The organism is Streptomyces sp. NPDC030809, from assembly GCF_055572195.1.
Genome location: NZ_JBVIDV010000001.1, coordinates 503,219 through 558,774, shown reverse-complemented (window position 1 = coordinate 558,774; position 55,556 = coordinate 503,219). Strand labels below are relative to the sequence as shown.

Here is a 55,556-nt window from a genome sequence, read left to right as displayed (position 1 = left end):
AGGCTGCCCGGCTGGTCCTTCACGGTGGTGCGCATCCGCCAGAGGGCGGTGGCGGCCGCCGGGTGCCCGGAGGCCGGGGCCCCGGCCTCCACTTCGGTACGGGCCTCGGCGCCGGCTGCCGGAGCGGCGCCGCCTGCCGGCTCCTCGGGCGGCGGGGCGTGGCTGTGGCGGCGGGCCCACCAGGTGTGGAACGCGGCGGCGACCAGCAGGGCCACCGCCGAGGCCACGAGCAGGACGGGACCGTCGGGGCCGTGCGCGACCGTGTTCGCGAGTGCGTCGGCCACGGCCACGGCGACGAAGAGCGCGGCGAGCTCGACGAGGTCGCGGCGCCAGTGGTGGCGCCGGTGGTGGTGCGCGGCGGCGGATGCGGATGCGGCAGGGGCGGCGGCAGGGGTACGGTCAGTCATGCACCCCACTCTCGGCAAGTGGTGTTGCGTGATCACGAACGCACTGTGACCGACTGGTTAAGTGTCGATCTGGCCGGTTTCGTCCAGTTTTCCGGCAGGTTTCCGCAGGCTGCGATCCCGCCCCGGACCGCCCCCGGACAGCCCTCGGGCCGCCTGCCGCCCGCGTACGTCCCCCGGTCCGGCCACTGCCCGCCCCGCCCCCGCGTACGTCCCCCGGCGAGGCTACTGCCCGACCCGCCCCGGCTCCAGGACCCGCGTGAAGAGCACCGCCCCGCCCTCCCTGCGCAGCCGCACGGTCAGCTCGCCGCTGTCCCCGTCGATGTCCACCTCACCGTAGTACGGCGGGTTTTCGGCCGGGGACATGTTCGCCAGCGGGGCGGACTCCACGAACACCCGCTCCGGACCGAAGGTGGCGTCCAACCGGCCGGCGGGGAAGCCCCCTGCGCCGATGGGTCCGGACACGAACTCCCAGAAGGGTGCGAAGTCCGAGAACGCGGCCCGCTCGGGGGCGTAGTGCTGGGCGGAGGTGTAGTGCACGTCGGCGGTCAGCCACACCGTGCCCGTGATCCGGCGGTGCTTGACGAACCGCAGCAGATCCGCGATCTGGAGCTCGCGGCCGAGCGGCGCCCCCGGATCCCCCTGGGCGACCGCCTCGAAGTCCACGGCCCCGTCCGGTACGACGATCCCCAGCGGCATGTCGGCGGCGATCACCTTCCAGACCGCCCGGGAACGCGCCAGCTCCCGCTTCAGCCAGGCCAGTTGCGCGGCCCCGAGGATCCCGACCGGATCCTCCGTCTGCCGCCCGGGGGAGTTGGCGTTGCGATGGGTCCGCATGTCGAGCACGAACACGTCGAGCAGTGGCCCGTGCCGCACCACCCGGTACATCCGGCCGCCGTCCGCACCGGAGCCGGGACCGCCCGCGGTGCCGTACGGCCCTCCCGGCGCGGGCGGGGCCGCGAAGTACTCGCCGAACGCCCGCCGGGCCCGGGCCGCGAGCAGGTCCACGTCCTTGACGGTGTAGCGCGGGTCGTCGAGGAGCTGCCCCGGGTACCAGTTGTTGCGCACCTCGTGGTCGTCCCACTGGGCGACGACCGGCACCTGCGCGTAGAAGGAGCGGAGGTTCCCGTCCAGCAGGTTGTAGCGGAAGGCGCCCCGGAACTCGTCCAAGGTCTCGGCCACCTTCGCCTTCTCCTCGGTGGTCACGTTGCGCCAGGTCCGGCCGTCCCGCAGGGCCACCGAGGGCTGGATCGGGCCGTCGGCGTACACCGTGTCCCCGCTGAAGAGGAAGAAGTCCGGGTCGAGGCGGCGCATCTCCTCGAACACCCGGTAGCCGCCCAGCTCGGGGTTGATGCCCCAGCCCTGCCCGGCCAGGTCCCCGGACCAGAGGAACCGGACCCCGGAGCGCCGCCGTTCGGGAACGGTCCGGAAGGTCCCGTACACCGGCTCGCCGGTGCGGCGCGGGTCGTCGGGGTCGGCGAGGAGCACCCGGTAGTGGACCTGCCGGCCGGGCGGCAGGCCGTGCAGGGCCGTGGTGCCGGTGAAGTCCGTACCGGGTCCCAGCAGGGGGCCGGTCCAGCGGCGCACCCCGTGCCGGAACGTTTCGGTGGGTGCCGTCTCGACCATCATCCGGGCCGGGCGGTCCGCCCGTACCCACACCAGCGCGGAACGGGCGGTCACGGCCCCGGTCTGGGTGCCCCAGAGGGCCTGCGGGCGGCCGCCGAGCGCGAGCGCCGGAGCGGCGGCGGCCAGAGCGCTCCCGGCCGCGGGCAGGGCCAGTGCGGCAGGAGCGGCCAGCGAGCCGCGCAGCAGCGAGCGGCGTGCGGGACCGGGGGCGACGAGGGGATCGGGCTGCGGCATCGGGGCGCCTCCTGGGACGGGTGCGCCCAGTCTCGCGCCGGGGGAGCGGGAGCCGGCGAAGCCCGGGGGAAGCGTGGGTGAACAGCAGCCGGACGGGGGCGGGGCGGGGGTGGGCGCCCGGTGGGCCGACCGCCCGGTGGGCCGGCTGCGTGACGTGCACGGCCGCCCACGGGCACCGGCCGCCGAGGTGGTCGACCGGCCAGGGGGAGCGACCGGCCGGCGATCCGGGTGTCCGTCAGCCGGCGTCCGCAGTCCGGGCCGTGTCCGCGATCACCCGGGACACCAGCGCCGGGTCGTCGTTCATCGGCACGTGTCCGCAGCCCGGCAGCCGCACCAGCCGGGCGCCGGGCAGCGTGTGCTTGGCCCGGACCCCCTGACGGCGCAGCAGCAGCCGGTCCCGGCTGCCCCAGGCGATGGTCACCGGCAGTCCGGGAACGTCCTCCGTGAACCGCACCGACCGGCCCGCCGCCAGGGTCGGCGCGAACCCGGTCGCCCCGCGCAGGGCCAGCGTCTCGGCGACCACGGCCTCCGGGGCCCGGCGGCCGGGGCGGGCGTAGATGGCGCCCGTGAGGGCAGCCCGGCCGGCGCTGCTGCGGGACAGCAGTTCCATCGCGGGCCGCGGCAGGGCGAGGGCCCCGGCGCGCAGCGCGACCAGGGCGAGGAAGGCGTACAGGCGTTCGCCTTCGCTCCAGAACCCGGCCGGGGCGAGCGCCGTCACCGAACGCACCAGCCCGCGGCGGGCCATCTCGAGCGCGAGCAGCCCGCCCAGGGAGTTGCCCGCCACGTGCGGGCGGTCCAGGCCCAGCGCCGCGCACAGCGCGCCCAGCGCGGGGGCCACCGTGTCCAGGTCGTACGGCACCCCGTCGGGCAGCGGCGCGGACGCGCCGAAGCCCGGCAGGTCCACGGCCACCACCTCGTACTCCGCGGCGAGGATGTCGAGCACCGGCTCCCAGGCCTGGAGGTGGTGGCCGATGCCGTGCAGCAGCAGGAGGGGTTCGCCGGAGCCGCGCCGCTCGTAGGCGACCGTGGTCTTCTGCGACCCCGTTGCGGAGTCGACGGCGAACGAGACCGTGGCGGTGGCGGTCATACGGCTGCTCCTCGGCGCGGGGCGGTCGGGCCGGCGGGACTGGGCCGCCGGGCCTGTGAGACGTACCGTCAGCAATCATTACCGCTGGGTAGGTTGGACTTCAAGGGGCAGGATGGGCTGATGGCAGTTGACACCGATACCGACCTCGCCGCGGACGAGTTCGAGAAGCACCGCTCCCTGCTCACCGGCGTGGCCTACCGCATGCTCGGCAGCCTCGCCGACGCCGAGGACGTCGTACAGGAAGCCTGGTTCCGCTGGACCGGCACCGACCGCGCCGAGGTGCGCGAGGTCCGCGCGTACCTCGTCCGGACCACCACCCGGCTCGCGATCGACCGCCTGCGGCACCTCCAGTCCCGGCGCGAGTCGTACGTCGGCCCCTGGCTGCCCGAGCCGCTGGCCACCGACTTCGCCTCGCCGGGGGCGGCGGACGGGGCCGAGCGCGCGGTCCTGGCCGAGTCGGTCTCCCTCGCGGTGCTCGTCGTGCTCGAATCGCTCTCCCCGCTGGAGCGGGCCGTCTTCGTGCTCCGCGAGGCCTTCGGCTTCTCGTACGCGGAGATCGCCGCCACCCTCGACCGTGCCGAGCCGGCCGTCCGTCAGCTCGGAGCCCGCGCCCGCAAGCACGTGGACGCCCGCAAGCCCAGGTACGACGTGGACCCCGTGCAGCGGCAGCAGCTGACGGAGGGCTTCCTCGCGGCGGCCGGCGGCGGGGACCTGGCGGGACTGATGGAACTCCTCGCCCCGGACGCGTGCCTCGTCGCGGACAGCGGCGGCAAGTCCCGCGCGCCGAAGCGGATCATCGAGAGCGCCGACAAGGTCGGCCGCTTCCTGTTCGGGATCGCGCAGAAGCCGCTGCCCGACCTGTCCTACCGTTTCATGGAGCTCAACGGCGCTCCGGCCGTCGTCGTGCTCTCCGCCGGCAAGCCCGACACGGTGGTCCAGATCGAAATCCGGGACGGCCGTATCCAGAGTGTGTACATCCTGCGAAATCCGGACAAGCTGGCCTTGATCGCCGTTTGACGGCTTCATGTGCTCGTGTAACCAGCTGGTGCCCCGTGTCCGTGTGACGCGGGGCACTCCGCATTTCTGCGCCTTTGCACTCCGCAAGAACATCCTGTGAACGGCCTGATACGTACGTCCGGGGCGGCCCCCGAAGGTACGAGGATTGGTCTTGACCAAGGGGGTGTCCCGCCCTATGGTCGCAGGGATAGTGCAGGAACCTTTAATAAATAAGGGCGCGGAACTGCCGCGGCGACGCGGCGTCTGCAGGAGGAGTCAGGGTGGGGACCACGCAGCTCGAATCGGTACCGGAGCCGAAGTACTGGCACCTGAAGACCGTGCTCAGCGAGGCGCTCGACCAGGACTTCGCCGTGGGCGAGGTCCTTCCCAACGAGCGTGAGCTCGCCGCCCGTTTCGGCGTCGCCCGCGCCACCCTCCGGCAGGCCCTGGAGCAGCTGGAGCTGGAAGGCCGGCTGCAGCGCCGCCGCGGTGTCGGCACCACCGTCGCCCCGCCGCGGGTCGGCGTGGACGTCGGCGGCGCCCGGCGCAGCTGGCCCGGCGAGGCCGGGGACGGCTGGCAGCCGGTGGACGCCGCCGAGACGCGGCCGTCCGCGGCCGTCGCCCGCCTCCTCGGCGTGGCCACCTCGGAAACCGTGCACACCGTACGCCGCACCCGCGTCACCGAGGGCCAGCCGGTGGCCGCCGAGCTGCTGTACATCCCGGCCGGCTCGGTCATCGGCCTCTCCGGGATCGACGCCCCCTCGGGACCGGCCCGCGCCCGCGCCGTGCTCCGCGAGCTCCAGCGCCTGGAACTGCTCGGCCAGGACCGCGCCGTGGAACTCGGCTCGGCCCGCGCGGACGACGCCAAGGAACTGGACCGCCTCCCCGGCGCCCCCGTCCTGGTGGTCACCACCCGCTACTTCACCGCCACGGGCACCGCCGCCGTCTCGGTCGCCACCTACCGCGCCGACACCTGCCGCCTCACCTTCGGCGCCTCAGGCACCGTCGAAATAGAAGAAAACCCCCACCCCCAGGCCTCCTGACCCCTGGCCTCCTGACGCCCGAGGCCCTTGCCCCGAGGCCTCCGGGCCCCGGCGCCTCCCGATGCCCCGGCGCCTCCCGATGCCCCGGGCTCTGGACCCCCAGGCCTCCTGGCCCCCGGGGCTCCTGACCCGCAGGCCTCCTGACTCCCAGGCCTCCTGGCCCCCGGGGCTCTTCAACCCCGGGCCGCCGGGCCGAGGCGCCTGGGCCTCCCGTCCCCGGGGCTCTTGACCGCCAGGTCTCCGGGCTCCGGCCTCCGGCCTCCGTGGGGGCTCCTGCCCCCCCGTGGGCTCTTGACCCCGCGGGCGGCGGCGCGCGTTGACCCGGGGCGGGCGGGCGCCGGGTGGCGAGACGCGTCCGGACGGGGGCGGGCCGGATGGTGAGGCGCGTCCGGCCTGAGGCATGTGGGCGCCAGGTGGTGAGGCGCGTCTGGCCTGAGGCACGTGGGGGTCGGGCGGCGAGGTGCGTCGGGCCCGAGGCGGGTTGGGGGCCGCGTCTCAGCGGCGGGCCGTCACCGTCTTCTCGACGGCGAACAGCTCTTCCTCCACGTGGTCCAGCGCCAGCCGCAGCGCCCCCGTGGCCACGGCGGCCTCGCCGAGCAGCGACAGGGCCACCCTCGGCGGCCGCAGGCAGTAACGCGCCAGCTCCTGACGGAGCGGTTCCAGTACGCCGTCCAGCCCGGCCGCCCAGCCGCCGACCACGACCAGCTCCGGGTCGATGGCCAGCACCAGCGCCGCGACGTCGTGCACCAGGCGCTGGATGAACCGCTCCACCGCCGCCACCGCCCGCACGTCCCCGCGCCGGGCCTCCGCGAAGACCTTCGCCACGGCCTGCTCGTCGAGCGGGTGCAGCGGCTCGCCGGTGGTCGACAGCAGCCGCTCCGGAGTCGCGCCCCGCCCGAGCAGGTGCAGGGCGCCGATCTCCCCGGCTGCTCCGCCGAAGCCCCGGTGCAGCCGCCCGCCGATCAGCGAACCGGCCCCCGGGCTGAGCCCGGCCATGACGAACACCACGTCGTCGGTGTCCTGCGCCGCACCCTTCCAGTGCTCGGCGACGGCCGCCGCGTTCGCGTCGTTCTCCACGTGCACCGGGCACCGGAACGAGCGGCGCAGCCGCTCGCCCAGCGGCAGTCCGGTCCAGCCCGGCAGGGCCGTGCCGAGCCGCACCGTGCCGTCCGCCTCGACGATCCCGGGACTGCCGACACCCACGGCTCGCAGGGAATCCCGCGGTACGCCGGCCCGCCGCAGCAGATCGGCCACGGTCGCCCTGACCTTCTCCAGCCGCTCATCGCTGGAGGCGGTCTCGGCGACCTCCTTGGTGCCGGCGCCGATCACCCGGCCGTCCAGCCCGGACAGCAGGGCCGCCACCCGGTGCGAGCCGATCTCGATCCCCAGCAGATGGCCGGCCTCGGTACGGAAGCGGAACCTCCGCGCGGGCCTCCCCTGCCTGCGGGCGCCCTCCTCGGCAACGGCCTCGACCACCAGGCCGGTGGCCATGAGCCCCTCGACCACCCCTTCGACGGTCGGCCGGGACAGGCCGGTCACCCGGGTCAGGTCGGTCAGTGTCGGCGATCCGGCCGCGCGCAGCGCGCGCAGCACCACGGCGGAATTGATCCGCCGGAGCAGAGAGGGATCCCCGCCGGTCAGCTGCCCCAACGTGTGTCCTCCCAGCTCGTGCACCTGTCAGCCCGGATGGTACTGCGCCACCGGACCTGCGGCGAGGAGCAGGGGGTGCCCCGGGCTCAGGCGGGAGCCACGAACCCCGACTCGTACGCCGCGATCACCGCCTGCGTGCGGTCCCGGGCCCCCAGCTTCGCCAGCACCGCGCTGACGTGGCTCTTGACCGTCTCCGTCCCCACGTACATCTCCGAGGCGATCTCCGCATTCGACAATCCGCGCGCCATCAGCCTCAGCACCGCCTCCTCCCGTTCCGTGAGGGCCGCCCGCTCCAGCGCCTGCCGGGCCGCCTTGTTTCCGTACTCCGCTGCCAGCGCCCGGACCGCGGCCGGGAACAGCAGCGTCTCCCCCTCGGCCACCAGTCGCACCGCGTGCACGATCTCCGCCGGCCGGGCCCGCTTCAGCAGGAATCCGTCGGCCCCCGCCCGCAGGGCCTGGTAGACGTACTCGTCGTTCTCGAAGGTGGTCACGACCAGGATCTTCGGCGGCGAGTCCACTGTCCGCAGCACCGCCCGGGTGGCCTCGATCCCGTCCAGGAGCGGCATCCGCACGTCCATGGCCACCACGTCCGGCCGCAGCTGCCGCACCAGCGGCACGACCGCCGCTCCGTCCGCGGCCTCGCCCACCACCTCGATGTCGGGCTGCGCTTCGAGTACTGCGCGCAGTCCCGCGCGCACGAGGGGCTCGTCGTCGACGAGGAGTACGGTGACCGCCATTCGGTCAGCCTATGCGCTCCAGCGGAAGCCGGGCGGACACCCGCCACTCGCCGGCACGCGGACCGGTCTGCGCCTCCCCGCCGAGCAGCGCGGCCCGCTCCCGTATGCCCCGCAGCCCTCTGCCTCCTCCCTTCAGCCACATCGGTTTGTCATCCGGAAGCGGATTGCTCACCTCCAACTCCAGTTCATCCAGGCTCACATCGACCCTCACCCGCACCGGTACCGGACCGCAGTGCCGCAGCACGTTCGTCAGGGCTTCCTGCAAGATCCGGTAACCCTCTCTGCTCACCGGATCGGGCAACCGGTCCATACGGCCGGACAGTTCGGCATCCACCTCGACCCCCGACCCGCGGGCCGACTCGAGCAGCCGGTCGGCCTCCGCCAAGGTGGGGCCCTTCGAAGGCCGCTGCCCGGACTCCCGCAGCACCCGCAGCACCCGCTCCAGATCTTCCAGCGCCGCCCGGCCCGTCTCCTCGATCGCCCCCAGCGCCCGCTCGGTGAACTCCGGATCGCCCGCAGCGCGGGCCGCACCCGCCTGGACCACCGCCACGGTCAGGGCATGTCCGATGGAATCGTGCAGCTCCCGCGCGATGCGCGTCCGCTCCAGAAGCTGTGCGGTGCGCTCTTCGAGCCGGGTCAGCCGCTCCGCGGCCGAAGGCCCGAGCAGCCGGCGGGCGATCCCGGTCACCACCTCCCCGAGCAGGACGACCAGCACGAGCAGGAGCACCAGCGGAACCGGTGACAGCACGGCCGCGGCCCACCGCGGCAGCCCTGCCGGCACCAGATCCACGTCACCCACCGGATGCCCGACGGCCACACCCACCAGCTCCACCGTGAGCGCGGGCAGCCACACGGTGGCGAACATGGTCGCGGCACCCAGCAGGATCCGTATCTCCAGCCACAGCACCGTCCGCCACCGGTCCGCCCAACTGCCTGCCGAGGCAGCGGATATGGCGTCCTGCCCGGTCGTCCCGTGGGCGATCAGCAGGTACCGGGCCTGGAGGCCCTCGGCCAGGCGTACCCACGGCAGCAGTCCGAGCGGGGCTATCAGGAGGGCGGGCAGCAGGGGGTACCGGGGGAACACGAACATCCACACGGCGTAGAACAGGGTGGGCACGAACAGGTGGAACCAGCGTGCGTAGGTGACCGGCTGCACCGGTGCACGAAGGAATCTGGACATGCCGACATCGTGCCAGCGCCCCGGCCGGCCACGTCTCCCCCGCACGGGGGAGACGAACCCCCCGCGCGGGGGAGGAGGGGGGCCGGGGGCGACGGCCAACCTTGGACCCATGAAGAACATCGAGATCCGAGAACTCACCAAGGCATACGGCAAGACCCGCGCCGTGGACGGGCTGTCGTTCACCGTCCGGCCCGGCCGGGTCACCGGCTTCCTCGGCCCGAACGGAGCCGGCAAGTCCACGACCATGAGGCTGGTCCTCGGCCTCGACCGGCCCGGTTCGGGCAGCGCCACCATCGGCGGAAGGGCGTACACCAGCTTCTCCCGCCCGCTGAGGGAAGCGGGTGCGCTGCTCGACCCGCAAGCCGCCCACGGCTCCCGCAGAGCTCGCGACCACCTGCTGGCCCTTGCGGTCAGCAACGGGATTCCCCCCGGCCGAGTCGACCAGGTCCTCGAGGAGACGGGCATCGCCGCGGTGGCCCGCAAGCGCATCAAGGCGTTCTCCCTCGGGATGCGCCAGCGCCTGGGGATCGCCGCCGCGCTCCTCGGCAACCCCGGCGTCCTGATGCTGGACGAGCCGGCCAACGGCCTGGACCCGGAGGGAATCATCTGGATCCGGGAGCTAATGCGGCGACTCGCCTCGGAAGGACGCACGGTCCTGGTCTCCAGCCATCTCATGGCGGAGACCGCGGCAGTGGCCGACCACCTGGTGGTCCTCGGTCGCGGCAGGCTGCTCGCCGACATGCCCATGGAGGCCTTCATCGACGCGCACAGCACCCCCCGGGTCCGCATACGCACCACCGAACCAGGGCGGCTGCGCGCAGCGCTCGGCCGGGAGGGCCGACTGCTGGTGGAGGCAGAAGGCGCCGGCTGGACCGTGGACGGCATACGGGCCGGAGAAGTGGGGGCCCTCGCCGCCCGAGAGGGCATCCCCCTGCTGGAACTCGGCGATGAACGGGCTTCCTTGGAACAGGCCTACCTCGACCTGACTTCCGACCACGCCCCGTTCGCGTCCGCCGCCCCGTCCGTTGCCCAGGAGGTCTGAACGATGCCCACCAACGCCCTGCCCCTCAGGCCCGTCCTGCACTCCGAGTGGATCAAGATACGGTCCGTCCGGGCCTCGTTCGGCTCGATCCTGTCCATTCCGCTGGTCACGGTCGGGATCACCCTTCTGGTGAGCGCCACCGTCGGCCACGACGAGGCAGACAGCCTCGGTCCTGACCGGCTCTCCGGCGCCTTCTACGCCCTCAACTTCGGCCAGATAGCCGCCATCGTGCTCGGCACCACGGCCCTGTCCGCGGAGTTCCACAACGGTGCGCTGCGCACCACCCTCACCGCCGTGCCGGACCGCACGCGCTTCTTCCTGTCGAAGGTCGCAGTCCTGGGTCTCGCGGCACTGGCTGCCGGTCAGGCCGCCACGTTCGTGTCCTTCCTGGGCGGCCAGGCCCTCATGGGATCCGACGCCGTGCGCCTCGGTGATCCGGGCGCCCTGCGGGCGACCGTCGGGGGAGGGATCTACCTGGCGCTGATGGCCCTGTTCGCGGCCGGCCTGACGGCGGTGCTGAGGAGCGGGGTGGCCGTTCTCGGCATCCTCATACCGTTCATCCTCATCGTGTCCTTCGTCGTGGGGGACATAGCCGGCGGCGCCGCGCGGTATCTCCCGGACCGGGCCGGGCAGCTCGTGCTCCAGCAGGATCCGCCGGGTGCGCTGGGGCCCTGGGCAGGGCTCGGGGTGCTGGCCCTGTGGGCGGTGGCGGCACTCGTCGCGGGCTGGGCCGCCGTTCGGCGCCGGGACGCCTGACGGCAGACCAGTTGTCAGTGCCTCAGGGTTTACTGACGACATGACCACGCCACAGCATCTCGACACGATCGCACGGCTGCTTGCACGGGAATTTCCCGGCGGTCACGGCCGGTCGCCGGAAGCGTGGAGCGGCCCCGGATTCCACCTGGCGGAGCTGGGCAAGCCCCGGCCGGTCGAGCAGGTGGACCCGGCCGTGGAGGCCGAGCGTACGGGGCAGGTCTCCGCCGAGTACGGGGCGCTGGAGGAGGCGCTGACGGCACGCTGGGGAGAGCCGCAGGTGTTCGGCGTCACCACGATGCGGGAGTGCACTGCGGGGGAGGAAGAGATACCGGAGCCCTGGTTCACGATCTGCGGGGTCACCGATCACGTGCACCTGTGGCGGGCCGGGGAGCGGTGGCTCGTGCTCTGCGCCGGTCAGTGGGGACCCGGACAGCCCCACGTGCTGCTGACCGCGGTCACGGTCGTGGATCCGCCGTAGCGGCGGAGCGCAGGCGGGCGTACTCCTCCGCCATCGACTCGGCCGTCCAGTGGGCGTTGAGGCCGCTGGGATTGGGCAGGGCCCAGATGCGGGTGGATCCGATCGTCCGCTCCTGCGGACCGATCTGGGCCCGGCGTTCGCCGAAGGCCGTGCGGTAGGCGGTGACGCCGACGACGGCCAGCCACTGCGGCCGGAGGCGCTCCACCTTCGCCGTCAGGATGCGGCCGCCCTCGCGGAACTCCTCGGCGGTGAGTTCGTCGGCGCGGGCCGTGGCCCGGGCCACGACGTTGGTGATGCCGAGCCGGTAGGACAGGAGTTCCTCCTGCTCTTCCGGTGCCAGGCGGCGAGGGGTGAAGCCGGAGAGGTGCAGTACCGGCCAGAAGCGGTTGCCGGGGCGGGCGAAGTGGTGGCCCGTCGCGGCGGAGAGGAGGCCTGGATTGATACCGCAGAAGAGCACGCGGAGACCGCCCGCGACCACGTCCGGCAGGACGCGGTCACGGGCGGCGGAGAGCTCCTCGGGCGTCAGAGGATCGACCCCGGCGTGTACCCGGCGGCGGCCGGGTGCTGCTTGGCGATCTCCTCGATGCGGGAGACCACGGTGGCGACCTGGTCGCCGGCCGCGCCCGTGAAGGACAGCTTGTCGGCCATCAGGCCGTCCAGCTGGGCACGGTCGAGCGGGATGCGGTCGTCGGCGGCGAGCTTGTCCAGCAGCTCGTTGCGCTCGGCGCCCTGCTCGCGCATCGCGAGCGCAGAGGCCACCGCGTGCTCCTTGATCGCCTCGTGCGCGACCTCGCGGCCCACGCCCGCCCGCACCGCGCCCATGAGGACCTTGGTGGTGGCGAGGAAGGGGAGGTAGCGGTCGAGCTCGCGGGCGACGACGGCGGGGAAGGCGCCGAATTCGTCGAGGACCGTCAGGAAGGTCTCCAGTAGGCCGTCGAAGGCGAAGAAGGCGTCCGGCAGGGCCACGCGGCGGACCACGGAGCAGGACACGTCGCCCTCGTTCCACTGGTCGCCGGCCAGCTCGCCGGTCATCGAGGCGTAGCCGCGCAGGATGACCATGAGGCCGTTCACGCGCTCGCAGGAGCGGGTGTTCATCTTGTGCGGCATCGCGGAGGAGCCGACCTGGCCGGGCTTGAAGCCCTCGGTGACCAGCTCGTGGCCGGCCATCAGGCGGATCGTCTTGGCGACCGAGGAGGGGGCCGCGGCCAGCTGCACCAGGGCGGTGACCACGTCGTAGTCGAGAGAACGGGGGTAGACCTGGCCGACGGAGGTGAAGGCCTGCGCGAAGCCGAGGTGGGCGGCGATGCGCTGCTCCAGCTCGGCGAGCTTGGCGGCGTCCCCGCCGAGCAGGTCGAGCATGTCCTGCGAGGTGCCGACCGGGCCCTTGATGCCGCGCAGCGGGTAGCGGTTCAGGAGGTCCTCGAGGCGGCCGTAGGCGACCAGCAGCTCGTCGGCGGCGGTGGCGAAGCGCTTGCCCAGGGTCGTGGCCTGCGCGGCCACGTTGTGGGAGCGGCCGGCCATGACCAGCTCGGCGTACTCGCCGGCCAGCTTGCCGATGCGGGCGAGAACGGCGACCGTGCGGTCGCGGACCAGTTCGAGGGAGAGCCGGATCTGCAGCTGCTCGACGTTCTCGGTCAGGTCGCGGGAGGTCATGCCCTTGTGGACGTGCTCGTGGCCGGCGAGGGCGTTGAACTCCACGATGCGGGCCTTCACGTCGTGGCGGGTGACCTTCTCGCGCTCGGCGATGGAGGCGAGGTCGACCTGCTCCAGGACGCGCTCGTAGTCGGCGAGGGCCGCGTCCGGCACCTCGATACCGAGGTCCTTCTGCGCACGCAGCACGGCGAGCCACAGCCGACGCTCCAGCGTCACCTTGTACTCGGGGGACCACAGGACGGCGAGCTCCGCGGAGGCGTAGCGGCCGGCCAGGACATTGGGGATGCGGGGCTTGGCTGTCACGTGTACGGATTCTACTGTCGATTCACGCAGGCCAGCGCCCCGCCCCTGTTTGTGGCTAGCTACGAGAGCGGCGTCTCATAGGGCAGCAGTTCCGGCCGCTTGGCAGGGAGGCCGTCCCCCGAGGAGCGGCCCGACAGCCGCCGGCCGATCCACGGCAGGAGGTGCTCGCGGGCGAAGCGGAGGTCGCTGGTCCGGCGTGCGGCCCAGGCCTGGGGGCGGGCCGGGGGCAGCGGGGCCTGCCACTCCGCCTCTGCCGGCAGGCCCAGGGTCTGCCAGACGGCCTCGGAGACCCGGCGGTGACCCTCCGCGGTCAGGTGCAGCCGGTCCACGTCCCAGAGCCGGGGGTCGCCGAGCACGGGGGCGCCGTACAGGTCCACGACCAGGGCGCCGTGGCGCGCGGAGAGCTCGTCGACCACGGAGAAGAGCTCCTCCATCCGCGGCCGGAAGCGTTGCATCACCGGGCCCTCGCGGCCCGGGGAGCGCATGAGCACGAGCCGGTTGCAAGCCGGTGCCAGGCGTTCCACGGCCTCCTCCAGGAGGCCACGCACCCGGCCCATGTCGCACTTGGGCCGGAGTGCGTCGTTCAGCCCGCCGACCAGCGTGATGACGTCGGGCTTCATGGCCGCCGCCGCGTCCACCTGCTCGTCGACGATCTGGCCGATCAGCTTCCCGCGGACCGCGAGGTTCGCGTAGCGGAACCCCGGTTCCCGTGCGGCGAGCCGGGCGGCCAGCAGGTCGGCCCAACCGCGGTAGGAGCCGTCGGGCAGCCGGTCGGACATTCCCTCGGTGAAGGAGTCCCCGACCGCGACGAGACTGGTGTACGACGCATTCATCTCCATGGCGCCTGCGATGTTACCGCGCGGTTCCCGGGCGTGGCGGATCCCCGTCGCGGCGGACCGGGAACCGCGCGCAACTCAGGTGGAGGCGGGCTTGCCGAACAGCTCCCGCAGCACGTCCTCCATCGTCACCAGGCCCGCCAGCCCGCCGTCCGGGCCCAGCACGGCCGCCAGGTGGGTCCGGCTGCGCCGCATCGCGGTCAGCACGTCGTCGAGCGGGGTCTCCGCCCGTACCTGGGCGATCGGCCGCAGGGCCGACAGCGGGAACGGGTCCTCGCGGTCCACCGCGTCCAGGGTGTCCTTGACGTGGAGGTAGCCGAGGATGCCGCGGCGGCCGTCCACCACCGGGAAGCGGGAGTAGCCGGAGGCCGCCGACAGCCGCTCCAGGCCCGCCGGGGTGACCCCCTCCCGGGCCACGACCACCCGCTCCGCCGGCAGCACGACATCGGCCACCGGCCGGCGGCCCAGCTCCAGGGCGTCGTGCAGGCGCTCGCTCGCCCGGCCGTCGATCAGCCCGGCGTCGCTGGAGTCCTTCACGATCCGGGCGAGCTCGTCGTCCGAGAAGGTGGCGGACACCTCGTCCTTCACCTCCACCCGCAGCAGCCGGAGCAGGGCGTTGGCGAAGGCGTTGATCGCGAAGATCACCGGCTTCAGGGCCCGCGTCAGCGCCACCAGCGGCGGGCCGAGGAGGAGCGCGGTGCGCACCGGCTCGGACAGGGCCACGTTCTTGGGCACCATCTCGCCGAACAGCATGTGCAGGTACGTCGCCAGCGCCAGGGCCACGACGAAGGAGATCGCGTGGGTGACCCCCTCCGGCACGCCGACCAGGTCGAACAGCGGGGTGAGCAGGTGGGCGATGGCCGGCTCGGCGACCACGCCGAGCACGAGGGTGCACAGCGTGATGCCCAGCTGGGCCGCCGCCATCAGCGCCGACACGTGCTCCAGGCCCCACAGCACGCTGCGGGCCCGCCGGTCGCCTTGGTCGGCGTGCGGTTCGATCTGGCTGCGCCGGACCGAGATCAGCGCGAACTCCGCGCCGACGAAGAAGGCGTTGACGACCAGGGTCGCCAGGCCGATCAGCAACTGGATCGCGGTCATCGGCCCTGCTCCGTCCGGGGTGCGTCGGTGCCGTCGGGTTCGGCGTCCACCGGCACGTGCAGCAGCACGCGCGCGGCGCGGCGGCCGGAGGCGTCGACCACGTCGAGCCGCCAGCCGTGCAGCTCCAGCGTGTCCCCGACCGCCGGAATCCGGCCGAGCTCGGTCGCGATGAGCCCGGCCAGGGTCTCGTACGGGCCGTCGGGCACGCGCAGTCCTATCCGCTCCAGCTGGTCGGTGCGGGCCGCGCCGTCGGCGGAGTACAGTCGGCGGCCGCCGGCATCGGTGCCCGCCGGGGCAAGGTCGGGGGTCTCGTGCGGGTCGTGCTCGTCCCGGACCTCGCCCACGACCTCCTCGACGATGTCCTCCAGGGTGGCCACGCCCGCGGTGCCGCCGTACTCGTCGATCACCACGGCCATGGTCCGGCGGCCGGAGAGGCGGTCGAGCAGCCGGTCCACGGTGAGGGACTCGGGCACCAGCAGCGGTTCGCGCAGCAGCTTGGAGACCGGGTAGCCGTGGCGCTCCTCGGCCGGCAGGGCCAGGACGTCCTTGATGTGGACGGTGCCCACCACGGTGTCGAGGCTGCCCCGGTAGACGGGGAAGCGCGACAGGCCGGTGGCCAGCGTCGCGTTGGCGACGTCCTCGGCGGTGGTCTGCACGTCGAGCGCGGTGACCTGCACCCGCGGGGTCATGACGTTCTCGGCGGTCAGGTCGGCGAGGTTCAGGGTGCGCACGAACAGCTCGGCCGTGTCCTTCTCCAGGGCGCCGGCCTTGGCCGAGTGCCGGGCCAGGGCCACCAGCTCCTGCGGGCTGCGCGCGGAGGCCAGCTCCTCGGCCGGCTCCATGCCGAGTCGGCGGACCATGTGGTTCGCCGTGTTGTTCAGGTGCCGGATGAAGGGCCCGAAGGCCTTGCTGAAGAGCCGCTGCGGGGTGGCCACCCGCTTGGCGACCGCCAGCGGGGAGGAGATGGCCCAGTTCTTCGGCACGAGCTCGCCGACGACCATCAGGACGACGGTCGAGAGCACGGTGCCGAGGAGCAGGGCGGTGGTCGATGCGGTGCCCGCCGAGAGCCCGATCGACGCGAAGGGGCGCTCCAGCAGGGCGGCGATCGAGGGCTTGGCGATCATGCCGATGACCAGGCCGGTCACGGTGATGCCCAGCTGGGCCCCGGAGAGCTGGAAGGTGAGGTTGCGGCTGGCGGCGAGGGCGCTCTCGGCGCCCCGCTCGCCGCGCTCCGCAGCCCGTTCGAGCTCCGCCCGCTCGACGGTGGTCAGCGAGAACTCGGCCGCGACGAAGGCTCCGCAGGCGAGGCAGAGCAGCAGGGCCACGATGAGCAGGAGGACTTCGGTCATCGGTTCACCTCCGTCCCAGGATCGGCCAGGGGGAGGTGTCGTGCGCGATGTCGGGTACTGGGAGGCTCGCCCATGGGCGGACGCTCACACCTTTCACAGGGTTCGGATGTCCCCTACAGGGTAAAGGACGGGCAAAGTGAATGCGCGGGCCGGGCTGCCCCGCCTCAGTCCGCCAGCGGCTTGACCCAGCGCGTCCAGTGCTCCTCCGGGTGGTAGCCCGCGGCCCGCCAGGCCTGCCGGGCGCGCTCGTTCCGGTCGAGGACCATCGCATCGCCCCGCCGCCCGCCGAGCCGGACGAAGCGCTCCTCGGCCGCGGCGAGCAGCGCCGTCGCCACACCCTGGCGCCGGTGGCCGGGGTGCACCGCCAGCCGGTAGAGATGGCACCGCCAGCCGTCGAAGCCGGCGATCACCGTGCCCACGAGTTCCTCGCCGCGCTCGGCCAGCAGGAGGGCCCCGGGGTCGCGGCCGATCAGCCCGGCGACCCCGTCCGGGTCGTCGCTGATGCTCGTGCCCTCGGCGGCGGCGCTCCAGAAGGCGAGTACGGCGGTGAGCTCGTCGGGCCGGGCGGTCCTGATGCGAAGATCGTTCATACGGTCATCCCAGCATCGCGGGCGCGTCCGCGGCCAGCGGATTCCGCATGCCGGACGGGCCCCGGCCCGCAGGTCGGCCGCCCGGACGGATGGGGAAGACCGGACAGGGAGGTCCGGACGGGGAGGTTCCGCCTAGGAGGTCCGGGCTGTACGTCAGCCCGCGCGCCGGCGGGCCGTGCCGAGGACGCAGTACGAGTTGGGGAAGGCGGGGCCGCGTTCCGGCACGCGCAGTCCGCGCTGGGCGGTGATGTCGAATCCGGCCGCTTCCAGGGCGGCCAGGGTGTCGCGCGCCGTGTGGCAGCCGCCGAACAGCCGCGGCCACACCGTGCGGTCCAGGCCGCGCTGTACGGCGGCCATGCCGGGGCCGGGCGCGAGGCCGTGTTCGAAGAAGCGCACCTCGCCGCCGGGCCGCAGCACCCGGCGCAGCTCGGCCAGCGAGCGCGGCAGGTCCCGTACGGTGCACAGCACGAGGGAGCAGACGGCGGCGTCGAAGGCCTCGCTCTTGACGGGCAGCGCCTCGGCGGCGCCGGGCACCACGTCCACCGGCACCTCCGAGCGGAGCGCTGCGCGGAGCGCCATGCGGCGCAGGGTGGGCTCGGGCTCGATGGCGACGACCTCGGAAACGGCGCCCGGGTAGTGCGGGAAGTTGAGTCCGTTGCCCGCCCCGATCTCGATGACCCGGCCGGACAGGCCCTGGAGCAGCTCGGCCCGGACGGCGGCGAGACCGCCGCGGGTGTCCGCCTGCACGCTCAGGCGGGCGTAGAAGCGCGCGAAGAGGGGGTGGTGCACGGGGCTGTGGCTGCGGGACGACTGCGGCCCGTGGGCTCGCAGGGGCATGGCCGACCTCCTGGCAGGGGGTGCCGCGCGCGGATCCGCCCCGCTCCGTACGGGCGGGGCGGCAGGAGCGGCGGGACTCGCGACGGAACGACGGACGCGTACCTTCAGTGTCCCCCCGCTGCCGCCCCTCACCCCTCGGAGCGCACCGCACCGTGGCGCGGGCGGATCCGCGGGGCCGGCTGCCGCCGGGGCCCACCGCTCTGTCGGCCCCGCCGGTCCCGTCCGCGGTCCTGCCCGTACCGTTGGCGGTCCTTGCGGTCCTGTCCGCGGGCCTGCGGTCCCGTCCGTGGACCTGCGGGTCCCGCCGGTGGTCCCGTCAGTCCCGTGCGCAGACCCCGCGGCTCCGTCCGCGGGCCCGGCAGGGCCGGTCAGTGGACCGCAGGTCCCGTCCGCGGCCCCCGTGCCCATGGGCAGACCCCGCGGGTTCACCTGCGGACCTGCGTCGCCGTACCCGCAGCCGCCCTCCGCCGGGCCGCAGGCGCCCGTACCCGGGGTGCCCGGGGCGGGGCCGACGTGCCCGGGAGCGGGGAGCAGCAGGTCCGGCCGACGGTCCGGAGGTCCCGTCGGCGCTCCCGCTGGTCTGGTGGTCATGCTCCGTGGCTCGGTCTGCGGGCCTGCTGGTGCGGCCAGTGGTCCCGGAGGTCGTGTCGGCGCTCCGGCCGGTCCCGTGGTCAGACCCAGTGGCTCCGTCTGCGGGCCTGGCAGGGCCGTCAGTGGCCCCGGACTTCCCGTCTGCGGGCCCGGTTTCCGTGGTCAGGCTCCGTGGGTCGGTCTGTGGGCCTGTTGGTGCGGCCAGTGGTCCCGGAGGTCGCGTCGGCGCTCCGGCCGGTCCCGTGCGCAGACCCCGTACTCCGTCCGCGGGCCCGGTTTCCGTGGTCAGGCTCCGTGGGTCGGTCTGCGGGCCTGCTGGTGTGGCCAGTCGTGCCGGAGGTTGCGTCGGCGCTCCCGTCGGTCCCGTGGTCGGATCCCGCGGCTCGGTCCGCGGACCCGCCGGTCCGGTCAGCCGCCCGCAAGTCCCCTGGGCAGACACCGCGGCTCCGTCTGCGGACCCGCAGGGCCGGTCGGCGGCCCCGTCGGACCAGCCTGTGCACCCGGCCCGCCGGTCCCCCTGGGTGGCCGGGCCCGTCGGTGCCGCGGCCCGGGCCCTTCCCTAGGCCCAGGCCGCCAGGAACTCCGTCGGCGACCACGTGCCGCCCAGTTCCGGGGACAGCCAGCGCGGTGCTTGCGTGCGGAAGGAGGACGGGGGGAGGGCGCCCGCGTCTGCCGGGACGGCGCCCAGGAGGGGGGCCTGCGCGGCCACCGGGAGGTCGGCCAGGTTGCAGCGGGCGGCCAGGCCCGGCTCCGCCGGCCAGCTGCCGACGACCACGCCCAGCTGGGTCAGCCCCCGGGCCCGCAGGGCCTCGCCGGTCAGCGTGGCCGTGTTCAGGGTGCCCAGTCCGGCCGGGGCCACCACCAGCACCGGTGCGTCCAGCAGCCGCGCCGCGTCGGCCAGGGTGTGCCCGGCCGCGTCGAAGCGGACGAGCAGCCCGCCCGCGCCCTCGACCAGCACGAGGTCGTGCTCGGCGGCCAGTTTCTCGGCCGCAGCGGCCACGTCCTGCGGGCCGACCTCGGCCATCCCGGCGCGCGCCGCGGCCCGCTCCGGGGCCAGCGGCTCCGGGTACCGGGCCAGTTCGAGGCCCGTCACGGCGTCGCCGGCCAGCCGGGCCACCTCGGCCACGTCCCCGTGCTCGCCCGGCGCCACCCCGGTCTGGGCGGGCTTGAGCACCGCCACCGAGCGTCCGGCCGCCAGGGCCGCCGCCGCGACCGCCGAGGTCACGACGGTCTTGCCGATCTCCGTGCCCGTACCGGACACGACCACGATTCCCACGGCTGCCTCAGCCCTCCTGTGCGGCCGCGCACACGGCCCGGCAGATGCGTGCCACGTCGGCATCGCCGGTCACGTACGGCGGCATGGTGTAGATCATGTCGCGGAACGGGCGCAGCCAGACGCCCTCGCGGACCGCGGCGCGGGTGGCCGCCGCGACGTCCACGTCGCGGTCCAGCTGGACCACGCCGATCGCCCCGAGCACTCGGACGTCCCGGACCCCGGGCAGCCCGGCGGCCGCCGCGAGCCCCTCGCGGAGTCCGGCCTCGATCCGCTTGACCTCCAGGAGCCAGTCCTGGCCCAGCAGCAGGTCGATGGAGGCCAGGGCCACCGAGGCGGCGAGCGGGTTGCCCATGAACGTCGGCCCGTGCGCGAGCACCGGCACCTCGCCCTGCGAGATCCCGTCGGCCACCCGCGGGGTGCACAGCGCGGCCGCCAGGGTCAGGTATCCGCCCGTCAGGGCCTTCCCGATGCACATCACGTCGGGGGTGATCCCGGCGTGGTCCGCCGCGAACAGGGCGCCCGTGCGCCCGAACCCGGTGGCGATCTCGTCGAGGATCAGCAGCACCCCGAACTCGTCGCACAGTTCCCGCAGTACGCGCAGGTACCCGGGGGAGTGGAAGCGCATGCCCCCGGCCCCCTGGACCACCGGCTCCACGATGACGGCGGCGAGCTCGTCCGCGTGCCGCGCCACCACCTCGCGCAGATGCGCCGTGTACGCGGGGTCCGGCTCCGCGTCGAAGCCGGCGGGCGGCGGGTCCGCGAAGACCTGCTTCGGCAGGTGCCCCTGCCACAGGTCGTGCATCCCGCCGTCGGGGTCGCACACCGCCATCGGCTGCCAGGTGTCCCCGTGGTAGCCGCCGCGCCAGGTCAGCAGCCGGGTCTTGCCCGTCCTGCCGAGGGAACGCCAGTACTGGAGGCACATCTTGACGGCGACCTCGACCGAGACCGACCCGGAGTCGGCGAGGAACACGTGCTCCAGGCCGGCCGGGGTGATCTCGACCAGCCGGGCGGCGAGCCGGACGGCGGGCTCGTGGGTGAGCCCGCCGAACATCACATGGCTCATGCGCTCCAGCTGGCCGCGCGCGGCCTCGTTCAGCACCGGGTGGTTGTAGCCGTGGACGGCCGACCACCAGGAGGACATGCCGTCGACCAACTCCTCCTGTCCCTGCGCAGGTTCCGCCAGCCGGAGCCGGACCCCCGAGGCCGAGGCCACCACGAGCGGCTCCTGCCGGCCCGGCATCGGGCCGTACGGGTGCCACACGTGCTGCCGGTCGAGGGCCAGGAGCTCCTTGGCGGACAGCGGGAGGGGCTGATCAGGCATTGGGCGCGAGGTCCGTCCCGGCACCGCGGCGGCGCACGGCCACCAGGTCGGGGCGCGCGGCCGAGGCGTCGGCCGGGGCCTGCGCCGGCAGGTCGCCGGTCTCCGCGGCCGGAGCCGCGGAACCGCACGGACCGCAGCCCCCGCCGGCCTCCTCGCCCTGTGCCGCGTGCGAGCCGCAGCCGCCGCCCTGGGCGGGCGCGGACTTCGAGCCGCAGCCGCCGCCGGCCACGTCGGCCCGGTGCTTGGGAAGGGTGGTGGTGCCCGCGCCCTCCACCTCGAAGCCGGCATCCGCGATCATGTCCAGGTCGGCCTGGCCGGCCTGGCCCTCACTGGTGAGGTAGTCGCCGAGGAAGATCGAGTTGGCGATGTTCAGCGCGAGCGGCTGCAGCGTGCGCAGGTGCACCTCGCGGCCCCCGGCGAGCCGGACCTCGATGTCGGGGCAGACGAACCGCACCATCGCGAGGATGCGCAGCGCGCGCTGCGGGGTGAGGTTCCACTCCTTGGCGAGCGGGGTGCCCTCGAAGGGGATGAGGAAGTTGACCGGCACCGAGTCCGGGTCGAGCTCGCGCAGGGAGAAGACGACGTCGACCAGGTCCTCGTCGGTCTCGCCCATGCCCGCGATCAGGCCGGAGCAGGCGGAGAGCCCGGCGCCGTGCGCCTTCTGCACGGTGTCCACGCGGTCCGCGTAGGTGTGGGTCTTGGTGATCTGCCCGTACGTCGCCTCGGACGTGTTGAGGTTGTGGTTGTAGGCGTCGGCGCCGGCCTCGCGCAGCTTCTCCGCCTGGCCGTCCGAGAGCAGGCCCAGACAGGCGCAGACCTCGATGTCCTCGTTCTGCTCCTTGATGGCCTCGATGGTCTTCGAGACCCGCTCCACGTCCCGGTCCGTCGGACCGCGGCCGCTCGCGACCAGGCAGACCCGCTTGGCGCCGCCCGCCACACCGGCGGCGGCGGCCTGCGAGGCCTCTTCGGGCTTGAGCCAGGTGTACTTGAGGATCTCGGCCTTCGACCCCAGGCGCTGGGAGCAGTACGAGCAGTCCTCCGGGCACAGCCCGGACTTGAGGTTGACCAGGTAGTTCAGCTTGACCCGGCGACCGAACCACTGGCGGCGCACCTTGCCGGCCGCGGCCACCACGTCGAGCAGTTCGTCGTCGGAGGTCGCCAGTACGGCGAGCGCCTCTTCGCGGGTCGGCAGCTCACGCCGCAGCCCCTTGTCCACCAGGGTGTTCAGCAGGTCCATGGGCCTGATCCTGACTTACGGCACCACCCCCGGCCAAGGAGAGAAGCTACAACTTCGCGGGATAGGGGTGTGTGCATCGCCACACCACCGTCCGGAACACCGGAGGCTAGGGTCTGTGGACAGCCGACAAATCGCGAGGACCCAGCCGATGCCGCAGGACGCACCCCCGCACGTGCCCGCCCCTCCGCAGCCCCGCAGCACCGACGTGTTCGCGTGGATCGACGAGGCCGCCGAGGCGCGCGAGCGCGCCGGACTCGTCCGCACCCTGCGCCCCCGCCCGGCCGTGTCGGACCTCCTCGACCTCGCGAGCAACGACTACCTGGGGCTGTCCCGCCACCCCGCGACGGTGGCCGCGGCAGCCGAGGCCGCACACCGCTGGGGGGCCGGGGCCACCGGCTCCCGCCTGGTGACCGGCACCACCGAACTGCACGCCGAGCTGGAACGCGAACTGGCCGATTTCTGCGGGTTCGAGGCGGCCCTGGTGCTGTCCTCCGGCTACGCCGCGAACCTGGCCGCCGTCACCGCGCTCGGCGGCCGCGGCTCCCTCGTGGTCTCCGACGCCGCCAACCACGCCTCCATCGTCGACGGCTGCCGCCTGTCCCGCGCCGAGACCGCGATCGTCCCGCACTCCGACCCGGAGGCCGTGGCCAAGACCCTCGGCGCGCACCAGGGCCGCGCCCTGGTGGTCACCGATTCCGTCTTCTCCGTGGACGGGGACGCCGCCCCGCTCGCCGCGTACGCCGCCGCCTGCCGGGAGCACGGTGCGGCCCTGCTGGTGGACGACGCGCACGGGCTCGGGGTGCTGGGCGAGGGCGGCCGCGGGGCGCTCGCCGCCGCCGGGCTCGCCGGGGCGGACGGGGTGGTGGCCACGCTCACCCTGTCCAAGTCCCTGGGCAGCCAGGGCGGGGCCGTGCTCGGACCGGCCAAGGTGATCCGGCACCTGGTGAACACCGCCCGGAGCTTCATCTTCGACACCGGCCTCGCCCCCGCCGCGGCGGGGGCCGCGCTGGGCGGGCTGCGGCTGCTGCGCCGCGAGCCGGAGCGCGCCGCGCGCGCCCGCGAGGTGGCCGCCACCCTGTACGAGCGGCTCACCGCGGCCGGCCTGACCGCAGCCAGGCCGGACGCGGCGGTCGTGTCGGTACGGGCCCCGTCGCCTTCGGCGGCACTGCGCTGGGCCGCCGACTGCCGCGAGGCAGGACTGTCCGTGGGCTGCTTCCGGCCGCCGTCCGTACCCGACGGCATCTCCCGGCTGCGGCTGACCGCACGCGCCGATCTCACGGGGGAGGAGATCACCCGCGCGGTCGAGACGATCCTCCGGACCGCCCCTGCCGCCGCCTCCGCGGACTAGACGCAGGCCCCGCAGACGGGCTCGCCGGCCCGGACGTATCCGAGGAACCCGGTCCAGGCCGTGCCCGTGAAGACCAGGGCCGGGCCCTCGGTCCGCTTGGAGTCACGGACGGCCAGCAGGCCGCCGCCGAGGACGGCCGCCTCGACGCAGTTGTTCATTCCGGTACTGCGGCTGCTGCGCCGCCATTTCGCGCTGTGCAGAAGTCCGCCGGGGGATAAGGGGGTTGCGGACATGGTGCCTCCTTACGCGCCGTCAGCGATCCGGCTGATGAGATCCGAGGAATCCCGGGGCGGGAGGGCGTGCGCCTGGATCGTACGGAAAGCGGCGCCGTACGCCTCGATGTCTTCCTTCCGCTCCAGATAGAGGCTACTCGTCAAATGGTCGAGAACAACCACATCGAGATCGGCGATGTCCGGAAATGAGAAGATGACGAACGGCCCGGTGAGGCCGAGATGTCCCCCCACGCTGAACGGCAGTACCTGGAGCCGCACTTGCGGCAGCCGCGACACCTCCGCCAGGTGCGCCAGCTGCTCCGCCATCACCTCCGGACCGCCGATCTGCCGGCGCAGCACCGCCTCGTCGAGGACCGCATTGAGCTCCAGGGGCGGATCGGCCCGCAGCACCGCCTGGCGCGCCAGCCGTACGTCGACCAGCGCGTCCACCTTCGGCTCCGGCAGCCCGCCCAGCGCGGCCCGGGTCACCGCCCGCGCGTAGCGGGCCGTCTGGAGCAGGCCCGGCACCACCGACAGCTCCACCGTGCGGGCCGCCCGCGCCCCGGCCTCCAGGCTGATGAAGTCCCGGTACTCCTGGGGCAGCAGCCCGCGGTACTCGTGCCACCACTGCCGGTCCGGACCGCCGCCCGCGCCCCCGCTGGCCGCGCACGAGGCGAGGGCCTCCAGCAGGCTCCGCTCCTGCGCCCCGGCCACCCCGTAGGTGTCCAGCAGGCGCCGCACGTCGTCCGGTTTCACCCCGCTGCGCCCGGTCTCGATGCGGCTGATTTTCGACTGGTGCCAGCCGAGCAGCCGGGCGGTCTGGCCGCTCGTGAGCCCGGACCGGTCGCGCAGTGCGCGCAGTTCCTCGCCGAGCTGCCGCCGGCGAACCGCGGGACCGTGCTGCATGGCCGTCTCCCTCCACCGGCAGCCACCGCGTCAGTCTGCCGTTTTCGCTTCCAAATACGGTCTTCCGTAGCAGAGTTCACCGCTTTGAGCGACAGATATATGCATATCTTGGGGGAACGCCCACCCGGGAAGCGCAGGAGTGGCAGTCTGGCGCGAAGCACAGATCCGGGGCCCGACGCGGGTTCGTCACGCCACGAGCCGCAGTCCGTCCCGGCGGGGAAAGGCGTCGCCATGGCAGACCACCAGGAAGCATCCGTCACCCTGCCGAGCGATCCCGCCTCGGTGTCCGCCGCCCGGAGGTACGTGGCGGACGTCCTCGCCGACTGGGGGCTGCCGGACGGGCACGTGATCGGCGACTCGGTCCGGCTGATCGTCTCCGAGCTCGCCACGAACGCCGTGCAGCACACCTTCGGCCAGTCGCCGACGTTCACCGTGGACATGCGCCTGGAGCGCGAGGAGCAGCTGCGGATCGGGGTGACCGACAGCCACCCCAGGTGGCCGCGGCGGCTTCCGGCCGCGGTGCAGCAGGACAACGGCCGCGGGATGGTGATCATCCGCTGGCTGGCCGCCGAGGCCGGCGGCCGGCTGTCGGTCAGCCCGACGGAAGCCGGGGGCAAGACGGTGTGGATCGTCATGCCCTGGACGGTGGCGGCCCCCGCACCCGCGGCGGCCGCCGAACCGCACGGCTGAGGCGGGGCTCAGGCGGTCGCGGCCCGCTCGCCCGCGCTGCGCTCCACGCAGAACTCGTTGCCCTCGGGGTCGGCCATCACGACCCAGCCCCTGCCGTCCTCGGTGCGCCGGTCGTCGAGGACCTTGGCGCCGAGCTCCGTGAGGCGGGCGACCTCCTCGTCCCGGGTGCCGTGCTGCGGCTCGATGTCCAGGTGCACGCGGTTCTTGACGGTCTTCTCGTCCGGCACCCGGATGAAGAGGATCCCGGGCACGCCCGGCTGTCCCGGTTCCAGCAGGGCCTCGGGGTCGCCCGGGTGGTCGTCGGGGCTCAGGGCCCAGCCGGTCAGGGCAGACCAGAACACGGCCTGCGCGTAGGGGTCGTGCGCATCGACGGTGATGTGCCGGACGGGGTTGCGGAAGGTCACGGTGCTCCTCGGGACGGGGCCGCGGCGGGGTGCCGCCGCGGCCCCAACCTACCTGCGGGGCAAAGACTTTCCCAGGGATTAAGGCCCGGGCAGGCGCCCGCCCGGGCCGGGGGTGCGGCCGGCCGCCTAGCGCACCCGGCCGTACTTCACGCTGCCGGTCCAGATCTTCTCCAGCCGCACCGTGGAACCGGACTTGGGGGAGTGCCAGATCCTGCCGCCGCCCGCGTAGATCCCGACGTGGTAGACGTTCCCCCGGTAGTGGAAGAAGACCAGGTCGCCCTGCAGCCGCGCATCCGCGGACACGTGGCGGGTCCTGTTGTACTGCTGGGCCGCCGTGCGGGGCAGCGTCTTTCCTGCGCGCTTGTACGAGTAGAGCGTGAGCCCGGAGCAGTCGAAACGGTGGGGGCCGACCGCGCCCCACTGGTAGGGGGAGCCCTTCTTCGACGCCGCCACCTGCAGCGCCTTCGTCGCGGTGAGGGAGGCCGCGTGGGCCTCGGGGGTGCCGCCCGGGGCGGCCAAGGTTCCTCCGGCCACGGCGAGTGTGAGCACCGTTGTGGCGCCGGCCCGGGACACGACGGACGGGACATTCCTGAGCGCGTACATGCGCAACCCTTCGTCAGCCGCCTGTGAAGGATGACCTGTCGGATTCGGGCCTGCGAAGTTCGCCCGGCCGCCGCGGCGGCTTCACCCCAAGGGGCGGGCGGGCATCAGCGCCCGCCGCCCCGTACTGCCTGGGTCCTCCACTCCTGCCGGTGCACTCCTGTCGACCAGTGGTCCGGGTGAGGCGGCAGGACTCGGCGTCCGCCCGGACCGCCCCGCCACGGCGGCGGGGGCTTGTCGTCCCAGGGATCTTCACCTACGAATTGCCGGAAAACTAAGGCGATTCGCCGCTATGTGAATCTCATCACGTCTGCCCCTATTGGGGTTTGAAGGGTGATTTACCCCACATGGGCGAAGGGTCAAGACCCTTCCGACCTGCAGGAAAGCATCCTGAGCGGGAGGGGCTCAACCTCTCTCCTGCGCAACTGGGGGCGCGAACCGACCCCTTGCGCCACTACGCCGAATGGGGGATGCGATCTCCGTCGCGCGTCGAGTGGCGGTCCGGGTCGGCGGGTTCGCCAACCGCCCGCGCGCGCCCGTGTGACGTTGCGCATGGACGCCGGTACTGTCCGTGGCCGAGGTGAGGTGCTCGGTTCCGTATACGCGGGCGCCCCTCGAGCACGGTGGCAACGGAAGGTGTGCGCTGCACGAAACGTGAATTAACGCGGCGGAAAAACGGGCCTCCTAACGTGCGAGGCCCGTTGCTTTCGCCCAGCCGATCCCGAGGTGCGACCCGTGCAACTGACCCCGCACGAACAAGAACGCCTGCTGGTCCACGTCGCCGCCGACGTGGCGGAGCGGCGCCGGGCCCGCGGGCTGCGGCTCAACCACCCGGAAGCCGTGGCCCTCATCACCGTCCACATCCTCGAAGGCGCGCGCGACGGCCGCACCGTCGCCGAGCTCATGGCCTCGGGCCGCACGGTCCTGACCCGCGACGAGGTCATGACCGGCATCCCCGAGATGATCCACGACGTCCAGGTCGAGGCCACCTTCCCCGACGGCACCAAGCTCGTCACCGTCCACGACCCGATCGTCTGAGCGGCGGAGGCCCAGTGATCCCCGGCGAAATCCTCCACGGCGAGGGACCCGTGATCCTCAACGAAGGCCGGCCCGTGACCCGGCTCACGGTCCTCAACGCCGCCGACCGCCCCGTACAGGTCGGCTCCCACTACCACTTCGCGGAGGCCAACCCCGGTCTCGCGTTCGACCGGCGGGCCGCCCACGGGCTGCGCCTGCACATCGCCGCCGGCACCGCCGTGCGCTTCGAGCCCGGCATCCCGGTCGAGGTGGAGCTCGTACCGCTGGCCGGCGCCCGGAGCGTGCCCGGGCTGCGCGGGGAGACCGGAGGACCCCTCGATGGCTGAGCTCTCGCGCAGCGCGTACGCCGGACTCTTCGGCCCCACCACCGGGGACCGGATCCGGCTCGCCGACACCGCACTGCTGGTGGAGATCGAGGAGGACCGCAGCGGCGGCCCCGGACGCGCCGGGGACGAGGCGGTCTTCGGCGGGGGCAAGGTCATCCGCGAGTCCATGGGCCAGGCCCGCACCACCCGTGCGGAAGGGGCCCCCGACACCGTCATCACCGGTGCGGTCGTGCTCGACCACTGGGGTGTGGTCAAGGCCGACATCGGCATCCGCGACGGCCGCATCACCGGGATCGGCAAGGCCGGCAACCCCGACACCATGGACGGAGTGGACCCCGCCCTGGTCATCGGCCCCGAGACGGAGATCATCGCGGGCAACGGCCGCATCCTGACCGCCGGCGCCATCGACGCGCACGTCCACTTCATCTCGCCGACCCTCCTCGACACCGCCCTCGCCTCCGGGATCACCACCCTCGTCGGCGGCGGCACGGGACCCGCCGAGGGCACCAAGGCCACGACCATCACCCCCGGCCCCTGGCACCTGTCCCGCATGTTCGCGGCCCTCGACGCCCACCCCGTCAACATCGGCCTGCTCGGCAAGGGCAACACCACCTCGCACGAGGCCATGCACTCCCAGCTGCGCGGCGGGGCGCTCGGATTCAAGATCCACGAGGACTGGGGCGCCACGCCCGCCGCGATCGACGCCTGCCTGCAAGTCTGCGAGGCGACCGGCGCCCAGCTCGCCGTGCACACGGACACGCTCAACGAGGCGGGGTTCGTGGGCGACACCCTGGCCGCGATCGCCGGCCGGACCATCCACGCGTACCACACCGAAGGGGCCGGCGGCGGGCACGCGCCCGACATCATCAGCGTGGTCTCCGAGGCCAACGTGCTGCCCAGCTCCACCAATCCGACCCGGCCGCACACCCTCAACACCGTCGAGGAGCACCTCGACATGCTGATGGTCTGCCACCACCTCAACCCCGCGGTCCCCGAGGACCTCGCGTTCGCCGAATCCCGCATCCGGCCCTCCACCATCGCCGCCGAGGACCTCCTCCACGACCTCGGGGCCATCTCGATCATCTCCTCGGACTCCCAGGCCATGGGCCGCATCGGCGAGGTGATCCTGCGGACCTGGCAGACGGCCCACGTGATGAAGGAGCGCCGCGGCCCGCTGCCCGGCGACGGGCGCGCCGACAACCGCCGGGCCCGCCGGTACGTGGCCAAGTACACGATCAACCCGGCCGTGGCCCAGGGGCTCTCCCGCGAGATCGGGTCGGTGGAGACCGGCAAGCTGGCCGACCTCGTCCTGTGGGAGCCCGCCTTCTTCGGGGTCAAACCCCTCCTCGTGCTCAAGGGCGGGCAGATCGCGTACGCGCAGATGGGTGACGCCAACGCCTCCATCCCGACCCCGCAGCCGGTGCTGCCCCGGCCGATGTTCGGGGCCCACGGCCGCGCGCCCGCCCGGAACTCCGTGAACTTCTGCGCGCCGGCCGCCCTGGAGGACGGCCTGCCCGAACGCCTCGGCCTCGGCAAGCAGTTCGTCCCCATCGACAGCACCCGGGCGGTCACCAAGGCGGACATGCGGGAGAACGACGCCCGACCGCGGGTGGAGGTGGACGCGGACACCTTCACCGTCACCGTCGACGGGGAGGCGGTCGAACCGGCGCCGGCCGCGGAACTGCCCATGGCCCAGCGCTACTTCCTCTTCTGATGGACGACGCCACCGCGAACGCCCCCGCCGCGCCGTACGGCCGGGCCGCCCTCCTGGTCCTCGCCGACGGCCGGTTCCCGGCCGGCGGCCACGCCCACTCCGGCGGCGCCGAGGCGGCGGTCGAGGCCGGCCGCATCCACGACGCCGCCACCCTGGAGGAGTTCTGCCGGGGCCGGCTGCACACCGCCGGGCTGGTGGCCGCCGCCCTCGCCGCGGCGGCCGCCCTCGGGCTGGACCCGGCGGAACTCGACGCCGCCGCCGACGCCCGCACCCCCGTACCGGCCCTGCGCACCACCTCCCGGCGGCTCGGCCGGCAGTTCCTGCGGGCCGCACGGACCGTGTGGCCGGGACCCGGACTCGACGCGCTGGCCCGGGCCTTCCCGCGCGGCGCGCACCAGCCGGTGGTCCTCGGGCTGACCGCCAGGGCGGCCGGACTCTCCCCGCAAGACGCCGCGCACATCGCCCTGTACGAGAGCGTCGGCGGACCGGCCACCGCCACGGTACGGCTGCTCGGCCTCGACCCGTTCGAGGCCACCGCCGTACTGGCCCGGCTCGCGCCCGCGCTCGACGAGGCCGCCCAGCGCGCCACCGCGGCCGCGCACCGGGCCCGCCGCGAGGGCACGGCCGCCCTGCCCGCCGCCTCCGCACCGCTCCTCGACATCTCCGCCCACCGGCACGCCGAGTGGCCGGTGCGGCTCTTCGCCTCCTGAACCGAAGGACCCCGCATGCACCTCGACCACTCCGACGGCTACCCGCAGCGGCACACCCACAGCGCGCCCCCGGCCCGGGCCGACGGCAGCCGGCGCGCGCTGCGCATCGGACTCGGCGGCCCGGTGGGCTCCGGCAAGACCGCGACCGTCGCCGCCCTGTGCCGGGCGCTGCGGGCCGAGTTCTCGCTCGCCGTGGTCACGAACGACATCTACACCCGCGAGGACGCCGAGTTCCTGCTCCGCGAGGCGGTGCTCCCGCCCGAGCGGATCGCGGCGGTGGAGACCGGGGCCTGTCCGCACACCGCCATCCGCGACGACATCTCCGCCAACCTGGAGGCCGTGGAGGACCTCGAAGAGGCCTTCCGCGAGCACGGTCCGCTGGACCTCGTGCTGGTGGAGTCCGGCGGGGACAACCTGACCGCCACCTTCTCCCGCGGGCTGGTCGACGCCCAGATCTTCGTGATCGACGTGGCCGGCGGGGACGACATCCCGCGCAAGGGCGGGCCCGGGGTCACCACCGCCGACCTCCTCGTCGTCAACAAGACCGACCTGGCCCCGCACGTCGGCTCCGACCTCGGCCGGATGGCCCGCGACGCGCGCGAGCAGCGCGGCGAACTGCCGGTCGCCTTCCAGTCCCTGCGCAGCGCGGAGGGCGTGGCCCCCGTGGCCGCCTGGGTCCGCGAGCGGCTCGCGGCCTGGGCGGCCCGCCCGTGACGACCGCCGCCGCGTCGGCGCTGCGTGCGGCCGCGGCGCGGCCCGCCGCCCCGCCGGCCCCCGACCGCCGGGCCGGCGGAGTGCGCGCCCGTGCCCGGATCAGGGCCGCCGCCGACGGCCGGGGCGGAACCGCCCTGCCCGAACTGTCCGGTTCGGGCCCGCTCGCGCTCCGCCGCACCCGGGCCGCGGGGCCCGGTGCCCGGGTCACCCTGGTCGGTGCGATGAGCGCTCCGCTCGGCGGTGACCGGCTGGAGCTCACCGCCGATGTCGGGCCGGGCGCGGCCCTGGACCTGGGCTCGGCGGCCGCCACCCTCGCGCTGCCCGGGCGCGGCGGGGAGGAGGCCCGCTACGAAGTGCGCCTGACCCTGGCCGAGGACGCCGCCGTACGCTGGCTGCCCGAGCCGCTGGTCTCGGTGCGCGGCAGCAGGCTGGCCGTGCGCACCCGGGCCGAACTCGCCCCCACCGCCCGTCTGCTGCTGCGCGAGGAGCAGGTGCTCGGCCGGGCCGGCGAGGAGTCCGGGCTGCTCGGCAGCCGGCTCACCGTGCTGCGGGGCGGGCGGCCCCTGCTCGACCAGGAGGTGGTCTGCGGTCCGGGGGCACCCGGCGGCTGGGACGGGCCGGCCGGGCTCGCCGGGCACCGGGCCCTGGGTCAGCTGCTCGTGGTGGACCCCGGTTTCGAGCGGCGGCCGCCGGCGGCGCGGGTGCTCGGGGAGCACGCCGTGGCGGCGCCCCTCGCGGGGCCCGCGGTGCTCGTGACGGCGGTGGCTCCGGACGCCCTGCGGCTGCGCACCTTGCTCGACGAAGCCCTCCGTGTGTACGGCTGGTGAACTGAGTACCGCTCAGCGGTACCCGATCATCCGGTTATCGGGTTGGTAAAGAACCAGCCGCCACTCTGTTGTCAGGGACCACTCAGACGAAATGATCCCCCTGCAGTCAGACCGATTCAGGCCATCCTCGGCCTACATGACGCAGGGGGATTACCACGTGATACGCACAGCGGTGCTCGGCGGAGCGGGCACTCTGATAGCGGGCACGCTCATCGCGGGAGCCGTCGTCGCCCCGTCGGCGGCCGCCGACACCACCGGCTCGACCACGTCCGCGGCCCGCGGTGCGGCCATCGCCGCCGCGCGTGCCGCCCGCGCCGGCATCGCCTGGAAGGACTGTCCCGCCGACTGGGGCTTCGAGGCCCCGATCCAGTGCGGCTGGGTGAAGGTCCCGCTCGACTACACCAAGCCGAACGGCAAGCAGATCGAGCTCGCCGTCGACCGCATCGGCAGCACCGGCACCAAGGCCGAGCGCCAGGGCGCCCTGCTCTACAACCCGGGCGGCCCGGGTGCCTCCGGCATGCGCTTCCCGCGCCGGGTCACCACCAAGAACCCGCTGTGGACCAACGTCTCGAAGGCCTACGACTTCGTCGGCTTCGACCCGCGCGGCGTGGGCCACTCGGCCCCGATCTCCTGCATCGACCCGCAGGAGTTCGTCGCGGCCCCGAAGATGGACCCGGTTCCGGGCAGCGAGGCCGACAAGCGCAAGCAGCGCAAGCTGGCCGCCGCCTACGCGGACGGCTGCGCCAAGCGCAGCGCCGCCATGCTGCCGCACATGACCACGCCGAACACCGTGCGCGACATCGACGTGATCCGCGCCGCCCTCGGCGAGAAGAAGCTGAACTTCATCGGCGTCTCCTACGGCACCTACATCGGCGCCGTCTACGCGACGCTGTACCCGACCCACGTCCGCCGCCTCATCGTGGACAGCGTGGTCAACCCCTCCCGCCAGAAGATCTGGTACGAGGCCAACCTCGACCAGGACGTCGCCTTCCAGATGCGCTGGAACGACTGGAAGAAGTGGGTCGCCAAGAACGACGCCACCTTCCACCTGGGCAACACGGCCGCCAAGGTCGAGGCCCAGTGGCTGAAGCTGCGCGCCGCCGCCAAGCAGAACCCCATCGGCGGCAAGGTCGGCCCGGCCGAGCTCATCAGCTTCTTCCAGAGCGCCCCGTACTACGACTCCGCGTGGGTGCCCACCGCCCAGGTCTGGAGCGCGTACGTCGGCGGCGACACCCAGGCGCTGGTCGACGCGGCCGCCCCGGACATGTCGGACACCGCGGGCAACATCTCCGCGGAGAACGGCAACGCGGTCTACACGGCCGTCGAGTGCGCGGACGCCAAGTGGCCCACCAGCTGGAAGACGTGGGACCGCGACAACACCCGTCTGCACAAGGACTACCCGTTCATGACCTGGGCCAACGCCTGGATGAACCTGCCCTGTGCCACCTGGAAGGCCCCGCAGCAGACCCCCGTCGAGGTCCACACCAAGCGCGGTCTGCCGCCGGTCCTGATCGTCCAGTCCACCCGTGACGCGGCCACCCCGTACGAGGGCGCCGTGGAGCTGCACAAGCGCCTGGCCGGCTCGCGCCTGATCACCGAGAAGGGCGCCGGCTCGCACGGTGTCACCGGCCTGATCAACCCCTGCATCAACACCCGGGTCGAGGCCTACCTCCTGACCGGCAAGGTCGACGCCAAGGACGTGGTCTGCACCCCGCACGCCACCCCGGTCCCGACCTCGGCGGCCAAGGCCCGTGCCCAGGCCGAGGCCCTGGCGGCCTCCGACCTGCCGGTGCTCCCGCAGCGGTAAGTCCCGTGCGGCCGTGATCCCCACCCGGCCGTGAGCACGACCGAAGAAGGCTCAGCGCGTCCTGCGCTGGGCCTTCTTCGCTTCCGCGGCCGCCGCCTGCTCCTCCGCCTTCACGTCCGCCGCGTACCGGTCCACGTACTCCTGGCCGGAGAGCCGGAGGATCGCGTAGACGATCTCGTCCGTGACGGCCCGCAGCACCGCCTTCTGCCCCTCCATCCCGGCGTACCGGGAGAAGTCCAGCGGCTCCCCGAACCGGATGGTGACCCGCTTCAGCTTCGGCAGCACCTGGCCGGGCGGCTGGATCTCGAACGTGCCCACCATCGCGCACGGGACGACCGGCACCCCGGCCCGGAGGGCCATCGCGGCCACCCCGACCTTCCCCTTGTACAGCCGCCCGTCGTGCGAGCGGGTGCCCTCCGGGTAGATCCCGAGCAGCTCGCCCCGGGCCAGCACCTCCAGCCCCTCGCGGATCGCGGCCTGCCCGGCCTCCCGGCCGCTGCGGTCCACCGGGATCTGGCCCGCGCTGCGGAAGAAGGCCGCGGTGAGCCGGCCCTTGAGCCCGGGGCCGGTGAAGTACTCGGCCTTCGCCAGGAAGGTGATCCGGCGGGTGAGGACCGCCGGCATCAGGAAGTGGTCCGAGAAGGACAGGTGGTTGCCCGCGACGATCGCCGGGCCCTCGGCCGGAACGTGCTCCAGCCCCTCGATCCGCGGCCGGAACAACAGCCGCAGCAGCGGCCCCAGGAGCACGTGCTTGAGCAGGTGGTAGAACACGGGCAGACCCCCTCGTCACCGGCAAACGGCTTGCACATCTTGCCAGTTCGCCCCGGACCCGTGGGGGAGCGGCGGGCCGTCCGCCGGGCCCGGCGGGGGTCAGTTGCCGCGGGAGGCGGCCATTCCGACGGTCAGCAGGCCCAGCACCACCCAGCCGAACCACAGCCAGCCGTTCGAGCCCAGCACCACCGAATAGGCGGAGACCACCACGAGGCCGCCCAGGGTCAGGCCGGCCATCGTCTTCACAGATCCGGGCATGAGCGTCCCCTTCTCCCGGCAGTCCGGGGGACCTCTGCGCCCCGGACGGCCACCAGGGGGCCATCGTCCCGCCAAGGCCGCCGCGGCGCTACTCTCCGCGCCGCGGCCGCCGCGCCGCCGTGGCCGCGGGCGGCCGGCCGGCGTGCGAGGGGCGGACTACCCGCGGCCCTGGAGCGAGGCCAGGTACGCGTTGTACGCCTCCAGCTCCTTGTCGCCGTCCCGGTCCGCGGCCCGGTCGGCGCGCCGGGCGGTCCGCTGCTCCGAGTGGTACCACTGGTAGATCAGCGCGATCAGGACGAGCACCGAGGGGATCTCGCTGAAGGCCCAGGCGATGCCGCCGGCCCACTGCTGGTCGTCGAGGGCGTCCAGTCCGAGCGAGGCCGGCGGGTTCGCGTACGTGCCGATCATCGGCTCGGAGGCCATCATCAGGGCGATGCCGAAGAAGGCGTGGAAGGGCATGCCCGCGAAGAGCTCCAGCATCCGCATCACGTAGCCGGGGCGGTGCGGGCCGGGGTCCACGCCCATGATCGGCCAGAAGAAGATCAGGCCGACCGCCAGGAAGTGCACCATCATCCCGATGTGCCCGGCCTTGCTGCCCATCAGGGTGTCGAAGAGCGGGGTGAAGTAGAGGGCGTACAGGCTCGCGATGAACATCGGGATCGTGAACGCCGGGTGCGTCACCACCCGCATGTAGCGGCTGTGCAGCAGGGCCAGCAGGAGCTCGCGCGGGCCCTTGCGGCCGCGGCCGGCCGGCGGCAGCGCGCGCAGCGCCAGGGTCACCGGGGCGCCGAGCAGCAGCAGGATGGGGGAGAGCATGCTGATGACCATGTGCTGGACCATGTGCACGCTGAACATGACCATGCCGTAGTCGTTCAGCCGGGTGCACATCACCAGGGCCACGCTCAGCACACCGGCCGTCCACGCGGTGGTGCGCCCCCAGGACCAGCTGTCGCCGCGGCGGCGCAGCCGCACCACGCCCCAGCCGTACAGGGCCAGCCCGAGCAGGCAGCCGATCAGGAAGAAGGGGTCGGCCGAGAACTCCAGCCCCCGCCCCAGCGTGAACGGCGGCAGGTCCATGTTCATGTCCATGCCGTGCCCGCTGTGATCCATGTGCCTACTCCCTTGACCGTGGTGCCCCACCACAGTAGTGCCGCCCCCGGGCGCGGCTGCGTCCGGGGGCGGTCACAAGAGAGGGGGAAAGGTCACAAAACGTTCTGCGCCTCGGAGTACCGGTCCGCCGGCACCGTCTTCAGGCTCTCGACGGCACGCGAGAGCGGGACCAGCGTGATGTCGGTGCCGCGCAGGGCGGTCATCATGCCGAACTCCCCGCGGTGCGCCGCTTCCACCGCGTGCCAGCCGAAGCGGGTGGCGAGCACCCGGTCGTACGCCGTCGGGGTGCCGCCGCGCTGGACGTGGCCCAGGATCACGGGCCGGGCCTCCTTGCCCAGGCGCCGCTCCAGCTCGACGGCGAGGATGTTGCCGATGCCGGCGAACCGCTCGTGGCCGTAGACGTCCTTGCCGCCCTCCTGGAACTCCATCGAGCCGGCCCGCGGCTTGGCGCCCTCGGCCACGACCACGATCGCGAACCGCTTGCCGGCCGAGAAGCGCTCGCCGACCACCCGGGTCAGCTCCTCGATGTCGAACGGACGCTCCGGCACGACGATCGCGTGCGCGCCGGCCGCCATGCCCGAGTGCAGGGCGATCCAGCCGGTGTGCCGGCCCATCACCTCGACGACCATGACCCGCTGGTGCGACTCGGCGGTCGTCTTGAGGCGGTCGAGCGCCTCGGTGGCCACGCCCACCGCCGTGTCGAAGCCGAAGGTGACGTCGGTGACGGCGATGTCGTTGTCGATGGTCTTCGGCACGCCCACGATCGGCAGGCCGGCCTCGGAGAGCAGGTGCGCGGCCTTCAGGGTGCCCTCGCCGCCGATCGGGATGATCGCGTCCAGGCCGAGGTCGGCCACGTGGCCGCGGGCCCGCTCCACGCCGTCGCGCAGGTGGGCCGGCTGTACCCGGGAGGAGCCGAGGATGGTGCCGCCGCGGGCCAGGATGCCGGCCACGTCGTCCAGGTCCAGCTTGCGGTAGTCGCACTCCAGGAGGCCCTTCCAGCCGTCCTGGAAGCCGATCACCTCGTCGCCGTGGTCGACGACGGCGCGGTGCACGACGGAGCGGATGACGGCATTGAGCCCGGGGCAGTCGCCGCCGGAAGTGAGCACACCAATGCGCATGGCAAGAACCTTTGCAACGTGGGCCGACGACCGGACCACGTCGTCCGGTTGGAACTGATGGTCAGCCTACAAGCGCACAGGGCATGGGCTGAACCATCCTCCACATGCTGGTCACACGGGTTGTGCGAACCGCTCAATCCGCCGTCGGGGGCTCATCTGAGCACCCGCGGAAGGACGCACCGGAAACGCCGCCGGCCCGGACCTCGTACGGGTCCGGGCGGGCGGCGCCGGGTGCGGGTACTGCGCCGTTACGCGGGCTGCGTGGCGGCCGAGATGCGCTCCGCGCGCAGCGCCTCGTACCAGCGGTCGTCGGTCGGCGGCAGCGCGTTCACATCGAGGGCCAGCTTCAGCAGCAGGTCCGCGATCTGCGGGTTGCGGGCCATCACGGGCCCGTGCATGTAGGTGCCGAACACGGTCTCGTTGTAGGCGCCTTCGGTGCCGTCGCCGGTGCCGTTGCCGCGGCCGAGGCGGACCCGGGCGAACGGCTTGGCCGTCGGGCCCAGGTGCGTGACGCCCTGGTGGTTCTCGAAGCCGGTCAGCTGCGGCAGGCCGAGCTGCGGGTCGATGTCCGCGAGCACGTCGCCGACGCAGCGCTCGCCGGTGCCGCGCACCGTCTCGACGTCGAGCAGGCCGAGGCCCGGCTCGCGCTCGCCGAGGTCGTTGATGAAGGCGTTGCCGAGGATCTGGTAGCCGGCGCAGACCGAGAAGACGATCGCCCCGTTGGACACCGCCCGCTCCAGGCCGCCGTCACGGCGCAGCCGCTCCGCGGCCAGCCGCTGCGGCCGGTCCTCGCCGCCGCCGATCAGGTAGATGTCGCCCGAGGTGGGGATCGGCTGGTCGCTGCGCACGTCCACGCGCTGCACGTCCAGGCCGCGCTGCCGGGCCCGGCGCTCCACGACCAGGGCGTTGCCCTGGTCTCCGTACGTGCTGAGCAGGTCCGGGTAGACCCACACCAGACGCAGGCTGCTCTCGCTCATTCGCTTTTCGTCCTTATCCGGATGGTCCGGTTCGTCCGGTGGTGGGTCAGTTGCCGACGCGGCGGCGCACGTCCTGGAACGCCGTGTAGTTGGCGATCAGCTCGATCTGGCCGGGCGGGGCCAGCTGGACGGCCTCGTCCAGCGTCTCGCAGACCCGGAAGTCCAGCCCCGCGACCTCCAGGCGCACCGCCAGGTCGAGGCGGCGGTCGCCGATCACGAAGATCGGGTGGCCGGCCAGGCGCGGGTAGTCCACGTCCCACAGCCAGGAGGTGTCGGTGCCGTCCGCGCCGCGGGCGTTGACCGAGAGGATCACCGGGGCGGGCGCCGGGTCGATGAGGGAAAACGTTTCGAGCCAGCCCGCCGGGTTCTTCGCGAGGAGCAGGCGCAGCTCCCGGCCCATGAAGCTCACCACGTCGTAGCGGCCGGCGACGGCCTGCACCTGGTACATGCGCTCCAGCGCCACCTGCGGGGGCACCCCGAAGACGGCGGCCACGGCGGCGGAGGTGGCGGCGTTCGCCTTGTTGGCGCGGCCGGGCAGCTGGAGGTGGATCGGCCAGGCCGAACCGTGCGGGTCCAGGACGTGGTCCCCGCTGAGCACCCAGCTCGGGGTCGGACGGCGGAAGCCGCACTCCCCGCAGAACCAGTCGTCCCCGGGGCGCTGCATGACCCCGCCGCACGAGGGGCAGGACCAGGCGTCGTCCTTCCACTCCTGGCCGGCCGCCACCCACACGACGTTCTGCGAGGAGCTCGCCGACCACACGATCAGCGGGTCGTCGCAGTTCGCGATGACCACGGCCTTGGAGCCGGCCAGGCCCTCGCGCCACTTCTCGGCGAGCATCCGGGTCTCGGCGGCGCGGTCCAGCTGGTCGCGGGACAGATTCAGCAGCGCGATGGCCTTGGGGGTCACGTCCCGGGCCACACCTGCGAGGTACTTCTCGTCGACCTCGATGACGCCGTACTTGGCGTCCGAGCCGCCGGCGAGCGCCGAGGTGATGCCGGCGGGCATGTTCGCGCCGAGCGCGTTCGAGACGACCGGACCGCTGGCCCGCAGGGCCTCCGCGATCAGGCGGGTCGTCGTGGTCTTGCCGTTCGTCGCCGACACCAGGACGACGTCAAGGTGCTGTGCCAACCGTCCCAGCAGATCGGGGTCGAGCTTGAGCGCGACCTTGCCTCCGATCACCGATCCGCTTCCGCGCCCCGCGGCCCGCGACACCGCCGCTGCGGCCTTGCCCGCCGTCACGGCCAGCTTGGCCCGCGGCGAAAGCGGCTCCGTGTTGCCTGCCATCGTCCCTGTTCCTCCTTGCGTCGGTCCGGCCCAGCCTATCCAGATCCGGCCAGGGCCCGGACCGCGGCGCTGCTGTGAGCCTCGGATCTCCTCATATATTCGCCCGACGTACCCTTACCGCCATGCGACAGCGCGTCATCCCCGGCAGTTCCGGTCTCGTCCGCACCATGACCCTGCTGGGCGACCCGGTGCTCCGTTCCGCTTGCGCGGAGGTCACCGACTTCGGCCCCGGCCTCGCCCGGCTCGTGGAGGACATGTTCGCCACGATGTACGCCGCCGAGGGCGTGGGCCTGGCCGCGAACCAGATCGGCGTCCCGCAGCGGGTGTTCGTCTACGACTGCCCCGACGACGAGGACGTCCGGCACCTCGGGCACGTCGTCAACCCCCGCCTGGTCGAGGCGGACGGGGTCGAGGTGCTCGGCCCCGAGGGCTGCCTGTCCCTGCCCGGCCTGGAGGCCGGCACCCCCCGGTTCGACCGGGCCGTGGTCGAGGGGGTCACGGTGGACAACGAACCCGTGCGGATCACCGGTACGGGGTTCTTCGCCCGCTGCCTCCAGCACGAGTGCGACCACCTGGACGGCACGGTCTACGCGGACCGGGTCACCGGCCTGCGCGCCCGGCGGCTGGAGCGGCAGATCCGCAAGACGCCGTGGGGCGCGGCGGCCGGTCCGCTGCGCGGCTGAGCCGGACGGCTTCAGAACCCCGGGCCGTCGGCCCGGTTGCCCGCCGTGGCCAGGCGGCCCCACAGGAGGTCCGCCAGGGCCGTGACGAGCGTGGCGCGGCCGCACGGGCGCTCGCCGAGCCACCAGTCCCCGGCCGCGTGCATCATGCCGACGATGCCGTGGCCCCAGACCCGGGCCAGTTCGTCGCCCTCCGGGCCGAGGTCCACGCGCTCCGCGATCACCTTGGCCAGCTCCTCGCCCAGCCGCCGCAGCAGCGGGGCCGAGTGCAGGCCCACCTCGAACCCGCGCTCCGCGGACTGCGGGTCCTCGGCCGGGTGCATGAGGAACCGGTACACCTGGGGCCGGGCCTCGATGGCCGCGAGATAGGTGTCGAGGGTCACCTCCACCCGGCGGCGCCGCTCGGCCGGGGCGTCGAGGGCCGCGCGCAGCGAGTCCAGCAGTGCGTCGGTGTGGCGTACGGCCAGGGCCTGGTAGAGGCCCGCCTTGTCGCCGAAGTGCCGGTAGAGGATCGGCTTCGTGATGCCCGCCTCGGCGGCGATCGCGTTCATGGAGGCCTGCGGCCCGTCCCGCAGGACGACCCGTTCCGCGGCTTCGAGCAGCTCCCGGCGCCGCCGTTCGGCCGTTGCCTGGTGGCCGTCCTGCCGGCCGTCCTGCTGCGTGTGCTCCATGAGGTGTCTTCTCCCCGCCCTTGCGATTGCGTGACGCCCACGCAACGTAACACCCCGCACCTCAGGGCGACCGGACCGGCGGTGGCGTTGACATTCCCTACTGGCGGGTAACAGACTGTGCCCTCGCGGTGTTACTGTAGGTAACCTACGTGGTAGAGCGATCTTTTGGAGGGGACATGGCGGAGTTCACCATGGAGCTCAACGAGGACCAGAAGCAGGTCCGCGACTGGATCCACGGCTTCGCCGCCGACGTGATCCGCCCCGCGGCAGCCGAATGGGACGAGCGCGAAGAGACTCCGTGGCCCGTCATCCAGGAAGCCGCCAAGGTCGGCATCTACTCCCTCGACTTCTACGCCCAGCAGTTCTTCGACCCCACCGGCCTCGGCGTCCCGATGGCGATGGAGGAGCTGTTCTGGGGCGACGCGGGCATCGCCCTGTCGATCGTCGGCACCGGCCTCGCCGCCATCGGCGTGCTCGCCAACGGCACCGAGGAGCAGATCGGCACCTGGATCCCGCAGATGTACGGCACCCCCGACGACGTCAAGGTCGCCGCCTTCTGCTCCTCCGAGCCCGACGCCGGCTCCGACGTGGGCGCGATGCGCACCCGCGCCGTCTACGACGAGGCCAAGGACGAGTGGGTGCTCAACGGCACCAAGACCTGGGCGACCAACGGCGGCATCGCCAACGTGCACATCGTCGTCGCCGTGGTCGACCCCGAGCTCGGCACCAAGGGCCACGCCTCCTTCATCGTGCCCCCGGCCACCCCGGGCCTCAGCCAGGGCCAGAAGTTCAAGAAGCACGGCATCCGGGCCTCGCACACCGCCGAGGTGGTCCTGGAGGACGTCCGCGTCCCGGGCTCCTGCCTGCTCGGCGGCAAGGAGAAGCTCGACGAGCGGCTGGCCCGCGCCCGCGAGAAGGCCAGGGCGGCGGGCGGCGAGCGCGTGAAGAACGCGGCCATGGCCACCTTCGAGGCCTCCCGCCCTGCGGTCGGCGCCATGGCGGTCGGCACCGCGCGCGCCGCGTACGAGGTCGCCCTCGACTACGCCAAGACCCGCACCCAGTTCGGCCGCCCGATCATCGACAACCAGGGCGTGGCCTTCCAGCTCGCCGACATGCGCACGCAGATCGACGCGGCCCGGCTGCTGGTGTGGCGGGCCTCCTGGATGGCCGTCGCGGGCAAGCCCTTCACCTCCGCGGAGGGCTCGATGTCCAAGCTCTTCGCGAGCGAGGTGGCCAAGAAGGTCACGGCCCAGGCCGTGCAGATCCTCGGCGGCAACGGCTTCACCCGCGAGTACCCGGTGGAGCGCATGCACCGCGACAGCGCGATCTACACGATCTTCGAGGGCACCAGCGAGATCCAGCGCCTGGTGATCGCCCGCACCCTCGCGGAGATGCCGATCCGCTAGTACGTGCGCACGGCCGGCCGCGCCACGCGGCCGCAGGGCCGGGCGGCCCACGCGCCGCCCGGCCCTCCGGCACGCGCCGGATCGCCCGCGGCTGTGCCCTGCGCGCCGGCTACCGCGGCGGCCGCAGCAGCCCCGCCACCGCCCGCCCGAACACCAGCCGCCCGGCCGCGGCCAGCAGCGGATCCAGCCGCCGCGGCACCCCGCGCAGCCGCAGCTCCTCGCGCCACTCCACCTCGCAGCCGGGCCGGCCGCCGGCCGCCGGACGTACCTCGATCTCGGCCCAGCCCGTCACCACCCGCCCCCGCTTCTCCAGCCGGCAGTGCCCGCCCGCACCCGCGGGCGGCGGCTGCCAGGCCGTCACCACCATCGGATCGTCGAAGCGGAACCGGCCGGCCCCGGTGCGGGCGGTGAACGCCGTGCCCACGTCCGTCGGCGGCGCCGTGTGCAGCACCGTCCGGGTCAGCGGGACCTGGGCACCGTGCCGCTCCCAGTCGGTCACGCGCCGCCACGCCTCGGCGACGGACAGAGGACTGCTGTGCACGAATCGGATAAAGGCCACGCACAGAGCGTAAATCGCTTGTTCGCCCCGTGAGATAGAGCAAGAAAACGGGTTCCGCCGGTGCCTCGTGATCAGTAATACTTCCCGCCACCGTGGATGGCGGGACGCCGAAACGACCACCGGCCCTGCGCCTCCACAGAGCGAGGAGGTGCGCCATGCCGTGTACTCACCAGCCGCCCTGCCCACCAGCCGACAGCGCCGATCGCGACGCCGCCCGCACCGTGGCCTTCCACCCGGAACAGGGCTGGAGCCTCCTGTGCAACGGCGTGGTGCTCTTCGACGACACGGGGGAGCTGCTCCCCGACGGCCGCACGGTCGCATCCCGCCGCCCCGTCGCGGCGGTCTGAGCCCAGGAGGTCCGATGCGCCAGACACGGATTCGCAAGCCCGCCCCCAAGCCCGCACCGCGCGACCTGGACCTGCGCACCCCGTCGGGCAGACCGCTTCCGTACTGACCGTACGGGAGCGAACACCCCGCCCCGGGCCGTCGCACAGCGGCCCGGGGTTCAGGCGGGCGGCGGCGCCGCCCCGCCGAGGAAGGCGCGGTCGAAGGCCTCGTCGCCGATCGCGGCACGGGCCTGGCGCTCGCCGCCGTCGCGTACGGCGGTCAGCGAGGGCGAGCCCATCTGCGGGCGTCCCACGGTGCGCCACACGGTGTGCCCGGCGCCCAGCAGGCGGGCGGCCAGCTCGCCGTCGCCCTGCGCCGCCACCGCCGCGGCCAGCAGGTCCAGCCCGAGCGCGATGCCGAAGCTGTCGTGCAGCAGCCGCTTGCCGGAGAGCATCGCGCGCACGTGCCGGGCCGCCTCCCCGGGCTGTCCGGTGCGCAGGGCGATCAGCGCCAGGACGTAGTCCGCGTACGCCCGCAGCCAGCGCTCGCCCAGCCGGGTGCACGCCTCCAGCAGGCCCGTGGCCTCCGCCTCGGCCTCCTCGTAGCGCTCCAGATCGCAGTACGCGTACGAAGCGGAGAGCCGGCTCAGCAACGCCCCCGCCCCGTCCGGCCTGCCGCCCCGCCCGATGACCTCCGTACGGGCCGCCGGATCGGCCAGTTCCAGGGCGCGCAGCGGATCGCCCGGCATCAGGAGGCACACGGACACCACGTAGGCCGCGCGCAGCTCCAGTTCCGGATCGCCGAGCAGCTGGGCCAGGCGGGCGCAGGCCCGGCCGTGGGCCAGCCCGGTTTCCAGGTCGCCCTGGAGCATCGCGGTCAGCCCGAGGGCCCACACCGCCTGCGCCCGGGCGGGCCCCGGCTCCGGGTCCGCGGCCGCCAGGGCCCGCTCCAGGAAGGAGCGGCCCTCGCGCAGGTGCCCGCAGCAGAACCAGAAGAACCACAGGGTGCCCGCCATCTCCAGGGCAGCCGCCGGGTCGGTGCCCAGCAGGTGTTCCAGGGCGGCCCGCAGCTCGCTGTGGTCGGCGCTGATCCGCCGGTACCACTCCGCCTGGTCCGGGCCCAGCCACTCGGCCCCGGCCTGTCCCGCCAGGGCGGCGAACCAGTGCGCGTGCCGGTCGGCGCAGCGCTCCTCCTCGCCGAGCTCGGCCAGCCAGGTGCGGCCGTACTCGCGGATGGTGTCGAGCATCCGGTACCGCTCCCCGGCCCCCTCGACGGTGCGGCGCACCACCGACTTCCCGGCCAGGCCGGCCAGCACCCGGGGCACCTCGGAGGCGGGCAGGGGCCCGCCCGCGCACACGGCGCGGGCCGCCGCCGGGGTGAAGTCGCCCGCGAACACCGACAGCCGCGCCCACAGCAGCCGCTCCAGGGGTTCGCACAGCTCGTGGCTCCAGCCGATGGCCGTCCGCAGGGTCCGGTGCCGGGAGGGCTCGGCCGCCCGGCTGCCGGAGAGGAACTCGAAGCGGGTGCCCAGCCGTTCGGCCACCTGCTCCAGGCTCCACAGCCGGAGCCGGGCCCCGGCCAGCTCCAGCGCGAGCGGGATTCCGTCGAGGCGCCGGCACAGCTCGGCGGCGGTGGCGGCGCGGCCGGGGTCGGCGAAGGCGGCGGCCGCCTGCGGGGTGGCGGCCACGGCCCGGTCCCGGAACAGGGCGAGCGCCTCGCTGTCCGCACCCTCGACGGGCAGCGGGCGCACCTCCGTGACCCATTCGCCGTGGCAGCCGAGGGGCTGGCGGCTGGTCGCGACCACGGTCAGCCCGGGTGCGGACTGGAGGAGTTCGCCGACCAGGTGGCGGCAGCCGTCCACGAGGTGCTCGCAGGTGTCGAGGACGAGGAGCATGTCCTTGTCGGACACCCAGGCGCACAGCTCCTCGTCGGAGGAGAGCAGGGCCTGTTCGGTGAGGCCGAGGGTGTGGGCGACGGTCGCGGAGAGCAGGCCCGGGTCGCGCAGCGGGGAGAGCTCCACCCACCAGGCGCCGTCGGGGAAGCCGCGGGAGGCGTGGCGCGCGGCCCGCAGGGCCAGCCGGGACTTGCCCACTCCGCCCACACCGGTCAGGGTGATCATCCGCCGGTCCCGAAGCAGTCCGTGCAGCCGGTCCAGTTCGGTGCCGCGTCCCACAAAGCTTGCCGTCTCCGACGGCAGATTCCCCAACACGGCGACAGATTCTGTCTCACGGCCCGCCCGGGGCAAGCCCTCGCGATCATTGTTGACCGAATGATCACCGACTGGCAGGAGTACGCGACTACGGCCCTGCGAGTGTGACCGAACGCTCGGCGGAGAATGATCCCCAGGTGCCGTCGGGCAGCCGGGCGCGCAGTTTGAGCCGCCACACGGTGCCCGCCGGTTCGGCGACGGTCAGCCGGTAGACCGCCCGGCCCGCGGGCACCGCGCCGCGGCCCCACTGGATGACCGTGGTGGCCTTTCCGTTCACGTGCAGCTCGTATTCGCCGACCGGCTCGCCGGTGTCGGGGGCGTACCAGGACAGCTCCAGCGCGCCCGGGGCGGCGCTCGCGCGGAAGTCCGCGGGCACGGTGCTCGGGCCCTCGTCCGCGGCGCGGGGGGTGGTGACGTCCGCGGCCGGGCTGTCCGGGGAGGAGTTGTCGGCGCGGTCCCGGGCCCGCACCGTGAAGGTGTAGGCGGTGTCCGGCCGCAGCCCCGTGATCCGGGTGCTCGTGGTCCGGCCGTCCACCGTGTGGATCCGCACCCCGCCCTGGTGGATGTCGTACGCGCTCACCCCGACGTCGTCGGTGACGGCCGGCCAGGAGAGCACCGCGGCCCGGGGACCGTCCGGCCGCGCCGACAGCCGGGCGGGGGTGCCCGGCGGGCGGTGGTCGTCGGGGGCCGCCTCCGGGGTGGTCACCCGCACCTCTGCGCTGCGCGGGGAGAGGTTCCCGGCGGCGTCCCGGGCCCGCACCGAGAAGGCGTACGCGGTCCGGGGCGTCAGGCCGGTGACGTCCACCATCCGCTTCCCGGCGGGGAGTTCGCGGATCCGGATCCCGCCCCGGAACAGCTCGTACCCGGTGACCCCGTCGGCGGGAGCGGCCTCGTCCCACATGACGTGCACCGAGCCGGAGCTGCCGGCCTGGGCGGTGAGCCCGGTGGGCGCGGGCGGGCTCTGGGTGTCGGGTCCGGAGCCGGTGCAGCCGGTGCAGCCGGTCAGGAGGGCGCCCAGCGCCCCGAGGGCGGACAGGAGGACGCCGGGCCGAACGGAGCGTCGCACGGCTCCTCCTCACGCTGGTGCGGATGCGTAGACACCATTGGTCTAGACATATATGGCACGCCGTGCGGGCGGCCATCAAGACCCCTGCGGCAGGGTGTGCGATCTGTCCGCACTCGGTGCGCGGTGACCGGACTGTGTCGGTGCATGCCCCTTGCGTACTGTTTAATTGCGAGCGATTCGCAATAACTTTTGATCGGCAAGCAGGACAAGCAGTACAGAGGTGTGCACAGCATGACGGGCCGTAGGGCACGGGCAACCGCCGCGACCACGCTGGCCGCCGCACTCATCGCGAGCGCAGCAGCCTGCTCCCCGCCCGGCGGAGGCGGGACCTCCGCCGCGGCCGCCGACTCCGTCGTGGTCGGCATCGCCAACGAACCCGAGACCCTCAGCCCGCTCCTCGGCTACGGCAAGGACGGCAACTCCAAGATCTTCGACGGGCTGCTCACCCGCGACTCCGCCATGCGGCTGCGCCCCGCGCTCGCCGTGGCCCTCCCCGAGGTCTCCGCCGACCGGCTCACCTACACGTACACCCTGCGCCGCGGTGTCCGCTTCAGCGACGGCGCCCCCTTCACCGCCAAGGACGTCGTCTTCACCTACCGCACGATCCTCGACCCCGGGACGAACAACCCGTCCAGGACCGAACTCGACGCCGTCGAGCACGTCGAAGCCAAGGGCGGGGACCGCGTGGTCTTCACCCTCAAGTACCCCTACGCGCCCTTCGCCGAGCGCACCGTCCTGCCCATCGCCCCCGAGCACATAGCCGGCCGGCAGGACGTCAACAGCGGCGAGTTCGGCACCCGGCCCGTCGGCACCGGACCGTACGTCCTGACCGCCTGGTCCAAGGGCGAGAAGCTCAGCTTCAAGGCCAACCCCGGCTACTGGGGCGGCGCCCCCACGGTGAAGAAGTTCACCATGGCCGTCATCAAGGACGACGACGTGCGCGCCACCCGGCTGCGCTCCGGCGAGCTCGACGGCGCGATCCTGCCACCCGCCCTGGCCAAGGGCTTCGCCCACGACAAGGGCCGCACCACGCTCGCCGCCGCCTCCTTCGACTACCGCAACGTCACCCTCCCCACGCACCACCCGGTGACCGGCGACCCGGCCGTCCGCCGGGCCCTCGACCTCGCCGTGGACCGCACCGCCCTCGTGGACAAGCTCCTCGACGGGGCCGGCAAGCCCGCCTACGGACCGGTCCCCACCGACAGCCCCTGGTTCGCCAAGGGCACCGAGCGCCGCCACGACCTCGCACAGGCCCGCCGGATCCTCGACGCGGCCGGCTGGCGGCCCGGACCCGACGGGATCCGCACCCGCGGCGGCGTCCGCGCCGCCTTCCCGCTCTGGTACACCGCCGGCGACAAGCTGCGCCAGGACCACGCCCTCGCCTACGCCTCCGACGCCAAGAAGGCCGGCATCGAGATCCGGACCGAGGCCGGGACCTGGGAGGTCATCGAGCCGCGGATGAAGACCGAGGCCGTGCTCGCCGGCGGCGGCTCGCCCGCCGACCCCGACTTCGACCAGTACCAGCTGCTGGCCTCCGCCCTCGGCGGCGACGGCTTCAACAACATGGCCCGCTACGCCGACCCGGCCGTGGACAAGGCCCTCGAAGAAGGCCGCCGCAGCGGGGACCCGGCCGTCCGCAAGGCCGCGTACGACACCGTGCAGCGGGCCCTCGCCAAGAACCCCGGCTACACCTTCCTCACCCACATCGACCACCTCTACGTGGTCGGCGACCGCTGGCGGAACCTCAGCACCCAGGTCGAGCCGCACGACCACGGCCTCGGCTCCGGCCCCTGGTGGAACGTCGAGAAGTGGCAGCCGAACCCGTGAACCGCCCCCTGGGCCGGCCGGACCCCGCCCGGCCGGACCGCACCGCGCCCGCCGGCGCCCCGCGCACCGGCCGGGGCGCCGGGCGGGCCGCCGCGATGGCCCGCATGGCCGGCCGCCGGACCCTCTTCGCCGTCCCCGTGCTGCTCACGGTCACCTTCGGGGTCTTCGCCGCCGCGGCCCTCTCGCCCTTCGACCCCGTCAAGGCGTACGCCGGCACCGCCGGACTCACCGCCTCCCGGGAGACCCTCGACCAGCTCCGCACCAACCTCGGCGCCGACCGCCCCTTCACCTCCCTCTGGTGGGACTGGCTGACCTCCGCCCTCACCGGGGACCTCGGCACCTCGGCCGCCATGCGCCGGCCCGTGGCCGAGGTGATCGGCGAACGCCTCGGCTGGTCCGTCCTGCTGGCCGGGACCGCGTTCCTCGCGGCCGTCCTCCTCGGCACCGCCCTCGGCGTCCTCGCCGCCCGCCGCCCCGGCGGACTCCTCGACCGGACCGCGACCACCGCCGCGTACGTCCTGGAGGCGGCCCCCGCCTTCTGGCTCGGGCTGCTCGCCGTCTGGTTCTTCGCCGTACGGCTCGGGGTGCTGCCCGCCGGCGGCCTCACCGACGCCGGCGCCGACACCGTCACGGCCGGCCAGGTCCTGCGCCACCTCGTCCTGCCCGCCCTGGTCCTCGCCCTCTCCCAACTCCCCTGGTTCTTCCTGTACGCACGCCAGGGCGTGGCCGATGCCCTGGCGGAGGACCCCGTACGCGGAGCCCGGGCGCGGGGACTGCGCGAGCGCACCGTCCTGGTCCGCCACGCCCTGCGCTCCGGGATGCTCCCCATGCTCACCCTGATCGGCTCCCGGATCCCCGAGGTGATCACCGGAGCCCTGCTCGTGGAGACGGTCTTCAGCTGGCCCGGCATCGCCGCGGCCACCGTCGAGGCCGCCACCTCGGTCGACTTCCCGCTGCTCGCGGCCCTCACCGCGCTCGCCACCGCGGCCGTCCTGGCCGGGAACCTCCTGGCCGACCTGCTGTACGGGCTCGCCGACCCGAGGGTGGGCTTCGATGGCTGAAACCCCCACCGGGGGCGCGCCCGCAGCGGTCGCGGCCCCCGTCTGGCGCAGCCGCCCGGGCGGCCGCGGCGGGCCGGCCCGCGGCAGCCGCACCCTGCGCGTGCGCAGCTCCGCGGCGGTGGTCCTGGCCGTGGTCCTGGCCGTGACCCTCGTTCCCGCGCTCTTCCCCCTCGACCGGCAGGCCGTCGACCTCGCCGCCCGGCTCCTGCCGCCCTCGTGGGAACACCCCTTCGGCACCGACGAGGTGGGCCGCGACCTGCTGCTGCGCTCCGTCCACGGACTGCGGGTCTCCCTGCTGGTCGGCATGGTCGCCGCACTGGCCGCCGCCCTCGCCGGCACTGCCCTCGGCGCCGCCGCGGGCGCCCTCGGCGGCTGGACCGACCGGCTCCTGATGCGGCTCGTCGACACCTTCTCCGCCGTACCCCACCTGCTGCTCGGCGTGCTCGTCGTGGCCCTCTTCCGGCCCGGGATCTGGCCCGTCGTGGTGTCGGTGGCCCTCACCCACTGGCTCTCCACCGCCCGGATCGTGCGCGCCGAGATGCTCTCGCTGCGCTCGCGCCCCTTCGTGGACGCGGCCCTCTCCGGCGGCGCCTCCCGGCTGCGGATCACCCTGCGGCACCTGGTCCCCGGGGTGCTGCCGCAGGCCGGGCTCGCCGCCGTGCTGATGGTCCCGCACGCGATGTGGCACGAGTCCGCCCTGTCCTTCCTCGGCCTCGGCCTGCCCGCCCAGGAAGCCAGCCTCGGCACCCTCGTGCAGAACGCGCGCGGCTCCCTCCTCGCCGGAGCCTGGTGGCCCGCCCTCTTCCCAGGGCTCCTCCTGATCCTGCCCACCCTCGCCCTCGCCGGCCTGGCCGCGGCCTGGCGCGACCGCCTCAACCCCCGCACCCGCTCGGAGCTGACCCTGTGAACCGGGACCGTCCCGCCCCGGCCGCCGCGCACCCCGCGGAGCGGCCCGTGCTGAGCGTGCGCGGGCTGTCCGTGCGGTTCGCGCTGCGCGGCCGCGGCCATGTCGAGGCCGTCACCGACGCGGCCTTCGACCTCGCACCGGGGGAGTGCCTCGCGCTGGTCGGGGAGAGCGGCTGCGGGAAGTCCGTGCTCGCCTCCGCCCTCCTCGGGCTGCTGCCCGGCAACGCGCAGACCGCCGGCTCCGCGTACCTGGCGGACGGGCTCGACCTGCTCGCCGCCGACGAACGCACCCTCGCCCGGACCGTACGCGGCCGGCGCATCGGCCTGGTCCCGCAGAGCCCGGCCGCCCACCTCACCCCGGTCCGCACCGTTCGGTCCCAACTGGAGGAAACGGTGAGGGAGCTGACCGCGGTCGGCCGCGCCGGACTCCGGTCCGCCGCCGAAGCCGCCGCGGACCGCGCCGCGTTCCCCGCCGACCACCTCGACCGCCACCCCCACGAGCTCTCCGGCGGCCTCGCCCAGCGCGCCGCCCTCGCGCTCGCCCTCGCCGGCGACGCACCCCTGCTCCTGGCCGACGAGCCCACCACCGGACTCGACCGGGACCTCGTGCACCGCACCGCCGACGAACTGCGGGCCCACGCCCGCGACGGCCGGGCCCTCCTGATGATCACGCACGACCTGGCGGCCGCCGCCCGCATCGCCGACACCGTGGCCGTCATGTACGCCGGACGCATCGTCGAACTCGCCGCCGCCGCCGACTTCTTCGGGGCGCCGGGCCCCCGGCACCCGTACGCCCGCGGACTCCTCGCGGCCCTCCCGGAACGCGCGTTCACCCCGCTGCCCGGCAGCCCGCCGGCCCTCTCCGAGCTCCCGCCCGGCTGCGCCTTCGCAGCCCGCTGCCCCGCCGCCGGCCCCGCCTGCGCCGTACGGCCCCCGTTCACCGGCGGACTCGCCTGCCACCACCCCGCCCCACCGGAGCCCGCCCGTGCTTGAACTCCGCTCCATCACCGCCGGCCACGGCCGCGATGCGCCGGTCCTCCGCGACCTCAGCCTCACCCTCGCCCCCGGCACGTCCACCGGGCTGCTCGGCCCCAGCGGCTGCGGCAAGTCCACCCTCGCCCGGGTCGCCGCCCTGCTGCACCGCCCCGAGCGCGGCACCCTCCTCCTCGACGGCACCCCCGTCACCCGCTGGCGGCACCGGGCCCCGCGCGAACAGCGCACCGCCGTCGGCGTGGTCTTCCAGCAGCCCCGGCTCGCGTCCGACCCCCGGCTGCGGCTGCGGGACCTGATCGCCGAGCCGCTGCGCGCCTGCGGCCGCCGCGCCGAGGTCGGCACCCGGGTGCCGGAACTGGCCGAACGGGTCGGCCTCGGCGCCGACCTGCTCGGCCGCCGGCCGCACGAGGTCAGCGACGGTCAGCTGCAACGCGCCTGCCTGGCACGGGCGTTGGTGCTCAGACCGCGCTGGCTGGTGTGCGACGAGATGACCGCCATGCTCGACGCCTCCACCGCCGCCGCCCTGGTCGGGGTCGTCGAGGAGTACCGGGCCCGGACGGGTGCGGGACTGCTCGCCGTGGGCCACGATCCGGTGCTGCTGGAGCGCTGGTGCGACCGCACGGTGCACTGGTCCGCCCTCACTGCGGCGGCCCCGGGCGCCAGCTGACCGGCCGTCACCCTCGGTCAACCACCCGGACGGCAGACATGTCGTACCCCCGGAAGGCCGCGGCGCTGCGCCAGGATGGCGGACCGATGCCGCAGCGAAGAGCCGGACCGGCCGCCCGAAGGGGCCGAACCTGCGGCGCAGGAGGTTCTGATGGCGATTTCCGTCTCCCTGGTGCTGCTGCTCCTGGTCCTCGCGGTCGTCTTCGTGCGCAGCGGCGGGCTCAAGGTCTCGCACGCCGTCGTCTGCCTGCTCCTCGGCTTCTACCTGGCGAGCAGCAGCGTGGCGGCGACCATCCACGAGGGCCTGACCGCCACCGCCGACGTGGTCGGCACCTTCAACCCCTGATCCACTGTTGCGCGTTCGTGAATCATCACCCGCCGATATGGACTCCTCAGGCAACGAGTTCTAGCGTCTGCCCGGGCGCGATCACGTCACCGAGGAGGACCCACACGATGTTCCGGAGAACGCTGAACTGCGCGGTGGCCCCGGCCCTCGCCGCAGCGGCGGCGTTGTACGGGATCGCCCCGGCGCAGGCCGAGGAGATACCGAAGGCCCCCGGCCACCGGCTGGTGCACCAGTACGAGGGCAGCCCCGCGAGCGCCCTCCCGCTGCCCGGCCAGGCCCCGCCGCAGCACCCCCACCTCGCGCCCAACGGCCGCAGCGGCATGCACGCCGACGCGGCCGGCAGCGCCACGTACCCCTGGTCCGGCCCGCTCGGGCGCGACCCGGAGGTCCGCAGCGAGAAGATCGCCGCGCTCGGCGGCGAGTGCGCCACCGCCACCTTCGACTCCGGGGGCCGGCTGGTGACCGTGTGCGGGACCTTCGCCGGCTTCAAGGTCAAGCTGCTCGACCCGGTCACCCTGGCCACCCTCGCCGAGCACCAGCTCCCGCAGCGCTCCTCGACCGTCGAGGCGATCACCTCGCTCGACTTCTCGAAGATCTTCAAGGACACCTCGGGTGGCGCCTACTTCTACCTGGACGACCGGGACCGCGCGGTGCTGGCCGACTCGCGCCAGCACATCCTGCGCCTCGGGCACCGCCGGAACCCCGACGGCAGCTGGCAGTTCACCGTCGAGGACGACTGGGACCTCACCCCGCAGGTCCCGCACGACTGCGTGAGTTGGACCAACCTGCGGCCCAGCGGCACCTGCGACCCGGTCACCTCCGTCATGCCCGACTGGAGCGGCCGGATCTGGTGGGTCACCCGGCAGGGCCGGGTCGGCACGGTGGACCCGCACAGCGGCACCATCCGGTCCGTGCAGCTGGCGGGGGAGGAGATCCAGAACTCCTTCTCGGTGGCCGAGGACGGCGTGTCGATCGTCTCCGACCACGCCCTGTACAGCTTCCGCGCGGCCGCCGACGGCACCCCGCAGGTCCAGTGGCGCGAGACCTACGACCGCGGCACCGGCTCCAAGCCCGGCTCCGTGAACCAGGGTTCGGGCACCACCCCGGACCTGTTCGGCGAGGGCGAGGCCTACGTGGCCATCACCGACAACGCCGACGACCGCATGAACGTCCTCGTCTACCGGCGCGGTACGGACGTGCCCGCGGACCGGCGGCTGGTCTGCAAGGTGCCGGTGTTCGGCTCCGGGGCCTCGACCACCGACAACTCCCTGATCAGCTGGGGCAACAGCCTCGTCGTCGAGAACAACTACGGCTACGAGAACGTCACCAGCCTGCTGCTGGGCAAGTCCGTCGTGGGCGGGGTCACACGCATCGACGTACGCCCCGACGGCAGCGGCTGCGACACGGTCTGGGAGAGCGCGGTCCGCTCCCCCTCCACCGTGCCCAAGCTCTCCACCGCCAACGGGCTCCTCTACTTCTACGAGAAGCAGCCCAGCGCCTGGGGGATCGACGCCTGGTACCTCACGGCCGTGGACTTCCGCACCGGCGAGCGCCGCTGGCGGCAGCTGACCGGCACCGGCCCGGCGTACGACAACAACTGGGCCCCGATCACCCTCGGGCCGGACGGGACGGCGTACATCGGCGTGTTCAACGGGATCGTCGCCGTCCGCGACAGCTGACGGCCGACAGCCGACCGCTGACCGCGCACCCCTGCCCCGGCCGGCCCGCGAGGGGACCGGCCGGGGCAGGGGTGCGCGCGCCCGGAACGGGTCAGTGGAACAGCATCGACGCGCCGCCGGCATCCGTGGTGACCGAGCCCGGGCACAGGAAGCTGCCCGAGGTCTTGGTCGCGGTGAAGGCCCGGTTGAGGTACTTGCGGGTGGTGCCGTCGCGGTTCCACATGATGTTCGTGGCCTTGTACCGGCAGGAGATGAAGCTCTGCTGGCCGGTGATGTCGATGACGTCCGTCTTCGCCGTGCCCAGGGCGTCGTCGAAGGTGAATCCGGGGTTGTTGTTGAGGGTGGCGGTGATGCCGCCGTCGCACGCCAGGTTGCCGCCCGGCTTGTTGATCGAGGTGCGGTCGACGGTCAGTGCGGCCGGCGGGTTGGCGCTGGTGCGCGCGTTGGTCCAGGTGCAGGTGCTGCCGGCGACGACGATCACGCCGTCCAGCCGCTGCTCGGCGGTCGGGCCGAGGGCGGTGGCCGCCGTCGAGCCGCCGAGGGCGGCGGCGAGGGCCAGGGCCGCTGCGCCGGAGAGTTTCGCGAGGTTCCTCATCGTGCTCCTCCTTGCCACGTGCCTGTGGGGGTGAGCGGCGCGGCGGGGACCGCGCCGAGGGAGCCGGTGCGTCATGGAAGGTCCCACAGGGCGGCTGAGTTGTCATGACCCTGCCATTGGTTTGATGAAGAATGGCCGGATGGCACCGCGTGCCGGGGGCGCTCTGCGCACGGGAGTGCGGTCCGGGCCCGGTGCGTGAGCGCGGTGTTCGGGGCGGGGCCGGTCCCGGGCGGCGGGCCGGCCCGGTACGAGGATCACCCGGACCGGTGATCCCTGCGGCGCGGCCGGGCCGCGGGCGGCCGGGCTGCGCCAGGGTGGCCGCATGCCTTCCCGCTTCTGGTACGCCCCGTTCCTGCTGCTCGTGCTCGGTACGGCGGGCTGCGTGGTCGTGTCCTCCACCCCGCCGGCCGACGGGCGGCCGCCCGGCCCGGCCGCCCCCGCCGGGCCGGCCCGTGCCGTCCTCGACCTCGGCCCGCCCGGCCCGGCACGGGGTGCCCCGCCGGAGTCCGCCGTACCGCCGCCGCCGGGACCGGCGGCAGCCGACGCGGATCCGGCCGCGCCCCCGGCGACGGAACGGGCCGGGGCTGGGGCAGGGACCGAGGCCGGGACCGGGGGCAGTGCCGAGGTCGGGGCCGGGTCGCCGGGCAAGGTGCGCAGCGGGAGCCGGGCCAGGACACGGAGCGCGACGCGCACCGGGCCCGGGGCGAAGGCCCGCGCGCACCAGAAGCGCCGGGCCGCTCCCCGCCCGCGGCCGAAGGTCCACCACCGCCCCAAGGCCCGTCCCCGCCCCGCGACCCGGCCCGCGTCCAAGCCGGTGCACCGGCCGAAGGCGCGTACGCACCCCCGCCCCCGGCCGCGCGTACACCCCCGCCCGCGCCCGCAGCCCCGCCCGTCCTACGACATGCGGCAGGTGTGCGCGGCGGCGCGCGGGGTCGTGGACCCGGCCATCGCGGCGATGTGCCCGCGCGTGGGGCACTGACCCCCGCAGGCAGGCAGGCAGGCGGCCCGGCCACCGGGCACGGCGAGGACGCGCCGGGACCAGCCCCGGCCGGGCATCGGTGGCCGGAGTGCGTACGGCGGACCGGCCGCCCCACCGATGGCCGAAACCGTGCCGTACGACCGGCCCGCTCGGCCGTCCCGCCCCCGCCCGGAGCCCGCGCGCCCGCCTTGCCGGAGGGCCGACCGGCGTCAGCAGACGGCAGCCGTCGAAGCCGAGCCGCCGCCGGGGACCGGCCGGTGGCGCCCGGGCAGCACGGCAGTCCCGCCGCCCGCCCCCACGGCGCCCGCGGCCGGGCAGCGTTTGCCGGTGGCCACCGGCGTGCGGGTGGTCGTGCCCCTGTCCGGCCCGCTGCCGGCCGGTTTCCCGTCTCCCCTCCTCTTCGGGGTGGGACGGGGCGGGCCCTCGGTCGCCGCCCGCGAGGCCGTC

56 protein-coding genes (1 of these 56 cut by a window edge) are annotated in these 55,556 nt (G+C 73.8%); 25 read left to right on the top strand and 31 right to left on the bottom strand.

The genetic code is table 11. The features are described from left to right. The 3 genes from ACZ407_RS02375 to ACZ407_RS02365 form a co-directional block, all read right to left on the bottom strand. On the bottom strand, positions 1-407 hold the start of the coding sequence (locus ACZ407_RS02375) for a GNAT family N-acetyltransferase (RefSeq protein WP_468124799.1). The gene continues 1,045 nt to the left of window position 1, outside the view; 407 of the gene's 1,452 nt are visible here — the first part of the coding sequence; the start codon lies at positions 405-407; its stop codon lies beyond the left edge, outside the window. Between the two features lie 222 nt (positions 408-629). Next, entirely contained in the window at positions 630-2,264 is a 1,635-nt protein-coding gene (locus ACZ407_RS02370) for an alkaline phosphatase D family protein (RefSeq protein WP_468124797.1), read from the bottom strand. Between the two features lie 235 nt (positions 2,265-2,499). Continuing rightward, on the bottom strand, positions 2,500-3,351 hold the full coding sequence (locus tag ACZ407_RS02365; protein ID WP_468124796.1) for an alpha/beta fold hydrolase: 852 nt from the start codon (positions 3,349-3,351) through the stop codon (positions 2,500-2,502). Positions 3,352-3,471: 120 nt separating this feature from the next. Here ACZ407_RS02365 and ACZ407_RS02360 point away from each other — a divergent pair, with 120 nt between their 5' ends. Both ACZ407_RS02360 and ACZ407_RS02355 read left to right on the top strand, forming a co-directional pair. Beyond that, the gene (locus tag ACZ407_RS02360; RefSeq protein WP_468124795.1) at positions 3,472-4,368 is read left to right on the top strand and encodes an RNA polymerase sigma-70 factor; all 897 of its coding nucleotides are present in this window, start codon (positions 3,472-3,474) and stop codon (positions 4,366-4,368) included. A 260-nt stretch (positions 4,369-4,628) separates the two neighbouring features. Continuing rightward, positions 4,629-5,390, top strand: a complete 762-nt coding sequence (locus ACZ407_RS02355; RefSeq protein ID WP_468124793.1) for a GntR family transcriptional regulator — start codon at positions 4,629-4,631, stop codon at positions 5,388-5,390. Positions 5,391-5,885: 495 nt separating this feature from the next. On the opposite strand, the gene ACZ407_RS02350 is transcribed toward ACZ407_RS02355, so the two are convergent. From ACZ407_RS02350 to ACZ407_RS02340, 3 genes are all read right to left on the bottom strand, one after another. Then, entirely contained in the window at positions 5,886-7,040 is a 1,155-nt protein-coding gene (locus ACZ407_RS02350) for an ROK family transcriptional regulator (protein ID WP_468124792.1), read from the bottom strand. A gap of 86 nt (positions 7,041-7,126) precedes the next feature. After that, on the bottom strand, positions 7,127-7,777 hold the full coding sequence (locus ACZ407_RS02345) for a response regulator transcription factor (protein ID WP_468124790.1): 651 nt from the start codon (positions 7,775-7,777) through the stop codon (positions 7,127-7,129). Between the two features lie 4 nt (positions 7,778-7,781). Next, entirely contained in the window at positions 7,782-8,957 is a 1,176-nt protein-coding gene (locus tag ACZ407_RS02340; RefSeq protein WP_468124789.1) for a sensor histidine kinase, read from the bottom strand. 109 nt (positions 8,958-9,066) lie between these two features. Here ACZ407_RS02340 and ACZ407_RS02335 point away from each other — a divergent pair, with 109 nt between their 5' ends. Genes ACZ407_RS02335 through ACZ407_RS02325 form a run of 3 tightly spaced genes read left to right on the top strand, consistent with a single transcriptional unit; the run spans position 9,067 to position 11,233 of the window. Then, complete coding sequence (locus ACZ407_RS02335; protein ID WP_468124788.1) at positions 9,067-9,999, top strand: ATP-binding cassette domain-containing protein; 933 nt, start codon at positions 9,067-9,069, stop codon at positions 9,997-9,999. A gap of 3 nt (positions 10,000-10,002) precedes the next feature. Continuing rightward, positions 10,003-10,755: an ABC transporter permease gene (locus tag ACZ407_RS02330; protein WP_468124786.1), complete on the top strand. Its 753-nt coding sequence runs from the start codon at positions 10,003-10,005 to the stop codon at positions 10,753-10,755. Positions 10,756-10,795: 40 nt separating this feature from the next. After that, the gene (locus tag ACZ407_RS02325) at positions 10,796-11,233 is read left to right on the top strand and encodes a hypothetical protein (protein WP_468124785.1); all 438 of its coding nucleotides are present in this window, start codon (positions 10,796-10,798) and stop codon (positions 11,231-11,233) included. On the opposite strand, the gene mug is transcribed toward ACZ407_RS02325, so the two are convergent. The 10 genes from mug to bioB all read right to left on the bottom strand — a co-directional run bounded on the left by mug (position 11,211) and on the right by bioB (position 22,324). Next, positions 11,211-11,759 (bottom strand): G/U mismatch-specific DNA glycosylase, encoded by a 549-nt coding sequence (mug, locus tag ACZ407_RS02320; protein WP_468124915.1) that lies wholly within the window; start codon positions 11,757-11,759, stop codon positions 11,211-11,213. The two genes, ACZ407_RS02325 and mug, sit on opposite strands and share 23 nt — an antisense overlap. Next, positions 11,756-13,189 carry an adenylosuccinate lyase gene (gene purB / locus ACZ407_RS02315; RefSeq protein WP_468124783.1) on the bottom strand — a complete coding sequence of 478 codons (1,434 nt, stop codon included), beginning with the start codon at positions 13,187-13,189 and terminating at the stop codon, positions 11,756-11,758. Before purB ends, mug begins: the two co-directional genes overlap by 4 nt. Positions 13,190-13,248: 59 nt before the next feature. Further along, positions 13,249-14,028: an SGNH/GDSL hydrolase family protein gene (locus ACZ407_RS02310; RefSeq protein ID WP_468124782.1), complete on the bottom strand. Its 780-nt coding sequence runs from the start codon at positions 14,026-14,028 to the stop codon at positions 13,249-13,251. A gap of 75 nt (positions 14,029-14,103) precedes the next feature. Further along, positions 14,104-15,123: a hemolysin family protein gene (locus ACZ407_RS02305; protein WP_468124780.1), complete on the bottom strand. Its 1,020-nt coding sequence runs from the start codon at positions 15,121-15,123 to the stop codon at positions 14,104-14,106. Continuing rightward, positions 15,120-16,472, bottom strand: coding sequence for a hemolysin family protein (locus tag ACZ407_RS02300; protein WP_468124779.1), 1,353 nt, complete (start codon positions 16,470-16,472; stop codon positions 15,120-15,122). Before ACZ407_RS02300 ends, ACZ407_RS02305 begins: the two co-directional genes overlap by 4 nt. Positions 16,473-16,636: 164 nt before the next feature. After that, positions 16,637-17,062 carry a GNAT family N-acetyltransferase gene (locus ACZ407_RS02295; protein ID WP_468124777.1) on the bottom strand — a complete coding sequence of 142 codons (426 nt, stop codon included), beginning with the start codon at positions 17,060-17,062 and terminating at the stop codon, positions 16,637-16,639. A gap of 153 nt (positions 17,063-17,215) precedes the next feature. Continuing rightward, positions 17,216-17,899, bottom strand: coding sequence for a class I SAM-dependent methyltransferase (locus ACZ407_RS02290; protein ID WP_468124775.1), 684 nt, complete (start codon positions 17,897-17,899; stop codon positions 17,216-17,218). Between the two features lie 1,150 nt (positions 17,900-19,049). Beyond that, positions 19,050-19,766: a dethiobiotin synthase gene (gene bioD, locus ACZ407_RS02285; protein ID WP_468124773.1), complete on the bottom strand. Its 717-nt coding sequence runs from the start codon at positions 19,764-19,766 to the stop codon at positions 19,050-19,052. 7 nt (positions 19,767-19,773) lie between these two features. Further along, positions 19,774-21,087, bottom strand: a complete 1,314-nt coding sequence (locus tag ACZ407_RS02280) for an adenosylmethionine--8-amino-7-oxononanoate transaminase (RefSeq protein WP_468124771.1) — start codon at positions 21,085-21,087, stop codon at positions 19,774-19,776. Continuing rightward, entirely contained in the window at positions 21,080-22,324 is a 1,245-nt protein-coding gene (gene bioB / locus ACZ407_RS02275) for a biotin synthase BioB (protein WP_468124769.1), read from the bottom strand. Before bioB ends, ACZ407_RS02280 begins: the two co-directional genes overlap by 8 nt. Before the next feature lie 148 nt (positions 22,325-22,472). On the opposite strand from bioB, the gene ACZ407_RS02270 reads away from it, so the two are divergent. Continuing rightward, complete coding sequence (locus tag ACZ407_RS02270; protein WP_468124767.1) at positions 22,473-23,672, top strand: 8-amino-7-oxononanoate synthase; 1,200 nt, start codon at positions 22,473-22,475, stop codon at positions 23,670-23,672. Here ACZ407_RS02270 and ACZ407_RS02265 read toward each other — a convergent pair. Together ACZ407_RS02265 and ACZ407_RS02260 are read right to left on the bottom strand one after the other, a co-directional pair. After that, positions 23,669-23,905, bottom strand: coding sequence for a DUF397 domain-containing protein (locus tag ACZ407_RS02265; RefSeq protein ID WP_468124766.1), 237 nt, complete (start codon positions 23,903-23,905; stop codon positions 23,669-23,671). The genes ACZ407_RS02270 and ACZ407_RS02265 overlap by 4 nt on opposite strands. A gap of 9 nt (positions 23,906-23,914) precedes the next feature. Beyond that, positions 23,915-24,790, bottom strand: a complete 876-nt coding sequence (locus ACZ407_RS02260) for a helix-turn-helix domain-containing protein (protein ID WP_468124765.1) — start codon at positions 24,788-24,790, stop codon at positions 23,915-23,917. A gap of 231 nt (positions 24,791-25,021) precedes the next feature. Between ACZ407_RS02260 and ACZ407_RS02255 the strand changes: the two genes are divergently transcribed. Beyond that, positions 25,022-25,480, top strand: coding sequence for an ATP-binding protein (locus ACZ407_RS02255; RefSeq protein WP_468124764.1), 459 nt, complete (start codon positions 25,022-25,024; stop codon positions 25,478-25,480). Between the two features lie 8 nt (positions 25,481-25,488). On the opposite strand, the gene ACZ407_RS02250 is transcribed toward ACZ407_RS02255, so the two are convergent. Together ACZ407_RS02250 and ACZ407_RS02245 are read right to left on the bottom strand one after the other, a co-directional pair. Continuing rightward, entirely contained in the window at positions 25,489-25,884 is a 396-nt protein-coding gene (locus ACZ407_RS02250) for a VOC family protein (protein ID WP_468124763.1), read from the bottom strand. 126 nt (positions 25,885-26,010) lie between these two features. Beyond that, a complete protein-coding gene (locus ACZ407_RS02245; protein WP_468124762.1) occupies positions 26,011-26,487 on the bottom strand; it encodes a C40 family peptidase in 477 nt (158 codons plus the stop codon). A 732-nt stretch (positions 26,488-27,219) separates the two neighbouring features. Between ACZ407_RS02245 and ACZ407_RS02240 the strand changes: the two genes are divergently transcribed. The 7 genes from ACZ407_RS02240 (at position 27,220) to ACZ407_RS02210 (ending at position 33,620) form a co-directional block, all read left to right on the top strand. Further along, on the top strand, positions 27,220-27,522 hold the full coding sequence (locus ACZ407_RS02240) for an urease subunit gamma (protein ID WP_468124760.1): 303 nt from the start codon (positions 27,220-27,222) through the stop codon (positions 27,520-27,522). Positions 27,523-27,536: 14 nt separating this feature from the next. After that, complete coding sequence (locus ACZ407_RS02235) at positions 27,537-27,848, top strand: urease subunit beta (RefSeq protein ID WP_468124758.1); 312 nt, start codon at positions 27,537-27,539, stop codon at positions 27,846-27,848. Next, positions 27,841-29,562 (top strand): urease subunit alpha, encoded by a 1,722-nt coding sequence (locus ACZ407_RS02230; protein WP_468124756.1) that lies wholly within the window; start codon positions 27,841-27,843, stop codon positions 29,560-29,562. Before ACZ407_RS02235 ends, ACZ407_RS02230 begins: the two co-directional genes overlap by 8 nt. Beyond that, positions 29,562-30,272: an urease accessory protein UreF gene (locus ACZ407_RS02225; protein WP_468124754.1), complete on the top strand. Its 711-nt coding sequence runs from the start codon at positions 29,562-29,564 to the stop codon at positions 30,270-30,272. Before ACZ407_RS02230 ends, ACZ407_RS02225 begins: the two co-directional genes overlap by 1 nt. A 15-nt stretch (positions 30,273-30,287) precedes the next feature. Continuing rightward, positions 30,288-30,986: an urease accessory protein UreG gene (gene ureG / locus ACZ407_RS02220; RefSeq protein ID WP_468124753.1), complete on the top strand. Its 699-nt coding sequence runs from the start codon at positions 30,288-30,290 to the stop codon at positions 30,984-30,986. 20 nt (positions 30,987-31,006) lie between these two features. Continuing rightward, entirely contained in the window at positions 31,007-31,813 is an 807-nt protein-coding gene (locus ACZ407_RS02215) for an urease accessory protein UreD (protein WP_468124914.1), read from the top strand. Between the two features lie 157 nt (positions 31,814-31,970). Next, a complete protein-coding gene (locus ACZ407_RS02210; protein ID WP_468124752.1) occupies positions 31,971-33,620 on the top strand; it encodes an alpha/beta hydrolase in 1,650 nt (549 codons plus the stop codon). Between the two features lie 51 nt (positions 33,621-33,671). Here the strand turns inward: ACZ407_RS02210 and ACZ407_RS02205 are convergent, their stop codons facing one another. The 6 genes from ACZ407_RS02205 to ACZ407_RS02180 form a co-directional block, all read right to left on the bottom strand. Beyond that, on the bottom strand, positions 33,672-34,391 hold the full coding sequence (locus ACZ407_RS02205; RefSeq protein ID WP_468124750.1) for a lysophospholipid acyltransferase family protein: 720 nt from the start codon (positions 34,389-34,391) through the stop codon (positions 33,672-33,674). 99 nt (positions 34,392-34,490) lie between these two features. Then, positions 34,491-34,649 (bottom strand): hypothetical protein, encoded by a 159-nt coding sequence (locus tag ACZ407_RS02200; RefSeq protein ID WP_468124748.1) that lies wholly within the window; start codon positions 34,647-34,649, stop codon positions 34,491-34,493. Between the two features lie 156 nt (positions 34,650-34,805). After that, on the bottom strand, positions 34,806-35,759 hold the full coding sequence (locus ACZ407_RS02195; RefSeq protein ID WP_468124746.1) for a cytochrome c oxidase assembly protein: 954 nt from the start codon (positions 35,757-35,759) through the stop codon (positions 34,806-34,808). Between the two features lie 92 nt (positions 35,760-35,851). After that, positions 35,852-36,877 (bottom strand): 6-phosphofructokinase, encoded by a 1,026-nt coding sequence (locus ACZ407_RS02190; RefSeq protein ID WP_468124744.1) that lies wholly within the window; start codon positions 36,875-36,877, stop codon positions 35,852-35,854. A gap of 248 nt (positions 36,878-37,125) precedes the next feature. Further along, positions 37,126-37,854, bottom strand: a complete 729-nt coding sequence (locus ACZ407_RS02185; RefSeq protein WP_468124742.1) for a type 1 glutamine amidotransferase — start codon at positions 37,852-37,854, stop codon at positions 37,126-37,128. 46 nt (positions 37,855-37,900) lie between these two features. Beyond that, complete coding sequence (locus ACZ407_RS02180; protein ID WP_468124741.1) at positions 37,901-39,139, bottom strand: MurT ligase domain-containing protein; 1,239 nt, start codon at positions 39,137-39,139, stop codon at positions 37,901-37,903. Positions 39,140-39,261: 122 nt separating this feature from the next. On the opposite strand from ACZ407_RS02180, the gene def reads away from it, so the two are divergent. Continuing rightward, complete coding sequence (def, locus tag ACZ407_RS02175) at positions 39,262-39,822, top strand: peptide deformylase (protein WP_468124739.1); 561 nt, start codon at positions 39,262-39,264, stop codon at positions 39,820-39,822. 11 nt (positions 39,823-39,833) lie between these two features. Here the strand turns inward: def and ACZ407_RS02170 are convergent, their stop codons facing one another. Next, positions 39,834-40,490, bottom strand: a complete 657-nt coding sequence (locus ACZ407_RS02170; protein ID WP_468124738.1) for a TetR/AcrR family transcriptional regulator — start codon at positions 40,488-40,490, stop codon at positions 39,834-39,836. 176 nt (positions 40,491-40,666) lie between these two features. Here ACZ407_RS02170 and ACZ407_RS02165 point away from each other — a divergent pair, with 176 nt between their 5' ends. Continuing rightward, positions 40,667-41,896 carry an acyl-CoA dehydrogenase family protein gene (locus ACZ407_RS02165; RefSeq protein ID WP_468124736.1) on the top strand — a complete coding sequence of 410 codons (1,230 nt, stop codon included), beginning with the start codon at positions 40,667-40,669 and terminating at the stop codon, positions 41,894-41,896. A 109-nt stretch (positions 41,897-42,005) separates the two neighbouring features. On the opposite strand, the gene ACZ407_RS02160 is transcribed toward ACZ407_RS02165, so the two are convergent. Next, complete coding sequence (locus tag ACZ407_RS02160) at positions 42,006-42,455, bottom strand: SRPBCC family protein (protein ID WP_468124734.1); 450 nt, start codon at positions 42,453-42,455, stop codon at positions 42,006-42,008. A gap of 155 nt (positions 42,456-42,610) precedes the next feature. Between ACZ407_RS02160 and ACZ407_RS02155 the strand changes: the two genes are divergently transcribed. Then, positions 42,611-42,802 carry a DUF5999 family protein gene (locus ACZ407_RS02155; RefSeq protein ID WP_468124733.1) on the top strand — a complete coding sequence of 64 codons (192 nt, stop codon included), beginning with the start codon at positions 42,611-42,613 and terminating at the stop codon, positions 42,800-42,802. Positions 42,803-42,960: 158 nt separating this feature from the next. On the opposite strand, the gene ACZ407_RS02150 is transcribed toward ACZ407_RS02155, so the two are convergent. Together ACZ407_RS02150 and ACZ407_RS02145 are read right to left on the bottom strand one after the other, a co-directional pair. Then, the gene (locus ACZ407_RS02150; protein WP_468124731.1) at positions 42,961-44,955 is read right to left on the bottom strand and encodes an ATP-binding protein; all 1,995 of its coding nucleotides are present in this window, start codon (positions 44,953-44,955) and stop codon (positions 42,961-42,963) included. A 124-nt stretch (positions 44,956-45,079) separates the two neighbouring features. After that, on the bottom strand, positions 45,080-46,057 hold the full coding sequence (locus ACZ407_RS02145) for a fibronectin type III domain-containing protein (protein WP_468124729.1): 978 nt from the start codon (positions 46,055-46,057) through the stop codon (positions 45,080-45,082). Positions 46,058-46,288: 231 nt separating this feature from the next. Here ACZ407_RS02145 and ACZ407_RS02140 point away from each other — a divergent pair, with 231 nt between their 5' ends. The 7 genes from ACZ407_RS02140 to ACZ407_RS02110 all read left to right on the top strand — a co-directional run bounded on the left by ACZ407_RS02140 (position 46,289) and on the right by ACZ407_RS02110 (position 53,535). Then, positions 46,289-47,884, top strand: coding sequence for an ABC transporter substrate-binding protein (locus ACZ407_RS02140; protein WP_468124728.1), 1,596 nt, complete (start codon positions 46,289-46,291; stop codon positions 47,882-47,884). 95 nt (positions 47,885-47,979) lie between these two features. After that, positions 47,980-48,945, top strand: a complete 966-nt coding sequence (locus ACZ407_RS02135) for an ABC transporter permease (RefSeq protein ID WP_468124912.1) — start codon at positions 47,980-47,982, stop codon at positions 48,943-48,945. Continuing rightward, entirely contained in the window at positions 48,938-49,852 is a 915-nt protein-coding gene (locus ACZ407_RS02130; RefSeq protein ID WP_468124726.1) for an ABC transporter permease, read from the top strand. Before ACZ407_RS02135 ends, ACZ407_RS02130 begins: the two co-directional genes overlap by 8 nt. Further along, positions 49,849-50,844, top strand: a complete 996-nt coding sequence (locus ACZ407_RS02125) for an ABC transporter ATP-binding protein (RefSeq protein WP_468124725.1) — start codon at positions 49,849-49,851, stop codon at positions 50,842-50,844. The genes ACZ407_RS02130 and ACZ407_RS02125 overlap by 4 nt, the downstream gene beginning before the upstream one ends. Then, complete coding sequence (locus ACZ407_RS02120) at positions 50,837-51,511, top strand: ABC transporter ATP-binding protein (RefSeq protein ID WP_468124723.1); 675 nt, start codon at positions 50,837-50,839, stop codon at positions 51,509-51,511. The genes ACZ407_RS02125 and ACZ407_RS02120 overlap by 8 nt, the downstream gene beginning before the upstream one ends. Positions 51,512-51,661: 150 nt before the next feature. Beyond that, complete coding sequence (locus ACZ407_RS02115; protein ID WP_468124721.1) at positions 51,662-51,856, top strand: hypothetical protein; 195 nt, start codon at positions 51,662-51,664, stop codon at positions 51,854-51,856. A gap of 107 nt (positions 51,857-51,963) precedes the next feature. Next, positions 51,964-53,535: a hypothetical protein gene (locus tag ACZ407_RS02110; protein ID WP_468124719.1), complete on the top strand. Its 1,572-nt coding sequence runs from the start codon at positions 51,964-51,966 to the stop codon at positions 53,533-53,535. A 91-nt stretch (positions 53,536-53,626) separates the two neighbouring features. Here ACZ407_RS02110 and ACZ407_RS02105 read toward each other — a convergent pair whose 3' ends face one another. Then, positions 53,627-54,130 (bottom strand): hypothetical protein, encoded by a 504-nt coding sequence (locus tag ACZ407_RS02105; protein ID WP_468124718.1) that lies wholly within the window; start codon positions 54,128-54,130, stop codon positions 53,627-53,629. 322 nt (positions 54,131-54,452) lie between these two features. Between ACZ407_RS02105 and ACZ407_RS02100 the strand changes: the two genes are divergently transcribed. Further along, entirely contained in the window at positions 54,453-55,109 is a 657-nt protein-coding gene (locus ACZ407_RS02100; RefSeq protein WP_468124716.1) for a hypothetical protein, read from the top strand. Positions 55,110-55,556: the final 447 nt, after the last annotated feature.

Coding starts and splice junctions, on each gene's coding strand:
- ACZ407_RS02370 (WP_468124797.1), bottom strand. CDS start 2,264: ATGCCGCAGCCCGATCCCCTCGTCGCCCCCGGTCCCGCACGCCGCTCG.
- ACZ407_RS02365 (WP_468124796.1), bottom strand. CDS start 3,351: ATGACCGCCACCGCCACGGTCTCGTTCGCCGTCGACTCCGCAACGGGG.
- ACZ407_RS02360 (WP_468124795.1), top strand. CDS start 3,472: ATGGCAGTTGACACCGATACCGACCTCGCCGCGGACGAGTTCGAGAAG.
- ACZ407_RS02345 (WP_468124790.1), bottom strand. CDS start 7,777: ATGGCGGTCACCGTACTCCTCGTCGACGACGAGCCCCTCGTGCGCGCG.
- ACZ407_RS02340 (WP_468124789.1), bottom strand. CDS start 8,957: ATGTCCAGATTCCTTCGTGCACCGGTGCAGCCGGTCACCTACGCACGC.
- ACZ407_RS02335 (WP_468124788.1), top strand. CDS start 9,067: ATGAAGAACATCGAGATCCGAGAACTCACCAAGGCATACGGCAAGACC.
- ACZ407_RS02330 (WP_468124786.1), top strand. CDS start 10,003: ATGCCCACCAACGCCCTGCCCCTCAGGCCCGTCCTGCACTCCGAGTGG.
- ACZ407_RS02325 (WP_468124785.1), top strand. CDS start 10,796: ATGACCACGCCACAGCATCTCGACACGATCGCACGGCTGCTTGCACGG.
- ACZ407_RS02310 (WP_468124782.1), bottom strand. CDS start 14,028: ATGGAGATGAATGCGTCGTACACCAGTCTCGTCGCGGTCGGGGACTCC.
- ACZ407_RS02305 (WP_468124780.1), bottom strand. CDS start 15,123: ATGACCGCGATCCAGTTGCTGATCGGCCTGGCGACCCTGGTCGTCAAC.
- ACZ407_RS02300 (WP_468124779.1), bottom strand. CDS start 16,472: ATGACCGAAGTCCTCCTGCTCATCGTGGCCCTGCTGCTCTGCCTCGCC.
- ACZ407_RS02295 (WP_468124777.1), bottom strand. CDS start 17,062: ATGAACGATCTTCGCATCAGGACCGCCCGGCCCGACGAGCTCACCGCC.
- ACZ407_RS02290 (WP_468124775.1), bottom strand. CDS start 17,899: ATGCCCCTGCGAGCCCACGGGCCGCAGTCGTCCCGCAGCCACAGCCCC.
- ACZ407_RS02280 (WP_468124771.1), bottom strand. CDS start 21,087: ATGCCTGATCAGCCCCTCCCGCTGTCCGCCAAGGAGCTCCTGGCCCTC.
- bioB (WP_468124769.1), bottom strand. CDS start 22,324: ATGGACCTGCTGAACACCCTGGTGGACAAGGGGCTGCGGCGTGAGCTG.
- ACZ407_RS02270 (WP_468124767.1), top strand. CDS start 22,473: ATGCCGCAGGACGCACCCCCGCACGTGCCCGCCCCTCCGCAGCCCCGC.
- ACZ407_RS02265 (WP_468124766.1), bottom strand. CDS start 23,905: ATGTCCGCAACCCCCTTATCCCCCGGCGGACTTCTGCACAGCGCGAAA.
- ACZ407_RS02260 (WP_468124765.1), bottom strand. CDS start 24,790: ATGCAGCACGGTCCCGCGGTTCGCCGGCGGCAGCTCGGCGAGGAACTG.
- ACZ407_RS02255 (WP_468124764.1), top strand. CDS start 25,022: ATGGCAGACCACCAGGAAGCATCCGTCACCCTGCCGAGCGATCCCGCC.
- ACZ407_RS02245 (WP_468124762.1), bottom strand. CDS start 26,487: ATGTACGCGCTCAGGAATGTCCCGTCCGTCGTGTCCCGGGCCGGCGCC.
- ACZ407_RS02230 (WP_468124756.1), top strand. CDS start 27,841: ATGGCTGAGCTCTCGCGCAGCGCGTACGCCGGACTCTTCGGCCCCACC.
- ACZ407_RS02225 (WP_468124754.1), top strand. CDS start 29,562: ATGGACGACGCCACCGCGAACGCCCCCGCCGCGCCGTACGGCCGGGCC.
- ureG (WP_468124753.1), top strand. CDS start 30,288: ATGCACCTCGACCACTCCGACGGCTACCCGCAGCGGCACACCCACAGC.
- ACZ407_RS02200 (WP_468124748.1), bottom strand. CDS start 34,649: ATGCCCGGATCTGTGAAGACGATGGCCGGCCTGACCCTGGGCGGCCTC.
- ACZ407_RS02195 (WP_468124746.1), bottom strand. CDS start 35,759: ATGGATCACAGCGGGCACGGCATGGACATGAACATGGACCTGCCGCCG.
- ACZ407_RS02190 (WP_468124744.1), bottom strand. CDS start 36,877: ATGCGCATTGGTGTGCTCACTTCCGGCGGCGACTGCCCCGGGCTCAAT.
- ACZ407_RS02185 (WP_468124742.1), bottom strand. CDS start 37,854: ATGAGCGAGAGCAGCCTGCGTCTGGTGTGGGTCTACCCGGACCTGCTC.
- ACZ407_RS02180 (WP_468124741.1), bottom strand. CDS start 39,139: ATGGCAGGCAACACGGAGCCGCTTTCGCCGCGGGCCAAGCTGGCCGTG.
- def (WP_468124739.1), top strand. CDS start 39,262: ATGCGACAGCGCGTCATCCCCGGCAGTTCCGGTCTCGTCCGCACCATG.
- ACZ407_RS02170 (WP_468124738.1), bottom strand. CDS start 40,490: ATGGAGCACACGCAGCAGGACGGCCGGCAGGACGGCCACCAGGCAACG.
- ACZ407_RS02165 (WP_468124736.1), top strand. CDS start 40,667: ATGGCGGAGTTCACCATGGAGCTCAACGAGGACCAGAAGCAGGTCCGC.
- ACZ407_RS02155 (WP_468124733.1), top strand. CDS start 42,611: ATGCCGTGTACTCACCAGCCGCCCTGCCCACCAGCCGACAGCGCCGAT.
- ACZ407_RS02140 (WP_468124728.1), top strand. CDS start 46,289: ATGACGGGCCGTAGGGCACGGGCAACCGCCGCGACCACGCTGGCCGCC.
- ACZ407_RS02135 (WP_468124912.1), top strand. CDS start 47,980: ATGGCCCGCATGGCCGGCCGCCGGACCCTCTTCGCCGTCCCCGTGCTG.
- ACZ407_RS02130 (WP_468124726.1), top strand. CDS start 48,938: ATGGCTGAAACCCCCACCGGGGGCGCGCCCGCAGCGGTCGCGGCCCCC.
- ACZ407_RS02115 (WP_468124721.1), top strand. CDS start 51,662: ATGGCGATTTCCGTCTCCCTGGTGCTGCTGCTCCTGGTCCTCGCGGTC.
- ACZ407_RS02110 (WP_468124719.1), top strand. CDS start 51,964: ATGTTCCGGAGAACGCTGAACTGCGCGGTGGCCCCGGCCCTCGCCGCA.
- ACZ407_RS02105 (WP_468124718.1), bottom strand. CDS start 54,130: ATGAGGAACCTCGCGAAACTCTCCGGCGCAGCGGCCCTGGCCCTCGCC.
- ACZ407_RS02100 (WP_468124716.1), top strand. CDS start 54,453: ATGCCTTCCCGCTTCTGGTACGCCCCGTTCCTGCTGCTCGTGCTCGGT.